Genomic DNA, 55,574 nt, shown 5'->3' with positions numbered 1-55,574 from the left:
ATGTCATCAGTCCGCGTATTGACCGAGCAATTAGTCAGTTTGTATCACCGCGTGTCCTTGTACCAGCGGCGGCTGGCCCGCAAACGTCTAGCCAATCCCAAGCACTTTCGCTCTAACAATTACCGCGCAACGAAAACCAAGTTGCAGCGGACCTATCAGAAAGTGACGCGGATTCAAAGTGACCGCTTGCAGAAGTTTACGACGATGTTGGTGAAAGCCAACGGCACGCTTGCCATTGAAGACTTGGATGTCTTGCATATGAAGATGAACAAGCGACTGGCGAAGAATTTACATCGCTCGTTGTTTGGACGTTTCAAAGTGCTGATGAAGGACAAGGCGCAATGGTATGGCCGCCAGCTGATGATCGTTGATCGGTTCTACCCTAGCACACAGCGCTGCAGTCGTTGTGGGTTAGTGAAAACTGGTGACAATAAACTGACCTTAGCCGGTAATGTCCTTCACGGCACGAAACATCACGAGTTTCATTGTTACGGCTGTGGTGCTCAACTTGAGCGTGACGAGAATGCCGTACAGAACTTGATTCAATATGCTCAAGGGCAGGCTATGTCCTAAAGGTTCAAGAGCCAGTCAATGTTGCAAGGTGACTACCGACGTAAGCATACTGGTGTTAACGGGACCAAATAAAATAATGAATGTACAACTACGAAAGGAAAAATATAATCCTTTACTAGTGTCATTAGACATTCTTCCACATTTTATATAGCAGCATTTAACAATGCACACAAAAGTCACGCGCGTCTTCAAAAATGTGCTGGTTCGCAGTCTCAGCTTATTGCTGGTAGGGTTATGGTTTTTGCTCTTGCCGCAAACGGTGTACACCGTGGTCAAATGGGTCTTAGTCGCAGGCTTGCTGGTCATGGCGGCACCGGCCTTGATCCAAGGCTTGAAAGCACGCCATGCGGCAACCACGCGTAATTGGGCCTTGACGCGAGGGCTGGCCTTGTTGGTGGCAGCCTTGTTGGTAGCGGCGTTATTGCGGCCGGTCATGAGCTTGCTGCCGGTGACCATCGGGATCTTCGTGATCTTGTTTGGCTTGAATAAGATCGCCACGGCCAAGGCTGACAAGCAATATGTCAATGTCAGCGCCGTGCCGCAGATCCTTTATGGCGTGATCGTGATCATCGCCGGCGGTATTTTGTTGTTCAACCCGTTTCATGCCATCATGGTCTTGGTCCAAGTCACCGGCGGCATGATGCTGGTGATGGCCGTCATGGAAGTGGTGACAGCGGTGCGCGCGCCTAAAGCCTAAACCAAACACAGCAAAAAACCACCCAGAAGCAGGCACTGGCCTGCTTCTGGGTGGTTTTTTTGCGGTTAAATTGCCGGTGGGGTCAGCGGGTTGGCCCAGTGATTGATCGGACCGAATTTATGGCCCACGGCAATGGCGTTTTTGATCGCGGTATCGACGAATTGCTTGGCGATGCGCACGGCGGTTTCAACCTCTTGCCCTTTGGCTAATTCGGCAGTGATCACCGCACTTAAGGTATCGCCGGTCCCATTTTTGCGTTCAGTGGCAAAATAGGGTCCCGTCAACCAAAAGGCCTCCCCAGAGGCTAACAAGACATAATCGCGCACGGTATCTTGGTCGGAATCATCATGGCGGCCTTTAAGGACCACGTTTTTGGCCCCCATGGCTTGGATCTGATGGGCAGCGGCAATGATGCGCGCATCAGAATCAAGGGTCATGCCGGTGAGGTGCTCGGCTTCGTAAAAATTCGGCGTGATGACGGTTGCCAAAGGGATCAAGGCCGTTTTCAAGGTTTCAAAGGCAGCCGTTTCCAGTAACATGTTGCCATGTTTGGTGGAGATCACCGGGTCTAACACCAGCGGGCCAAAATCGTATTGCGTGATATTTTTGACCACGCAGTTGATTACGGCAGAATCGGCAAGCATGCCGGTTTTGCAAGCTCGGATGTGCAAGTCGTTGGCCAGATCGGCAAATTGGTGATCGATAAAAGCCAGCGGCACGACCATGCTGTCGTGGATGCCATAGGAATTGCCTGCGACGGCTGCCGTCAAGACCAAGGTGCCATACGTGCCGCGCATAAAGAAACTGTGCAAGTCGGCTTGCGCGCCGGCGGAACCATCGGAATCAACACCGGCGATCGTTAAGACTTGGGGAAATTCATTCGCCATATAGACAAGACCTCTTTTGCATAGAATATGTTAGATATTACTAGCAAAATGATGAGAAATCAATTAAATGCGCGTTTTTGCGGCAAGACGACTTTCAGCCATTCACCGATGAATGGGTATTGGTGATTAAGTTCCATGATCTGCACATCGGTTTCTGGATAGTGCAAGGTGATCGTATCGGCGGCTTCATTCGTGACGACACTGAGGGCTTGATGGTTTGGCAGCGCCAAGTCATAGCTGCCTGGCTGTTTGCCTTGGCGCATCAAGATGGCGTGGTTAGATGCGATCACAAATAATTCATCTAACGCCGGGGCATTTTCACCGGCATGAACGACGACTTGTAAGGTCAGCTGATGGCCGACTAATTCTTCCGGAATGGTCGTAGATGCCCATGAAAAGGCATCAGCGTCTTGGGCTTCTGTGCCCAGATCCATCCAGTCGTGACCGGCATCATCTAACACATGAAACGCGATTGGCGCTGCCCCATCCAAGTCGACGCCTAAGGTCAAATCGCCGGCTTTGGCGACGAGTTTGGCGGCTTCAATGGTGCGGGTGTTATCGTATTTGGTCTTGAAAGTCAGCCCATCAACTGGCTGCAGGACCGTTTCATCGACGGTCTTGAAGGCAAAGTCAGCGTCATAAAGCGCCTTGATCAACAGGCTTAAGGCTGAAAGTTCATTGTCGTCAAAAGGCAAGTCCGCCTCTTCTTTGGCGGTGACTTGCAACAAGGTCGGCAAGTTGCGGGCCACTAAAGTTGCCGAGTCCAATAACGGCGAGTCGATCACCAACAATTCCAAATTGGCGTCTGCAGAGGCCAAGTACAAGGTGATTTGGCTGTGACCGGAAGTCCGGATCTGCGGTGACAGCCATAAGCGTTCCGCAAATTTGTGGTTTAAGCCAGGCAAGGCGACTAAGGCTTGATAGAGTTTATCGGCCAATAAGGTGGTGTAGCTGGTGGTGAGGTTGGCTAAAGCGGCTTCGTTTTGGGCCCATAAGGCAGAATTTTCCTGCTTGTGGAAGGCGTGGGCATAGTGTTCGGTGATCTTGATGCGCGCGTCTTTGGCCGATAAAGCACTAGTGGCAATTTTTTGGAGGTCTTTGTTTTGGTAATTAAGCATTGGCTTGGTCTCCCTTCACTTCGAGTGCCCGCATGAAATCGTCTTTGAGGCTGGCTAAGACGTTTTCAAATTGGGTGACCGAGCTGTAAGTGCCGATCACGGCTTGATATTCATAGCGAGTGATCGCCGCGGAGACTTGCAGCGTGCGCTTTTTGGCATCAAATTCACTGTCTGCTTGGGCTTTAGCCGCATCAAAGCGCGCCTTGAGATCGGCTGGCGCACTGCGGCGGCGCGGCTGCGGTGTTGGCTCAGACGCGCTGGTGTCATCATCATCAGGATCGATGAAATTCTTCAACAATCCCCGGAAACTGTTGCCGGGCGCTGTCGTGCTGCGGCTGGGCGCACTTGGGGCTTCAACAGTTGCCGCTTCTAATTGGTTGTGCAAGTCATTGACGCTGCGATAAACGTCTTTGCGCAAGGCTTCGATTTGGTTATCGAGGTAGTGATCAGGATCTTGCGCGAAGGCTTCTAATTGCGGCAAAATGTTGCGCTGTTCGGGCGTCAATTGATCGATGCTGCGATCAAAGACGCTTAAACTGCCAAATTCACGCCGGTGATACCAATCGCCAAAGAAGACGCGCCCGTCATCGGCCACTTCGAAAAACGGGATATGTTGGCGTAAAAAGGTGATGAATGAACGTTGCAAGAACGCTTGCAGCTCATCTTGGGCCCCTTTGTCATAAGCTAAGATGTAGCCAGGGGTTTCGGAGACTTCCAAGCGTAATGTTTCTGCGGTTTGATCGATGCCTTTATATAAATGATAGGTCGATTGCTTGGCCCAGGCATCGCTGAATTCATTAAAAAAAGTTTGCTGATAGTTCAAGCTGGATTCTACTGTCATCGGTTTTACCTCTCGAATTCTATGCTGATATGTCCAGTTTACCGCACCGGCGCATGATTCGGTAGGATTCCCGAACGATTACGAGAAAAATTATTCTCTTATTATTGACTGCGCATGAGCGCGCTTCTCATCTGGTGCAGGCCGGAATGAGAAATTGCCCATTAAGGTGTCGCGCGCTTGGCCGCTTCAGTAAAATGAGCTGGGAGACTAAGTGGTGTGCAGGAGGAGCGTTATGCGGCGACAACAATTAAAGTTACCATGGCTATTTTTAGGGAGTTTGATCACCAATACCGGGATCAGCTTTATCTGGCCTTTGACTACGATTTATATGCATGAGTATCTGCATGAATCGTTGACGGTATCTGGAATCGTTTTATTTATCAATTCAATGGCGACGATGACCGGCAATTATTGCGGCGGCCGCTTGTTTGATCGCTGGCAGCCATATTGGACCTTGCTGCTGGGGATCTCGATCAATGTGCTGGCCACGCTGGGGTTGATCTTTTGGCATGGCTGGCCGGCGTATCCGTTGTGGTTGGTGCTATTAGGCTTGGGTAATGGGATCGTGGCGACGAATGTCAATTCTTACGCCACATTAGTCACCAGCCGCAAGCCGTCTTATGTGTTTAACGTCTTGTATTTCATGAGCAATTTGGGGTTAGTCATCGGGACGTTGGTCGTCGGCTATGTGCTGCCTTTGGGGATCACGTATATCTTTATCTTGGCGTGTGTCATGTTTTCACTGTTTTGGGTCGTGGCTTGGCGGCATTTTAACATCACCAGACCTGCCCGCCATCACGCCGAAAAACAGCACGCAAAGCAGCCAACGCGGCGGCCAAATGTGATTTGGCTATTGGTATTATTGTTTGTGACGTGGGTGGCTTATGAGCAATGGCAAAGCAACATCTCGGCGTTTATGCTGCAGTTGGGGATGACGGTGCGGGATTACAGCTTATTGTGGACGCTCAATGCGGTGTTGATCGTGGTGTTTCAGCCGGTGTTAACGGCATTTGATGATTGGCTAAGCGTACATATCCGCGCTCGGCTGACGACGGGGTTCAGCTTGTTTGTGGCTGCGTTTGGCTTGTTGCTATTGGCCAAGCCGTATTGGAGTTTCATGTTGGCCATGGCGGTGTTGACGCTGGGTGAGGTCTTGGCGCTGCCGGCGGTGTCAACTTATGTCGATCTCTTTTCTCCAAGGGATGCCCGCGGTCGCTATCAAGGGGTCGTGCAAATGTTGGCATCGGCTGGGCGTGCGGTCGGCCCGTTGATCGGGGCATTATTGATCGATGCGACCAGTTATCATGTCTTGTTTGCGAGCTTGATTGTCACGCTTTTTGCGGTGATCTTGAGCTTTAATTTTCAAGCCGCACGCAGTTAAGCAGTCATCTTCACACTTTCTTCACAACTAATTGTTACGATAAGTTTATCAAAACGAGCGACCCACTCGTTTTGACCCCAACCCTTTTATTTTCACTCCTCCAAAGTGAAATCGCTGTGCGGCTACCCTCCGCACGGCCAACCTACCCAAAAAGGGGCCGCATTCGCGGCCCCTTTTGGTTGTGGGGAGAATCGCTTAAAAAGCCTTTACAGCCGGTATAAATATGCTACAATAAAGCTTGTGTTTTGGGTCCGTAGCTCAGTTGGGAGAGCGCTGCCTTCGCATGGCAGAGGTCGTGAGTTCGAATCTCATCGGATCCATTTGGCACCATGATTAAAATTCCACCAGGGGTCTGTAGTTCAGTTGGGAGAACGCCTGCATGGCATGCAGGAGGTCGCGCGTTCAAGTCGCGTCAGATCCAGACGGCGAAGTTTTCGCGGTTCATGATGGCCCATCAAGGCCGGTCATGCCGCGTTTTTTTAATCAATGCTTGCGGTTCATGATGATGACGAGCACTGCAAAAAAACCTGGCACGCGGCTAAGGGGCACTTCATTAGCGAGGTGCTTTTTTTGTGGGCTACATATGCGGTTTGGTTGGCTTGATTGGCTGGTATTTGGCGTCTGCAAAGCGTGCAGCTTTGATGATGCAGGCGGATCGCTTGTTTTGGACACTGCGGCAAACGGAATTGGGCAGTCTTGGCGCGGTGGTCTGCAAAGACTTTACTAAGCTCGGGCTTGGATGCTTGACAGCCGCCTTGCTTTTCCTTAATGTGATAACAGTCTAAGCCGTGCAATCGAGCATGGCGCTGCATTTGGCTGGAGGAGGAACAGACACAATGTGTGGAATTATTGCGTTCAATGACCCAACGGTGCTTGATAAAGAATCGACCATCGAAGCAATGATGGAAATGATTCGGCATCGTGGTCCGAACATTGAAGGCGGCGGCCATTATATCAATGATGAAACGGCACTGGGCTTTTGCCGGTTGAGCATCATTGATCTTAATGGCGGCGGTCAACCGATTTATAATGAAGATGGCACCATTGTGATCACTTTCAATGGTGAGATCTATAACTTCCAGCCTTTACGCGAAGAACTGATCGCCGCTGGCCATGTGTTCAAAACTAAAGCGGATACTGAAGTGCTCCTGCATGGTTATGAAGAGTGGGGCATGGAAGGGACGCTTAACCGGGTGCGCGGCATGTTTGCGTATCTGATTTGGGATGATAATAAGAAGACCTTGTTTGGCGCACGTGATTTCTTTGGGATCAAGCCGCTATATTATTATCAACAAGGTGAGACTTTCATCGTCGGCTCTGAGATCAAGGCCTTTTTGAAACACCCGCACTTCAAAAAAGCGCTCAACAAGCAAGCCTTAAAGCCTTATTTGATGAATCAATATAATGACTTGGATGAGACCTTCTTCAAAAACGTCTATCGCTTCCCAGCTGGGCATTGGTTTGAATATCAAGACCAAACGCTGCAAATGCACGAATATTGGGATGCCAGCTACAAGCTCAATGAAGGGCGCAGCGAACAAGCGACCATCGATGCCATCGATAAAGAAGTCGTTGACTCGATCAAGCTGCACAATGTGGCGGATGTGCCGGTGGGCAGCTTCTTGTCTGAAGGCGTCGATTCCAGCTATGTGACCACGGTGTTAAAGCCGCATGAAGTGTTCTCCGTCAATTTTGACAATGGTCCGTTTGACGAAGCTAGCGTGGCGCGCGGGTTGGCTGAAGAAAACGGCTTGAACTTCAATGTTGAGACGGTGGATGGCGATGAAGCGTTCCATGATTTTGCCGAGATGCAATACCACTTGGACGAACCTGATGCCAATCCTTCCGTGATCCCATTGTGGTACTTGTGCCGCTTGTCCCGCAAAAAGGTGACGGTGGCACTATCTGGTGAAGGTGCTGATGAGCTGTTTGCCGGGTATGTCAATTATGGGATGCACACCAAAAAGCAAGTGATCCGGGTATTTGCCAACACCTTACACAAGCTGCCGCGGGGCTTGCGCTATTCATTAGGGCGCGGGATCAAGAAACTGCCGGCTTTTCCTGGGAAAGTGCACTTGTACACCTGGACGGCAAAGCCATCCGAATATTATGTAGGGGAAGCGTTCATCTACGATCCTGCCCAACCGACGATCTTCACTAGTGAGCAAGCCAATGGGTTATTGCAAGCCGACTATCAAAACGACTTGACCGTCAACGGCATCTACCAAAAAGACTTCGCCAAAGTCAAAGACGCCGATGAACTTAAGCAGATGCAATATATTGACTTGCACCATTTCATGCTCAACGACATCTTGCAAAAAGCGGATAAGATTTCCATGGCGCACTCTTTGGAACTGCGGGTGCCGTTTCTTGATCGCAAGGTCGCCGAATTGGCCAATTCGATCCCAAGCCGTTATCTGTTGAACCCGAATGGCTCCAAGTGGGTCTTTCGCAAGGCAGCAGAAAAGCATTTGCCTGCAGATTTTGCTAACCGGCCAAAGCTGGGCTTCCCGGTGCCGGTGAAGACTTGGCTGCGCGAAGAGAAGTATTGCGCGGTGGTGCGGGAATTATTTGCCGAAGACTGGGTGGCTGAATTATTTGACCAAAAGCAGATCTTGCAGCTCTTGCAAGACAACTTTGACGGCAAGACCAATGGCCGCCGCCAGATCTGGGTCTTGTACACCTTTTTGTTGTGGTACAAGATGTACTTCATTCAATGGGATGACACCGTGGCAAAATACGCGCATGTTCAACCTGACGTGGCCAAACTCATGGCTAGCGGCAAGTTGATCTAAACCCCAAATAAATGCCGGTACCGCTTCGCCCTGCAAGGGTAAAAGCGGTACCGGCATTTTTAGGTGATCAGCGTTTGGCCATGAAGGTTTGATAAGCCCAGTACAAGATCCCAATGATCACCACCAATAAGGCAAGCTTGACGATCAAGGCGATCAAGCCAGTCACGATCGGCAAGAGGATGATCGCAACGATCGCGATGATGATCCAAGTCAGTAGTTGTTTAGTATTGGTATGCATAATGATTCTCCTTAATCTTGGGGGGATGTGATTACCTTAAGTGTAGCGTAATCGGCGCTGCATGGGGGAAAGATGGCGCAAAATCGGCCTTAAGGCGGAGATGATAGCTGGCAACATGTTATACCATATCTAGAATGGAAAATCAGGAATTTTATATTTTCACACCACATATAGTCCCTCATCATGGTATGATAGATACATCATCTTGTTGCCAAAGCGCCACCTTGGCGGACAACAATACGTTAAAGGAGATCCAGGATATGATCGACATTAAAGTCAAAATCAAATTAAGAAAGCGCGACGGCCGCATCGTCGACTTCGATCAAAGTAAGATCACCCGGGCCATCACCAAAGCGGCGGTATCCGTCGACCCGGTTTTGTCCCCAACGGACTATCGGGTGATCGAAGGTATTTCTGATGATGCAGTGGCTACGATCACTGACCGCTTCGACAAAGACGTCCGCATCGCGGAGGTGCAAAGTGTCGTTGAAGAGGCGCTTTTGAATGCGCATAAATATGACTGGGGCAAGGCGTACACCGACTATCGGATGCAGCGCGATATCGAGCGCGCCAAGAAAGCCGACGTGAACTACAACGTGCAAAAGCTGATCGATCGCGATTCTTCGGTGGTGCATGAAAACGCCAATAAGGACTCGCGCGTTTTCTCCACCCAACGTGATTTGACTGCCGGTGCCGTAGCCAAAGCCATGGGGCTGCAAATGCTGCCGCCGGCTGTGGCCAATGCCCATTTGCGCGGGGACATTCATTGGCATGACCTGGATTACACCCCGTTTATGGCAGAGACGAACTGTTGCTTGATCGACTTTAAGGAAATGCTCAATCACGGGTTTGTGATCGGTAATGCTGAAGTTGAACCGGCTAACTCGATCCAAGTCGCCGTCACCCAAATGACCCAGATCATCGCCAACGTCGCCAGCTCCCAATATGGCGGCTGCTCCAGTGATCGCACGGATGAAGTCTTAGCGCCATTTGCCGAGAAAAATTATCAAAAGCATTTAGTCGAAGCCGCTGAATTAACGGATGACGCGGATAAACAAGCCGCTTATGCGAAGCGCCGGACGCAAAAAGATATTCTTGATGCTTTACAAACCTTGGAATATCAAGTGAATACCTTGTACTCCACCCAAGGCCAAACGCCTTTTGTGACGGTTGGGTTTGGGCTAGGCACCAGCTGGATCGAACGCGAGATCCAAAAAGACATTTTGAAGATCCGCATCGGCGGGTTAGGCAAGGAAAAGCGCACGGCGATTTTCCCGAAGCTCGTGTTTACCTTAAAGCGCGGCTTGAACTTAAATCCGCAAGATCCTAATTACGATATCAAAGAATTAGCAGTGGAATGTGCGACTAAGCGCATGTATCCAGACGTGCTGTCTTATGACAAGATCGTTGAATTGACCGGCAGTTTCAAGGCACCGATGGGCTGTCGCAGCTTCTTGCAAGGCTGGAAGGATCCGGCAACCGGCAAAGAGGTCAATGCCGGCCGGATGAACCTCGGTGTGATCACGCTGAACCTGCCGCGGATCGCGATGGAATCTAAAGGCGACAAGAAGCAGTTTTGGGCGATCCTTGAACAACGCCTGGCGATTTGTGAGCAAGGGTTAGTGTACAAAGTCGAACGCGCCAAAGAAGCGACGCCAGAATCGGCGCCGATCTTATATAAATATGGGGCCTTTGGCAAGCGCTTGGCCGATGACCAAAAAGTGGATGAAGTCTTCAAAAACTCGCGTGCCACAGTTTCTTTGGGGTATATCGGGTTGTATGAAGTTGGGACCGTCTTTTATGGCAGCGAATGGGAAAAAGATCCTGACGCCAAGCAGTTTACCATCGACGTGGTCAAAGACTTATATGATCATTGTGTCGAGTGGGAAAAAGCATATGGCTATCACTTCTCGGTTTACTCCACTCCTTCTGAATCATTGACGGATACCTTCGCTCGTGCTGATAAGAAGCGTTTCGGCGTGGTCAAAGATATTACCGATAAAGATTACTATACGAATTCCTTCCACTACGATGTGCGCAAGCAGCCGACGCCTTTTGAGAAGCTTGATTTTGAAAAAGACTACCCGAAGTATTGTTCTGGCGGCTTCATTCATTATTGCGAATATCCGAACCTGAAGCAAAACCCTAAGGCGCTTGAAACCGTCTGGGACTATGCTTATGATCGAGTCGGGTACTTAGGCACCAACACCCCGATCGATCAATGCTTTGAATGTGGGTTCAAAGGCGAATTCAAAGCCACTGAAAAAGGCTATGAATGCCCACAATGCGGCAATCACAACCCAGACACGTGTGATGTGGTCAAGCGGTTGTGCGGCTACTTAGGCAACCCGAACAAGCGGCCAATGGTCCATGGGCGTCAAGAAGAGATCATCCACCGCAAGAAGCACATGAGTTTAGGCAACGACCACTTGGCCGGCCAAGCTTAACCGATTAAATCAAAGTTTTTCCTCAAGCACCTTTGAGGCACAACGCGCAGTTGTGTGTCAAAGGTGCTTGTGTTTTGCGCGGCGCCAAGCGCGTTGGCGAAATCTGTACAGTGATCACGATCACAGGTAGAATAGTAGGATAGAAACGAGGGAGTACACATGGCCAACGCGCAAGCATTAGCAATCTTGAAAGATAAATTTGGGTATCCGGCCTTTCGTCCTGGTCAAGATCGCGCCATCGACCAAGTGATCGCTGGGGAGAATACTTTAGTCGTCATGCCGACTGGCGGCGGCAAGTCATTATGCTATCAGATCCCCGCGTTAGTGCTGCCGGGGTTGACGTTAGTGGTATCACCGCTGATCGCTTTGATGAAAGACCAAGTGGACGCGTTGAATGAAAATGGGATCTCGGCGACCTTCATCAATAGTTCATTGACCTATCAAGAAGCCGAACACCGCTTGGCAATGGCGGCACGCGATGAGGTCAAGTTATTGTATGTAGCCCCGGAACGGTTAGACATGCCTCAGTTTCAAGCGGAATTGGCGGCGTTGAACATCAGCTTGATGGCAGTGGATGAAGCCCATTGTATTTCGCAATGGGGCCATGATTTTCGGCCGAGCTATCTTAATTTGCAAGCGGTGGCGGCCAATTTGCCCTCGCATCCAACCGTGGTCGCTTTAACCGCCACTGCGACAACGCGGGTGGCGGCAGATATTTGTGCGCGGCTGGGGATCGATCCTAAGCAAATGGTCAATACCGGTTTTGCCCGCGAAAATTTGCGCTTTAACGTGGTGCGCGATCAAGATAAGGACCTGTATTTGCGCGAATACTTGAAACTTAATGCGGATCAAAGCGGGATCATCTACGCATCCACGCGCAAGGAAGTGGAGCGCTTGTACAACTTGTTGACCCATCAACATTTACCAGTGACCAAATATCACGCCGGGTTAAGTGAAACTGAGCGCGCCCAAAATCAAGAAGATTTCTTATTTGATCGCAAGCCGATCATGATCGCGACCAATGCTTTTGGCATGGGGATCGATAAGTCTAACGTCCGCTTTGTGATCCACGCGCAAGTGCCTGGAGACTTGGAGTCGTATTACCAAGAAGCCGGCCGGGCCGGTCGCGACGGTTTGCCTTCTGAGGCGATCTTATTGTTTGCGCCGCAGGATTTGCAGATCCGGCATTATTTTATTGATCAATCCGACGGCGATGACGATTATAAGCAGCGCGAATACTTGAAGCTGCAAACCATGCAGCAATATGCCAACACCGGGGATTGCTTGCAGCAGTATATTTTGCGGTATTTTGGTGAAAAAAGTGCCCCTTGCGGCCGCTGTTCGAATTGTTTGGACCACCGCGAGCTTGTGGATGTCACCCAAGACGCGCAAAAAGTCTTGTCGTGTGTCGTGCGGATGCATTCGCGCTTTGGCAAAGCCTTGGTGGCACAAGTGCTTGCTGGGGCGAATAATCAACGGATCCGCGAGCTGCATTTGCAAAGCCTGTCGACTTATGGGTTGATGGCCAGCCAGCGGCAAAAAGACATTACCGGCTTCATCGACTTTTTGACAGCCAGCGGCTTTTTGATGGCCAACGGCGGTCAATATCCGACGCTTGCGGTGACGGCCAGCGGTGCTGCCGTATTGCGCGGACAGCAGCAAGTGCAGCGCAAAATGGCGGCTAAAGCCAAAGCCACCTTGGCCATCGATGATGACTTGTTCCAACAGCTGCGCAGTTTGCGGCGCGACTTGGCCGAAGACGCTGGGGTGCCGCCTTATGTGATCTTTTCTGATCAAACGTTGAAACAATTAGCTGCCGACAAACCGCAAGATCGTTTAGGGATGTTGGCCGTCAAAGGCATCGGCCAAAATAAATTAGATAAGTACGGCGAGGCCTTTTTGGCGTTATTACGCGAGAACTAGCTTTATTGCGACGGGATTATTCGGTATGATAGGCACGAGACTCTTTTTGCAGAAAGGAGCATCTGCTGATGCTGCAACTATATAACACGCTCACACGGCGCAAGGAAGTGTTTAAGCCGCTGGTTCCTGGTAAGGTGCGCATGTATGTTTGTGGACCCACTGTATATAACTACATTCATATCGGCAATGCGCGCAGTGCGATCGCTTTTGATACAATCCGCCGGTATTTTGAATACCGCGGCTACCAAGTCGATTACGTCATGAATTTTACGGATGTCGATGATAAGATCATCAAGGCGGCCCAAGCAGAACATGTGGCCCCGCTTGATCTGGCGCAACGCTATATTGATGCGTTTATGGCTGATACGAAAGCCATTGGCATCCAACCGGCAACGGCCAACCCGCGCGCCAGTACCATGATCCCAGAGATCATTGCGTTTATTCAAGCTTTGATCACCAAAGGCTTCGCTTATGCCGTAGATGGGGACGTTTATTATCGCGTGCGCAAATTCCCGCATTATGGTGAATTGGCCCACAAAAATATTGATGAACTCGAACAAGGTGCCAGCCAGCATACCGCTGATGCGGAAACGGCGCGCAAAGAAGATCCGGTCGATTTTGCCTTATGGAAAGGCGCCAAACCCGGTGAGATCTCTTGGGAATCACCTTGGGGGGCAGGGCGGCCTGGGTGGCACATCGAATGCTCAGTGATGGCCACCACGATTTTAGGCGATACCATTGATATCCATGCTGGCGGGCAAGACTTGGAATTTCCGCATCATACGAATGAAATCGCCCAATCTGAAGCGAAGACTGGCAAGAAGTTTGCCAATTATTGGCTGCACAACGGGTTTGTGACCATTGGCGAAGACGACCAGAAGATGAGCAAGTCTTTGGGCAACTTCATCACGGTGCATGATATCTTGAAAACCGTCGAGCCCATGGTCTTGCGCTTTTTGATGGCAGGGACCCAATATCGCCGGCCGATCCGGTATTCAGAAACCGGCTTGCAAGAAGCCGCTCGTAATTTAGAAAAGCTGCACAATGCCGATACCAATGCGGCTTATCGGCTCAAAGACGCTCAAGCGGGCGTCGATGCAGCCATCACCCAGCAAGTCGAGGATAAAAAAGCCCAATTTATTGCGGCGATGGATGATGATTTTAACGTGCAAAATGGCTTGGCAGTCGTTTATGACTTGGCCAAGTTGATGAACGAGTATGCCGCTGAAAAAACGGTGGCGGCTGACAGTTTGACCTTATTGCGCACGACGTTAAGCGATTGGCTGGCAATTTTCGGGGTGCATTTTGCAGCCAGCGGCTTACTGGATGCGCAAGTTGATGACTTGATCAAACAGCGCGATGCGGCGCGCGCCGCCAAGGATTTTGCCAAAAGTGACCAGATCAGAGATGACTTGGCACAACAAGGCATTCTTTTGGAAGATACGCCGCAAGGAACGAGGTGGCGCCGCAAATGACCGACGCAAAACAACTTAACGGGATCGCATTAGCCTATTTAGGGGATGCAGTGTATGAAGTCTATGTCCGCCAGCACTTGCTGGCGCGCGGCCTAGTCCGCCCGGCACAATTACAAAAAGTCGCGAAGTCTTTCGTTTCAGCTAAAGCCCAAGCGGCTTTGATCGCCGGCATGGAAGCACAAGCCTTGCTGAGTGATGACGAATGGGATTATTTCAGACGCGGACGCAATGCCAAAAGCTATACCCACGCCAAGCACACTGACGTGGTCACTTATCGTATCTCGACGGGATTTGAGGCCTTGTTCGGCTATTTGCAATTAACCGGCCAAAAGGCGCGAATCGATGAATTAGCAGCGTGGTGTATCGACTACGTTGAAGCAGGAGGAACCGGCCATGGTCAAATCACAACCAAATAAGCGCAAGCCGCGCTCAGGTAAGTTCCATCGCGATCCCACGCAAAAAGCGGCGCGTGATGAACGCTACGAGCGTGCACAGCAAGCCGATCGCCGTCAGCACCAGCCTGAAGAATCAGAGGCGGCGGATGCTGAGTTTGTCTTTGGCCGCCACGCGGTCGAAGAAGCACTCAAAGTGGGTTCGGCGGCGAATATCAACAAGTTATTCGTGCAAAGCGAACTCAAAAGCGATCAAGTGCACGCGATCGTCAAAGCGGCCCAAAGCAAGAAGATCTTGGTCAGCCAAGTGCCTAAGGCGAAGCTGGATCTTTTGACCGATGGCGGCAATCACCAAGGGGTCATGTTGGCGATGAGCCCCTATGCTTATGCCACGATCGCCGACTTATTCGATCATGCCCAAGGCCACGACCCGTTTTTTGTCGTGTTGGACAACTTAGAAGATCCGCATAACTTAGGTTCGATCTTGCGGACCGCCGATGCTATTGGCGTTGACGGGCTGATCATCCCCAAACACCGGGCAGTCGGCTTGACGTCGACGGTAGCCAAAGTGTCGACTGGCGCCATTGAGCATGTGCCGGTGGCGCGCGTCACCAATTTGGCCAACGCGATCCGCGACTTGAAAGACCGCGGCGTGTGGGTGTTTGGGACCGCTATGGATGGCCAAGATTTCCGGCAATGGGATGCGCATGGGCCGATCGCTTTGGTGATCGGCAATGAAGGCAAAGGCATCAGCCCAGGCGTTGCCAAGCTGATGGATGCCACGGTGACCATTCCCATGGTTGGTCATGTGCAAAGCCTGAATGCCAGCGTTGCTGCCGGGATCTTAATGTATCAGGCCTTTTCTAGTCGAGGCCAATAAGATGCGCCGGCATATTTTGATCGTCGACGCCTATAATGTTATCGGCAATTGGCCGGATCTGGCCAAACTCAAGGCGGATGACAAGCTGGATGCCGCTCGCGACCGGCTGCTGCAAGTCTTAGCAGAATACCGGGCCCATGAAAAAGCCGAGATGATCGTGGTGTTTGATGCCATGTATGTACCAGGCATCGGGCAAAAATATGACCAATGGGATATGCAGATCGTTTGGACGAATGAAGATCAAACTGCGGATTCGTATATCGAAGCGTTAGCGGAACAAAACAATTCGCCTTTGGTGCAATTAACAGTCGTCACCAGCGATCAAGCAGAACAATGGACCGTCTTTTCTCGCGGGGCGCTGCGGATCTCATCGCGTGATTTTTTACGCGAAGTCCAACGCTCGCATCGCGAATTCACCAGCTCGACTGATCCGTTCATCATGCGCCAAGCGCGGCGCAATGTCCCTTGGCGCCCAGAACAAAAAGCGCAGCTGGACGCGTTGCGGCGGCAATTGGAAAAAAAGCATCGCCATCATCACTAAACCACTAGCGGCAGCCAACCATCAGGCGGCCGTTTTTTTTGCCTATTTCGTTGACAAATGTAGATGGTAAGCTTATGCTGTATTTGTGAGTTACAAACGTAAACGAAAGGACGTGACGCTATGGCGATCGCGACGGAAATGTCGCCAGCCGAATGGGAAGTGATGCGGGTGATCTGGACCAAAAAGCAAGCCGCCAGCACGGAGATCATCACCGTGTTGCAAGGCAAGCGTGATTGGTCGGAATCAACGATCAAGACCTTGTTGCGCCGGCTGGTGCAAAAGCAGATCTTGACGACCACTGCGGCAGGGCGCAAGTTTGTCTATCATCCGCAAGTGAGTGAAAAAGCCGCCATGGCGCAAACCGCGAGCGAATTGTTTGATCATCTGTGCGCGATGAAAAAAGGCGGGGTGTTGCTGGACTTGCTGGCCCAAACGACGCTGAGTCAAGCCGATATCAAGCAGATGCAGGCGGTGTTGGCGCAAAAATTACCGACGGCGCCAGAACATGTGGCTTGCAATTGCTTAGGAGACGCCGATAGTTGTGAAGGAGCGTGTGCAGAAAAATGAGTCAAATTATCGTTGTGATCGCTGGGTTGTTGGTCATTGGGTTTATCGCGTGGTGGTTTTTCGGCAAGCACGCCGTGGCCACAGTTGAAGCCCAAGTCGAAGATCAAACCCAAACAGTTGATGTCAAAGTACTAGGGGGCTATTCCCCAGAACGAGTCGTTTTAAAACAAGGCGTGCCGGCGGTGCTGAATTTTACCCGTGAAGATCCGTCAAGCTGTTTGGATCGCGTGGTCTTTCCAGATTTTGGGATCAATCAGCCGCTGCCTAAAGGGGAAACCGAAGCCATCAAAATCGATACCTCTAAGCCTGGTGAATATACTTGGGCTTGCGGCATGGACATGTTCCACGGGCAATTAGTGATCGAATGAGCGCCCATCACGTTTGATCAATCAGGAGGAAATCATTATGAGTGAAGCTGTACAAAAAGTGAATGTTACCGTTGCTGGCGGCTATCAGCCTGCCGTCGTCAATTTGCGCCAAGGGATTCCCGCTGAAATCACCTTTACCCGGACCAGCGATGCCGGATGTTTAGACGTGGTGCATTCAAAAGACTTTGATTTTGAAACCGAATTGCCCTTGGATCAACCGCAAACGGTGACCATCGATACCGCCAAGGCTGGGGAATTTGGCTTTAGTTGCGGGATGGACATGTTCCATGGCAAGGTGGTGATCAGTTAATGTCAATCACGAAGCGGTTTTGGGTGTCTTTGCTCTTGTCGCTGCCAATGTTATTAGAAATGGTCCTCAAGCCGTTTGGGTGGATGCTGCCTGGCGGGCATTGGACGATGTTGATTTTGACGTCGATCATCATGGCCACTTCTGCGCGGCCATTTTGGCAAAGTGCTTGGGCGAGTTTTAAAAAGCATCATGCCAATATGGATACCTTAGTGGCGATCGGTACGGCGACAGCTTATTTGTATAGTATTTACGCGATGGCAACGCAGCAGCCGGTGTTTTTTGAAAGTGCCGCGATCGTGACTTGCTTTGTGCTGCTGGGGCAAGTGTTTGAAGAACGCATGCGCAACAACGCGTCTAACGCGGTATCCAAGTTGGTCGATCTGCAAGCCAAAGACGCCGTGGTCTTGCGCGACGGCCAACCCCAAAGGTTGCCGATCGACCAAATCGTGGTCGGCGATTTGATCCAAGTCAAGCCTGGTGAAAAAATCGCGGTTGATGGCGTGATCACTGCAGGGCATTCAACGATCGATGAGTCGATGGTCACTGGCGAAAGCATGCCAGTGGAGAAACAAAGCGGCGATCACGTGATCGGGGCCACGATCAATACTACCGGCGCTTTGACCTTCAAGGCTGAAAAAGTAGGCGCCGACACGATGTTAGCGCAAATCGTCGAATTGGTGAAAAAGGCGCAAACCAGTCATGCACCGATCCAAAAGCTCACCGACAAAGTCTCAGATATTTTTGTGCCTGTCGTGTTGATGTTAGCCATTGTCACATTTATGGTGTGGTATTCGTTTTTAGGCGCGAGTCTGGCCAGTGCCTTGATCTTCGCGGTTTCAGTAGTCGTGATCGCTTGCCCATGTGCGTTAGGTTTGGCAACGCCAACCGCTTTGATGGTCGGCACTGGCCGCAGCGCGAAAATGGGGATCTTGATCAAAAATGGTGAAGTCCTTGAAGCTGTCAATGATGTCCAAACCGTGGTGTTTGATAAAACCGGTACCATTACCAATGGCCAGCCGGTGGTCACCGACATCATCGGGGATGACACGCAGGTATTGACCATCAGCGCCGCACTAGAGGCGGCCAGCGAGCATCCATTGGCGGCAGCGATCATGCAAAAAGCGCAAACAGCTGGGATCAAAGTGCCTGCTGCTCAAGAATTTCAAGCCATCCAAGGCAAAGGTGTCAGCGCCGCGATCAATGGCAGCACGGCTTTTGTCGGCAATGACAAGCTCTTAGCCGGCGTCACGATTACTCAGGCTTTGCAGCAGCAAGCAGCAGCCTTGCAAGCCCAAGCCAAAACCGTTGTTTATGTTGGCGAAAACCAGCAGGTGATCGGCTTGATCGCGATCCAAGATACCCCTAAAGCCACCTCGCAAGCGGCAATCGCGGCATTAAAGGCGCGCGGCTTGCATACGGTGATGCTGACAGGGGACAATCGCCGCGTGGCAGAAGCAATCGCCGCTGCAGTCGGGATCGATGCAGTGATCGCTGATGTCTTGCCAGAAGATAAAGCCGCACAGGTACAAAAATTGCAGGAAAATGGCAAGGTGGCATTTGTGGGCGATGGGATCAATGACGCGCCGGCGTTGACGGTTGCCGATGTGGGGATCGCGATGGGGTCTGGTACCGATATCGCGATCGAATCCGGCGGGATCGTGTTGGTCAAAAATGATCTGCGCGATGTTGATCGGGCCTTGGCCTTGAGCAAGAAAACCTTCAATCGGATCAAGCTGAATCTGTTTTGGGCGTTTATTTATAACGTGTTAGGGATCCCTGTGGCCGCTGGCGTCTTTTTTGCCGCTGGGGTGACGTTGAGCCCAGAACTGGCTGGTTTGGCGATGGCCTTTAGTTCTTTGTCTGTGGTCACCAGCTCAGTGTTATTGAACCGCGCAAAACTGGAAACGAATGTGGCGATGGCATAAGTCGCCAGGGGGTAAGGCCGCATTGGGACTTGCCCTTTTTTGCTTGCTCGGCGAGATGACCCAGCCTACTGGCGCAGCAAGCTTCAGCGCTGCAAGGAGCACGCCGTATGTCGGTCGGCGAATTTGTGTTTTTTCGTAATCAGTGTAGAATTTCCATATATGTCTTAAACTCAAGGAGAATATCATGTTTCAACTACTGACCGATTCCGCTTGTGATCTACCGTACCAAACTTTGCGCGATGCAGGGGTCGACTTCGTTTCGATGCACGTTGACGTGAATGGGGTCGAACACATCGATGATCTCGGGGAAACCTTTGCGGTCGCTGATTTGTATACCCAAATTGCCAATGGCGTCATGCCCACCACTGCCCAAGTCAATGTCGGCCAGTTCGTCGACTTTTTTACCCCTTATGTGAAAGCCAAGACGCCCATTTTGTACTTGGGTTTTTCTTCTGGGTTGAGTGGGACGTTTGATTCGGCGACGCAGGCTAAGGCGATCTTGTTGGAAGATTATCCGGATGCTGATATTCGCTTGGTCGATTCGTTAGCTGCCAGTGCCGGTTTGGGCTTGATGGTGTTAGATGCGATCGCCCAGCAAAAAGCCGGTACCAGCCGCGATGACTTAGCGGATTGGCTAGAGGCCAATCGCTTGCGGTACCGGCAATGGTTTACCGTTGATGATTTGAACTATTTGTATCATGGCGGCCGCTTATCCAAGACCAGTGCGGCGTTAGGGACGATGCTGCATATTAAGCCGGTCATGGATGTCGATGTCGCCGGGCATCTGCGCGTGGTCAAAAAAGCCCGTTCGCGCCAAAAGTCCTTGTTTGCCTTGGCTGATGAAACCATTGCCGCGTTAGCCGCAGAGCCAACGCATCAAGTGATCATCGCCACCACCCAAGCCCCAGAAGCCGCCGCCACCGTGCAGGAGCGCATCCATGCGACTTATCCGCAAACGCCGATCCGCATCGAAGCCATCGGCGCCGCGATCGCTGCGCATACCGGCTTAGGCTGTGTCGCCGTTTTTTCATTAGATGCATCACCGCGCACGTAATTAGCGTAAACGATGCGCGCACCAAAAAAGATCATGACCCGCGTCATGATCTTTTTTGGTGCGCCAGCAACAGCCTGAAGAGGGGTTATTGGAGCGTGGCGGATTCAACGTTGACCTTTTTGCTGATCAGCCCTTGGGCATAAAAGACATCGGCAATGGTTTGTTGTTCTTTTAAGATGCTGGTGGTGACTTTGCCCATCGAGTAATCACGCCGCTGGACCATGCGCAACACGATGCTCTTTTTAAGCTTGAGCATCTTCACCAACATATCGGTCAGTGCCGTTTTATGCGTGTTGGCCCAATCCATATCGTCAGCCAAGTATTGGACTAATAGCTTGGAAACCTGCTGGTGTTTGGCGGCATATTGTTTAGACGAGATCAGGAAGTCGCGATTTTTAGCCAAGCCGGTATCATCCACTAACAGCTTTGCATTGGCATTGACTTCGGCTGTTGACGTGTACGGATCCCAAGTGGCCCAAGCGTCGACAGTGCCTTTAGCAAAAGCGACCGCTGCGGCGCTTTGGTCCATTGAGACTAATTTGACATCGCTGGTGGTCAAGCCGGCTTTTTTTAAGGCTTGAATGATCATGAACTGCGCTGATGTGCCTTTGGTGTAGGCAATCGTCTTGCCTTTGAGGTCAGCGACGGAAGCAATTTGACTGTTTTTTTTCACTTCGATACCAGAGCCTTTGACCTTGTCAGCGCCTGCGGCAATATAGACAAAGTCCATGCCGTTAGCTTGGGCGGTCACCGGCGGCACATCGCCTAAGCGGGCATAGTCGATGTCGCCAGCTTTCAAGGCAGTGGTTAAGGCGGTGCCATCTTGGAATTCTTTGAAGACGACTTGGTAGCCTTGTTTTTTCATTTTCTTAGCTAATTCGCCGCGCGCCCGTGAGATATCCACGGGATCGGCTTTTTGATAACCAATAGTGACGGTGGTGAGCTTTTGGGCGGCGGTTTCATGGGTTTGCGAATAGCCAAACCAGCCGGCAGCTGCGATGATAGCGATCAGTAATGTGATCAGCAGGCGTTTTTTCTTCATGCGTTTGCTCCTATTGCGAGTAGTTGATCGCGCAGTTGCGCGCGTAAGATCTTGCCAGTGGGGTTGCGCGGAAATTCGCGAATGAATTCGACTTGCGTTGGGGTTTCAAATTTGGCGAGCTGGGCTTGACCGTAAGCCAGCAGTTGTTGGGCTTGAGCGGCTTGGTTCAACCCAGGGGTGGTGGAAACCACCACGGCAGTGACCGCTTCGCCGTAAAGTGGGTCAGGCATGCCGATGACGGCCAGTTGTTCAATGAACGGCAAGGCGCTCAACACCGATTCGACATGGGCCGGGGCGACTTTTTCACCGCCGCGCGAAATGATCTCTTTTTTGCGGCCTTTAACAAACAAGTAGCCATCTTCATCGAAGTAGCCAAGATCGCCAGTTAAAAACCAGCCGGCTTTAAATGACTCAGGGTTGGCATCATCCAGGTAATGGGTGATCACATGGTCGCCGCGGATCGCGATCTCGCCTAAAACCCCTGGAGCAGCGGTAAATTGGTCGGCCACGACGAGCTTGACTTCAGTGCCATAAGGCAAGCCGGCTGATCCGATCTTAGGCGCGTCATGGGGGTTGGTGGTGCATTGGCTGGCAGATTCGGTCATGCCATACCCTTCGATCACCAAGGTATGAAAACGCGCCTGAAACGCCTGCAGGCGCTCTTTTGGCAAGGCAAACGAACTGGAGCGCACAAAGCGCAGGGCGATTTTAGCCTGCAGCCGCCCATAAGCGGCGTTGGCTTGTTCGTTGAGCAATAAGAAGCTGATGATCGTTGGGACTACGCTGACCCAAGTGACGTGATTGGCCTGGACTTGAGGCCAAAACTGTGAGGCCGAAAACTGCGGCGTAATCACGATGCGCGCGTTGGCCACCCGCGAAGACAGCGTCGACATGACTTGCGCGTTGATATGAAACATCGGCATGGTGATCATGGCGGTGTCTTTTGGGGTCATATGATTGGAGGCGGCGTCATGTCTGGCAGCGTTTAATAAGATCCGCTGCGATAAGCCCACTTGCTTGGGCTGGCCGGTGGTGCCAGAAGTATTGAGGATCAAGCCCAGATCGTCTTCTTGCACCGGCGATCGATCGGCGCTGGTGCGCTGATCAAGTTGGGTGCAGTCTTTTACCACGGATAGGGCTGCCGTGTTCAAGTGGAGCGTTTCATGACCAAAATCTGGCGCCGCAAAACCGGCGGCTAATTCAGGCGTCAACAACAGCATGGGGTAGTGCTGCTCGTGATCAGCGGCGATCAATTCGGGGATAGGCGTCGTGGGGCTGATCGGATGAACGATGATCCCCAGCTCCCACGCGGCTTGATTGATCACCAAAAAGGCAGCCGAGTTAGGCAAGCAGACTAAAAGCTGATCACCATGGCCGAGTTTTTGGGTGACAAACAAGGTATGCAAGGCCAAGACATCTTGTTGCAAGTGTTTGCCGGTGAACCAGTCAGGGTAATTGGTGTCTTTGACTAAAGACCGGGTCAGATTATTTTTGAGTTGATTGGACAGTAGTGTGGTAAGTTGCGTCATGAATGACCATTCCTTTCTGACGGTTGAAGAGATGAATTTGCGGACGCCCGATCAAAATACCAAACGGCGCCACCCGATAACAAAACCATGCGATCGCAAAACTGATCGTCAAGACCAAGGCATAACCGATCGGAATCAACAGGAGATAGCCCCAATCCGGCAACTTGGTAAATTGCAGCAGCCAGCTTAACAGCGTCAAGCCAATGGTTTGATCCAGATAGATCCCAAATGACACCTTGGCCCCATTGGCGACTAAGTCCTTGACCCAAGTCGGCAGCGCCAGGCGTTTGCACGCATAAAGCTTGCCGATGCCAAAGACGAAGATGATCATCATGGTGTCATAAACTAACATGTAAGGCTGATGCGGGGAAACTGCAGCGGTATGCGTGAGGCCTAAAACACCGCGATTCCAGAAGTAATAGCCCACTGTGCCTAGGCCCAACGCTAAGGTCCAGCTGCCGATGGCTTTGGCGTGGTGTTTGATGAAAGCCACAAGCGCTTGATAATGCAATGACGTGTACGCGCCAAAAATGAAATAAAACTGGTAGGTGAACACGTTGACGCCATAAGCGGAAAACCACCACAGCCAATGGCTGCGATCCACATGCGGCAAGCCGTATTTGATGGCAAACATTAACGCCAGCTGCAGCCCGAAACTGGTCACTAAAATGGTCAAATGGCGGTTGGGTAATTTTTTAAACAACGCGACCAGCAGCGGAAACAGCACATACAATTGCAAGGTCACCAAGATGTAGTACATGTAGAATTGATCGCCATGTACCAGTGCGCTGAGGTAGGTACCAGAGAAGTTTGCCAGGCTGAACCCAGGGGCGCCAACGATCAAGGCCATGACCATCAAGATGAAGTTCCACAAGACATACGGCCAGCCGGAACCGGCAAAGCGCTTTTTAAAAAACGTTGGCCAGTCGTGGCGCGAATAGTAATTTAATGTCAAAACCAGCCCGGTCATGAACATGAAGCCCATCCGGGTAAAATGGATCGTTAAATGCGTCGCCAACAGCAGCAGATGGGCCCAACCAGTGGCGTCAGTCATGCTTTGGGCAAACGCGGTAGTCGTATGATTCAACAAGACCCCAAAGATGAAGATGATGCGCATCATATCTACTTCGTACAAGTAAGGGCGCTTTTTTTGGATCGCAGTCGTCAAGCTGCTCACCCCCTTGCCGGTGTCGCTGGGTTTAAGATCACCTCTAAGACCCGTTCAGCCACGGTGCCGATCGTGGCCGCATCTTGGCCTTTGGCACCATCGGCTTCGTAGATATTGGTACCGTCTTTGATGACGATCACGCGATCGGCCATGCGGGCCGCTTCTTCGACATCATGGGTGATCAATAACGTGGTCAGCTGTTGGTCGTGGCAGATCTTGGCGATGCTGGCTTGCATTTTGCGGCGCGTTAGGGCATCCAATGCTCCCAGCGGCTCGTCTAACAACAAAAGCTGCGGATCGGCCATCAAGGCTCGGCCTAAGGCGAGCCGCTGTTTTTGCCCGCCGGATAAGGCGCTGGGGTAGCCGTTAGCAAAATCAGCCAAGCCGATTGTGTCAAGCATCGCCAAAGCCCGCGCTTGTTGGGTGGGATCGGAGGATTTGAACGAGAGGTTTTGCACATTGGTCAGCCAAGGCAGCAAGCGGTCGTTTTGAAACATGACGCGCGTCACCATGTCTGATTGGGCGAAGGTGATCTCGCCGCTAGTCGGTGCTTCTAGCTGTGCGATCAAGCGCAAGATCGTGCTTTTGCCGCCGCCAGACATGCCGACTAAGGCGATAAATTCGCCGGGATAAAGGCTGAAATTTACATCATGTAAGGCCATTTTGGCCCCGTATACCTTGCCGATGCGCTCAAGGGTCAATAAAGGTTCACTCATATCAACGACTCCTTTTAACTTGCCAGTCCAGGCAGATTGCTTCTAGCAACTTGGCGATCAGATCTGAGGCTTTCCCTAATAGCGCGTAGATCACGATGCACAAGAGGACAGTTTTCATGTTCATAAACTCTTGGGCGTTGGTGGCCATATAGCCGATCCCAGAGTTGCTGGAAATCGTTTCTGCGACGATCAATGTTGTCCACATCACCCCTAAGGCATAGCGCACGCCGACTAAGATCGTCGGTAACGCGCCGGGGAAGACGATCTTAGTCAACAGCGCTTTTGGCGACAACCCATAGGCTTGGCCCATTTCGATCAATTCCGGGTCGACACTGGTGATGCCGTGGAACGTATTGATGTAGATCGGAAACATCACGCCGACGGTGACTAAGGAGATCTTGGCGGTTTCGCCGATCCCAAATAAGATGATCACCACAGGGATCAAAGACAAATGGGGGATGTTGCGCAACATTTGGATCGTAGAATCAAACAAGCCGCGGGCGGTTTTGGACAGGCCATTGAGCATGCCGAAGAAAAACCCGATGCTTGCGCCTAAGGCAAAACCCATCAAGGCGCGGTAGAGACTGATGCCAAGATTTTTAGGCAATTCTCCGGCACGCCATAAGCTGACCCCATCTTGAAAAACTGACCAAGGCGTCGGGAGTAAGGTAGTCGAGAGCCAATTGAGGCTGCCGGCGACTTGCCATAGCAGTATCAAGGCGATCGGGATCAGCCAAGGCAGCAGTTGTTTGAATTGATAAATGCGGGGTTGTTGGCGCGGTGGCGTTAAGTTCGTCGCGTTATCCATATTGTCATCTCCATTGTTTTTTGCGGCAGCGAGCGGCTGCGTTTCAGTGATGCCTATGTTAGGCAGGCAAACTTAAACCCAACTTAAAATCATGATTTTTTTTGTTCAGCGGTTGTGAAAAGGCTGCTTGCCAAGAAAACAGCGGTTCGCTTGTCAGCGCTTGCTTAAGTGCTAAAATAAGGGCTCTCATGTATTGGCATTTGGGGGAGTGCCATGGAAAAAGAAGCGACGATCCAGCTGGTACAACGCGCCCAAGCAGATTCCGATGCGTTTGCACAGCTGTTTGCCCAGTATCTGCCGTTAGTCAAAAAATTGTTGTACACCTATCATTTACCAAATTATGACCGCGATGATTGGTACCAAGAAGCACGCATTGCGCTGTTGAATGCTGCCAGGCGGTATAACGGCAGCAGCGGGTCGCGCTTTGGGGCCTATTTCCGCTTAGTGTTGAATGCCCATTTGGCGTCGGTCATGCGCTATGCGCTGGCGAAAAAAAGGCGTGGAGATATTGAAACGCTAGTGATCGCAGAGCCAGTCGATCGGCCCAAAGAGCTGCAATTAGGGCAAGAAGTGGAAAACGGCTTGCTGATCGCGATCCAAGTCGAGGAATTATTTCAGTCGTTGTCGTCGCTGGAAGCACAAGCGGTGTTGAATGCCATCGCGCCGCTAGCCCGCTCGGCAGGACAATTAGCCCGCGCGCAAGAACGCGCCAAACGCAAGGTGGTGCAATTTGCATTGGATTTTCACCGCTAAAAAAAACAGGCACTCGCGATTAGTCGCGAGTGCCTGTTTTGTAGGGGTGTCGTTAACTTTTGCGATCAAGCAAGGCCGTGGTCAATTGGATCAAGGTAGCTTTAGCCGGCACGTCTGGTAAGGCGGCTAAGCCGGCTAAGGCGCGCGCCGTATAGGTGCTGGCCATTTGCCGAGCTTGGGCGATGCCTGCGTAGTCTTGCATCAACGCTTGAATGGCGTTGAGGTCAGCATCGGTCATGGCAGCTTGTTTGCTGAGGTAGGGAATGAACGCTTGGCGGTTTTGGCTCATCGCCAGGATCAAGGGGGCAGAATAGACGCCTTGTTTGATGTCTTCATGTACCGGCTTGCCGATCGTATCCGGATCGCTGGTGTAATCCAAGATGTCGTCGAGCAGTTGAAAGGCGATGCCGATATTCATCCCGATTTTTTCGATCTTTTTGGCAAATGCCAGCGGCTGACCGCTTTCAAACGCACCGATGAAGCTGGAAAGGGCAAATAACTGCCCGGTTTTACCAGAAACTTGGTGCAGGTATTGATCGATGTCGATTTGATAGTCATAGCGCGTGCCCATTTGTTCGAGTTCGCCATTGAGCAGCCGTTCCATGCTGGAGCTGTCTTGTTGGACGCTGCGCAAGTCGCTGGCATATTTGGCGATCAACTTGAAACAGACGACAAATAAGTAATCACCAGCGTAAACGGCCACATCTTGGCCGAACTGGGCGCTGATCGTCGGCAAGCCCCGCCGTGTCGGGGAGCGGTCGATAATATCATCATGCACTAAGGTAGCATTGTGTAAGGCTTCCACCGCAGCGGCTAAGGCGATGATCTTTTGACGATCGCGGGTCGGTTGAAATTCTGAAAACAGCAGGCAATAAGCCGGCCGCAACAGCTTCCCACCGGCGCTGATCATGGCCACTAGCGCTTTTGCCACGGCTGTATTTTGAGGGCGGATCTGCGACTCGATCAGATCCAGCGTCGCCGTTAGGTCTTTGGCGAGTTCGGGATAATCCGCCCACATTGGATGGATCTTCATGGCGTACTCCTTTTTTGCCGGTCAAAACGCAGCCGGCGTAACGTATCGATGTGTGCGAATAAAAAGTTGGCGGCGATCCCCACGGCGATTCCAGCCAAGATCCCCATGAAGCTGAGGATCGGCAAGTACAACATCACCGTCCAAGATTGCGCGATCAAACTCGCGATCAACAGCTGGCCGACGTTGTGTAAGATCCCGCCGGCGGCCGAGATACCGATCATACTGACGCGGCGTTCGCCCAGTTGCTTGATCGCCAGCATCCCCGCCCAAGACAACAACGCGCCGGCGCCACTGTACATAAACGTCGAAAGCGTCCCGCCAAGCAGCGTCGTCAAGGTGAGGCGCAGCAGCATCAACAAGAAACTGTCTGGAATGGACATCGTGAACAAAGAAATGATCGTGATCAGGTTGGCCAAGCCCAACTTGGCGCCAGGCGCAAAGGCAAACGGAAACGGGATCATGCGCTCTAACAGCCCAATGATCACCCCTTGTGCGCAAAGTAAGGCAATAAAGATCAATTGACGGGTACGTTCTGGATGATAAGTCATTCTGTCACCATCCCGCCTGTATTGTTGCCTGCTGAGCGGCCGCTGGATTTGATCTCGATCAACAGCTTATGCGGCAAGCAGACGATGGTTTGCCCAGGTTTGGCGATTTGGCCTTTACGCACGCAGACTTGATCGGGACAATCAGCCGAAGCGATCTGGATGTGATCATCAGTGGTCACGATCTCGTTCCAATCGTGACCATCGTGATAACGGAATTTGGTGGTGCCGCGATGCCCGGTCAACCGGATATGATACACGGTTTGACCATCATGGGTGACCACCGCGGTGTAGACGGTGCGCGGGCTGGTTGCGTTGGTACGCGCTTGGGCATGGGCAAAAAACGCATAAGGGATGAAAGATGCCGCCAGCAATGCGATGACGATGATGTAATCGAAGGGGCGAATCATTTTGAAGTAGCGGTGCATGAGACGGTCTCCCTTCGCAAACTGAATAAAAAAGGTTCCGAGGTCATCCTACCCCAGAACCGAACGGCGGACAATGAAAGCCAATGCGGCTGGCTTACTTGACGGTATCTTGACCGTATAGGGACTGCGGTTGTCCGTACCACCACTTACCGAACACTTTTTGCAAGTACGGTACGACCCACTTATCCAGCCCGAAGGCCCGGCCGGAACCGTTCATGACCGCAATGGCCATTGGGATCATCCAAATGTTGACCCAATAAAACATCCCACTAAGGCAAAAGATCAGCGTGAACATCACGGAAACACCACCGCTGACCCAAGTGAACAAGCCGGCAACGAGTGCTAAGCCGATCAAGATCTCGATGATCGTCATCGACTTTTGCATGAAGAAGGCCACTTGCTGGTTGGGGATCAAGACCTTGGTGATCGAATACATCCAGTGCGGCATTTGATCAAAGACCATCATCGGATCTTTACCGTATTGATAAGACAAGGAAAAGACGCTTTTGGCTGCGGTAGTTGCTGTGTCAGCCGCACCGCTGGCAGCTGCACCAGTCGCGGCGCTGGTGGTATCCGCACCGGCAGCAGAAGCGCCGCTGGTAGCCGCCGGCTGCAACCAAGAAAACGGTAAGCGGAGTTTATCGACGAACCAAGATTCCTTGCCGGAAACTTTATAGGCACAATCGACCAGCCACATCGCACCTAAGAAGATCCGCGACGGTACCGCCCATAAGACGTTGCCTTGGCGAGACAGGTGGCCGCGCATCAGATTGCGGTCGTTTTGGGTGCGGAAGAATTCGTGCATTACATATTGGAACAAGTAATAACCTGAGAAGATCTGCACGAAATACAACATGTTGACTAAGTGCTTCATCAACATGGCGAAAAATCCGGAGAGATGGAAGATCCCCATCAAATTAGCGACCCCATAGCGCGAGCCTAAGCTGACCATGAAGCCGGAGTAGCTGGCTTTATAAGCGACATCTGCGGCTTGGCCGTTGATTTGCTTGATGATATTGGATAAGGCCGTTTGGGCACTGGCTTCGGCGCCTTGCACGATTTGCGGTTCACCGCGATCAGAGTTGCCGGCAAAATACGACACATCACCGACGACATAGATCTGGTCATCGTCTTGAGATTGCATCTGGGCGTTGACCGCGATGCGGCCGCCGCGCCCTTGGGTCAATCCAAACTGAGCGGCTTGGTCAGAGGCTTTGACCCCAGCGGTCCAAATCAAGGTCGCAGTCGGGAAGGTGCTGCCGTCTTTAAGGTCAACGTGATCTTCATGGACGCCGACGACACCGGTATTTTTCATCACGGCAATGCCGCGCTTTTGCATATATTTTTCAGCTTTGGCGGCATCGCTGCGATCAAGCATATTCATGATCGTTGGTGCCATTTCCATCAAGCTGAATTTGATCTCTTCAGGATCAAGTTTGTTTTCCTTGGCTAATTGGTCGCGCCAATCACGCAATTCGCCGATCGTTTCTGTCCCGGTAAAGCCAGAGCCGACCACCACGATTGACAAAAGCGCCTGGCGTTTTTTAGGGTCATGTTCAACGGCCCCGCGCCGCACCACATCGGTAATGTGCTGCTTGAGCTGGATGGCTGATTCCCAAGACCCTAAGGTGAAGCCGTGCTCTTTAACGCCAGGGGTGCCAAAATCATTAGGCTCAGAGCCGATCCCTAAGATCACGTAATCATAAGGATAAGCGCCGTGCTTGGTTTTAACCAAGTGCTGATCGCGATCGATCGTGGTGACGGTATCGGTGACCAAGTTGACGTTTTTCCGCCGGCCAAACAGCCGGTGCAAGTCGTATTGGATCGCATCTTCGGCGACCCGATTGGCGGCGATTTCGTGCAGCTCCGTCATATACGTGAAATATGAATGCTTATCGATCAATGTGATCGTGACATCGTTATTGTGCTTTAATTTTCTGGCGAGCTTTTTGGTTGCATACACGCCTGCAAACCCTGCGCCAATGACGACGATATTTTTTTGCGCCATGACAATAACACTCCTCTGTGAATTCTGATCAAATAATGGCTGCGTACAAGGTTCATTATACCTTTTGGACAATCAGTTTGTCCATCATTTCACACGACTCGTTGAATGGTTAGCAAATGCAAGGCGTGACAGGCGTTGAACCCCTGCTTTTTCCCGGAATTGGTCTAGGCATTATCAGCGCCGAAACGCGGGATTTTCCCGGCTTTGTGTTGATTTTTGCACAAATCCTGAGTACACTTGGTTTGTGTGAAATATAACACAAATTTAGGCACTGATTCAAAAAGGGGTACTGACATATGAAAATTGCGAAGACACTGACAGGCGTTTCGATCATTGCATTATCGGCATTGACATTAGCGGCTTGCGGGAGCAATTCAAGCAGTAAAGATTCATCCAGCAGCAAAGCGACCAGCTCCAAAGTCGCTAAAAAATCATCCAGCAGCGCACCAGCAAAGCAAACCGCTGGCGCAGCGTTAAAAGATGGCACCTACAAGCTGGAAGAGCTGGGCTATTCACACGGCTACAAAGTCCAAATGGGCATGACCGTTAAAAATGGCAAGGTCGCAGATACCACTTATGATTACGTCAATAAAGATGGCAAATCGAAGACCACAGATGCCGCTTACGAAAAGCAAATGAAGAAAGTTGCCAAGACCGGTCCTAAGGAATACATCCCTGAATTGAATCAGTCCTTCAAGAAAAACGGCGCTAACACCAATGCGATCGATGTCGTTTCTGGTGCCACTGAGTCGTCTTTGACCTTCAAGAACTATGCACAACAACTGGTACAAGCTGCCCAAGCCGGCAACACGGCCACCATCCAGATCCACAATACCGACAAACTTAAAGACGGCACCTACTCGCTGGCAGAAAAGAATTACTCCCACGGCTATCGCGTGGTCTTTTCGATCGTGGTCAAAAACGGGAAGATCACCGAGTCTAAATACGACAATGTCGATAAAAACGGCAAGTCCAAGACCCAAGATACGGCTTATGAAAAGCAAATGAAGAAAGTCAACAAAGTGGGCCCAGTGGAATATACCAAGGCGCTGAATGATGCCTTAGTCAAGAAACAAAGCCCAGCAGAAGTCGACGTGGTTTCTGGCGCCACCGAGAGTTCCCATGCATTTGTCAGCTATGCTGAACAGCTGATCAATGCTGCGCAAGCCGGCAACACCGCCCAGATCAACGTGGATAACATCGTTTACGCTGAATAAGGCAAAATGCCTTCGACCGGTACCAATGGCTCACAATTGGGTCATGGTGCCGGCCGTTTTTTATGGCTGGCGGCTTGTGAGTTGGCTTGCAAGCCAGAAGCCGGTATACTTCAAGATATCAACTGGTGGAAGGAAATCTTAGGATGAAAAAGTTAATGCTCGGGGTGATCGCGTTACTATTGGCGATCACACCCCTCAGTGCATGCGGTCAAACAAGTACCGCCACCAAAACAACGAAAACACCTGTGACCGTCAAAGAGCCGTATGAAGATACGCAGTTTTTAATGGGGACCGTCGTGACGATCCGCGTCTATGACAAAGGCAAAAAAGCGGCCTTAGACCGCTCGTTTGACCGGGTGAAGCAGCTGGCCAATGAAGTGACCGTCAATGAAAAAGGGTCAGAAGTTGACGCCGTCAATGCGCAAGCCGGCAAAAAAGCCGTCAAAGTCACGCCTGCTGTGTATCGCCTGATCAAATATGCCAAAGCCTATAGTGACCGCTCACAAGGGGCGTTTGACTTGGCGATCGGGCCGATCACCAGCTTGTGGCATATTGGGTTTCCTGATGCGCGCAAACCTAGTCAAGCGGAGATCAGCGCGCGGCTGCCATTGGTCAATTATCGAGATGTCACCTTGAATGACGCCAAGCAAACCGTGTATTTGAAACGGCCCGGCATGGCGTTGGATCTAGGCGGGATCGCCAAGGGGTTCATTACCGATGAAGTGGTCAAAGTGTTAAAGCGCAATGGCGTCACCACGGCGATCGTTGATCTAGGCGGCAATATTTATGTCTTAGGACACAGCCCAAAGCAAAAAAATGCCGATTGGACCGTGGGCATCCAAGACCCCAAAAAAGCACGCGGAACGGCGATCGGCACCGTGCCGGCTAGCAACAAGACGGTGGTGACCAGTGGGATCTATGAACGTAAGCTGGTCGTTAATGGCCATACTTATTCACATTTGATGGATCCAAAAAGCGGTTATCCTTACGAAAATAACCTGATGGGAGTGTCGATCGTGACCAAAAAGAGTGTCGATGGGGATGCGTTGTCGACAGCCACCTTTGACAAAGGCTTGGCAGGCGGCATGACTTTCATTGAAAAGACGCATTATGCGGATGCGATCTTTATCACTAAAGATAAGAAGGTTTATGTTTCCAGCGGTTTGAAGAAAGACTTCAAATTGTTCAAGGATTCCGGCTATACGCTGGCGACGTTGAAATGACATTGGCGGCGTTTTTAGAGCTGGTCGAAGCGCGGACCAAATTGGCCAGCATTTTACCATGTGCCGTCGGGGTATTATTTGCCGCGGCCTACTTTGACCAACTTAATGCGCTTAACACCGGGCTCTTTTTCGTCGCGATGTTGTTGTTTGATATGACCACCACGGCGATCAACAACTTGATGGATTACCAAAAAGCCCAAAGCCCGACTTATCGTGATCAAACCAATGTGATCGGGCGAATGCAGCTGGCACCCGCGACAGTGAGGCGGCTGATCGTGAGCATGTTGACGGTGGCAAGCTTATTAGGCTTAGTGCTGGTTTGGCGGACACAATGGCTGTTGCTGGTGCTGGGCGGGGCGTGTTTTGTGGTGGGGATCTTTTACACTTTTGGGCCCTTACCTTTATCTCGCTTTCCATTAGGCGAAGTGTTTTCCGGGGTGGTCATGGGCTTGGGAATCCCAGTGATCGCAGCGTTTGTGAATGTGTCAAACGGAGCGCTCATCCAGGCGCGTTGGGCTTGGCCGGAGTTGGTGATCGCGGGCAATTGGAACGCTTTACTTACCTTAGGGTTGGTGTGCGTGACCCCAATGGCGACCATTGCGAATGTGATGTTGGCCAATAACTTGTCCGACTTGGCAGAAGATCTCGCCAATCACCGCCACACCTTACCGATGTATCTCGGCCGCCGGTGGTCGCTGTGGCTGTATCAAGGGCTGGCTTATGTCGGGTATGCCGCGTTGCTGTTGGCGGTGGGCTTTGGCTTGTTAGGCTGGCCAGTGTTAGCGGCTTTTGGCAGCTTGCCTTGGGTGATCGCCAATACCCGCCGGTTTGTCCGCCGTCAAGACAAGCGCTTGACCTTTCATACTGCGATCAAAACGCTAGTGGCCGCAAATGGCGGCTTGATCTTGGGCTTGGCATTGGATTGGGGGTGGCAGGTTTGGTGACGTATCGCCCGTTGACTTGGCCGTTATTTTTAGAGCTGATCCGCTTGCCTGCCAAAGCAGCGAGCTTGTTGCCTTTTTTGTTTGGCGTGAGTTATGCGTGGATGCAGTGGGGGCAGCTGGATTGGCTGAATACCGGCGTATATTTTGTAGGCCAAATGAGCATTGCGTTGTTTGTGACCGGGTTCAATAATGTGCAGGATTTTTATAAGGCGACAGATGAAACCTATCGCCAAACGCAAAACATCATCGGCCGGGAGCAATTAGATCCAGTGCGCATCTTGCTGTTGATGCTGGGATTTTTGAGCTTAGCTTGTGTGATGGGCTTGTTTTTGGTGTGGCGCACGAACTTAAGTTTATTGCTGATCGGCGGCGCAGCCGTGTTTGTGGCGATTTTTTATACGTTTGGGCCGGTGCCCTTGTCGCGCTTGCCGAGCGGTGAATTGTTGGCCGGATTGTGTGAAGGCTTTGGCACGATCTTCATCGCAGTGTTTGTCAATCACACCCCGCAACCGGTGTTGTTAGCGCTGGATTGGCAATATTTTCGCTTCAGCATCGATATGGCGACGTGCTTGCAGCTGTTTTTAGTCGCTTTGCCGATCGTGATCTTAGACGGTACCGTGATGTTTGCCGATAATATCTGTGACTTGGCTCAAGATCAGCGCAATCAACGCTACACGCTGCCTTATTATTTAGGCAAGCCGCGCGCGTTGCGGCTTTATCCATGGCTTGCGCGCAGCGCGTTTGCCTTGATCGTATTGGCGGTCGGCTTGCAGGCTTTGCCTTGGCCGTTGTTGGCGACGTTGGGCTTGTGGCCGCTAGTCGCCAAGAATACCCGCGGGTTTTTGGCTAAGCAAAGTAAAACCGAGACCTTCAACTTGGCGATCAAAAGCTTGTTGGCAGTTTCGTTAGCAGAGGTGGTTTTGATCTTGCTTGCGGGGGTCATGAATTTCTGATACATTAAGAAGCGACTGGAGGATGATCATGTCTGTTAAAAAAGTCGCAATGGCCTGCACTGTTTGCGGGCGGCGGAATTACTTCGTCCCAGAAAATCCCCGGCGTACCGAACGCCTGGTCTTGAATAAGTACTGCAAGTATTGTGGGAAGAAAACCGAACATCGTGAAACGAAATAATGTCTTGAAAAACTAGTTGAAGGGAGGAACCCTGATGAAGTTCATTAAAAGTGTGATTAAAGAAATGAAGCTTGTGACCTGGCCGACCGCTGCTGAAACACGGCGCGACACCTCGACGGTCATCTTGACCTCCCTGTTATTTGCGATTTACTTCGCGCTGTTAGACTGGGTGATCTTGGCGATCTTGAATGCATTTGTATTCTAAAGTTATCTTTGGTATACTTGCACTAGCGAAAAAACCGTGCCGGTAATGGACGGTTTTTTTATTTTGACATTATAAAGGAGATCATCATGGTAGAATTAGCAGAAAAGCAGTGGTATGTCTTACATACCTATTCAGGCTACGAAAACAAGGTCAAAACCAACCTTGAATCTCGTGCCAGCTCAATGGGGATGGATGACTTCATTTTTCGGGTGATCGTCCCTGAAGAAGAAGAGACCCAAACCAAAAATGGTAAGGCCAAACAAGTGATGGAAAAGACCTTCCCAGGTTATGTGCTGGTGGAAATGGTCATGACCGATGAATCATGGTTCGTGGTCCGTAATACCCCTGGCGTTACTGGGTTTGTCGGTTCTCACGGGGCCGGATCAAAGCCGGCACCGCTGTTGCCGGAAGAAGTGTCTTCGATCTTACATTCATTGGGGATGAGCGCCCGCAAGACTGCTAATGTTGACTTTGATCTTGGCGAAACGGTCACGATCATTGACGGTGCTTTTGCCGGCATGGAAGGCAAAGTAACAGCCAATGATAAAGAAAAGCAAAAACTGCGTGTGACGATCACCATGTTCGACCGTGAAACCGCCGCTGAACTCGACTACGAACAAGTCGATAAGGCGTAATTGCCTGTTGCAAGCGTCAAGCAATCAGGCGGATCGCTTGACCTTGCGGCGGTTTGTGCCCCCGGTTGTGCTTGCAATGCAATAGGATTCATGCTAACTTAGACAAGTATGTTTTGACATACGCGTGGGAGGCCAAAATAAGCTTGGCCATCATCACCACATCACGGACTTAAGGAGGTTATGTTTCGTGGCTAAAAAAGTAGCAAACATCGTTAAACTCCAGATCCCTGCGGGGAAGGCAACTCCAGCTCCTCCGGTAGGTCCTGCTTTAGGGCAGGCCGGGATCAACATCATGGGCTTCACCAAGGATTTCAATGCACGCACGGCTGATCAAGCCGGCATGATCATCCCTGTTGTGATCACCGTGTACGAAGATCGTTCCTTCGACTTCGTTACCAAGACCCCACCGGCAGCTGTCTTGCTTAAGAAAGCCGCTGGCGTTGAACACGGTTCTGGCGAACCAAACACCAAGAAGGTTGCTAAAGTGACCAAGGATCAAGTTCGTCAAATCGCCGAAACGAAGATGCAAGACCTTAACGCTGCAGACGTAGAAGCTGCTATGCGCATGGTTGAAGGGACAGCTCGTTCCATGGGCTTCGAAGTCGAAGGCTAAGAGTCGTCCGGATCCCCGGCGAAAGCCGAGTGAATCAAGTGGAAGGGCATTGGCCCGCTGACCACATTTGCAAGGAGGAAAATTCCCAATATGGCTAAAAAAGCAAAGAAGTATCTTGAAGCGACGAAGAAAGTTGACGCGATCAAGGCATACACCCCTGAAGAAGCGGTAGCATTGGTTAAAGAAATCGACTTCGCCAAGTTCGATGCAACTGTTGAAGTTGCCTACAACTTAAACATTGACGTTAAGCAAGCTGACCAACAGATCCGTGGGGCCGTTGTGCTTCCTAATGGGACTGGCCGCAGCCAAACCGTGATCGTCTTCGCTGAAGGCCCTCAGGCTAAGCAGGCTGAAGAAGCCGGCGCTGACTTTGTCGGCGGCGACGACTTGGTTCAAAAGATCCAAGACGGCTGGTTGGACTTTGACGTGGCGGTTGCAACGCCACCGATGATGGCCAAAGTTGGTCGTTTAGGCCGGGTCCTTGGGCCTAAAGGCTTAATGCCTAACCCAAAGACCGGCACCGTGACCATGGATGTCACCAAAGCGGTCAACGATATCAAGGCAGGCCAAGTGGCTTACCGTGCTGACAAGGCTGGTATCGTGCACGCACCGATCGGCAAGGTTTCGTTTGACGAAGGCAAGCTGGTTGAAAACTTCAAGGCGATGAACGACGTGATCACCAAAGCACGCCCAGCATCTGCCAAGGGTCAATATATCAAGAGCCTGACACTCACCTCGACCTTCGGGCCTGGTGTGCATGTCGACACCCAAGCCTTCTAATCTTTGATTAAGGCGAAAACACCAGCGAGATATTCTCGCTGGTGTTTTTTTATTGCTTGAGCAAAAAATTAGGTCAAAACGCCTGCCTTGGCGATAATCAAACTGAGGAGGCGAAGACATGAAACGAGCCTTGTATTGGTTGGTGTTTCGCATCGAGATCCCAGACCAAAACGCTGAATTTGCGGCTGATGAAGGGTTGGGGCTTACGGCCATCATCGTGATGAGCGGCTTATGGGTACTGGTCGGGGCACGGTTGGTCGCGGCGCCTAAAATGCGCCTGGCGGATTGGTGCTGGCTGGGGTTTGTCGTGTTGGTATGGAGCAGTTATACCTTAAGGATCAAGCGCTTGGCGCTTGATCAAGCAGTTGCGCCGCGATTATCACCGTTTGCGCAAGGGGTGCGCGCGGTGGCTAGCGGTGTTTGGGTAGTCGTGGTTTCAGGCCCATTGACCCATGCGCTGTTGCAAGATTGGCACACGACAAGTATCATGGTTGGCACCCTGGCGGTGATGACGATGCTTACGGCGCTGCCGGTTGAAAAAAACAGTTGACGGCGCTTAGCCTGGATGATACGATACTCCTTGTGTTAATTCACTCTGCCTAAGACTCAGGGGGCGCAAGCCTTAATCATCCTGCCGAGGTGGTATCGGGAACGTTAGATACCTCTATGTCTTGGTAGACATGGAGTTTTTTTATACTTAAAAACTTCAACCAAACTGTAGGAGGTGAAACAAATGAGTGAAGCAATTATCGCAAAAAAAGCTGAGGCTGTTGACAAGATCGTCAAGCAGTTCGAAGCTGCAACCAGCGCTGTTGTTGTGAACTACCGTGGCTTGACCGTTGACGAGGTGACCGCTCTTCGTAAGGAATTGCGTGATGCCGGGGTCAAGATGGAAGTTCTCAAGAACACCTACCTGCGTCGTGCTGCAGACATCTCGGGCTATGAAGGCCTCGATGATATCTTCAAGGGCCCTACCGCGATCGCCTTCTCCAACGAAGACGCCGTAGCAGCTGCTCGCATCATGGCTAAGTTCGCCGACCAGTTCGACGCACTTGAAATCAAGGGTGGCTTCATCGAAGGCAAGGTCGCAACTTTGGAACAGATCTTAGAACTGTCCAAGCTGCCAGACCGCGATGGCATGTTGTCCATGCTGTTGTCTGTCCTTCAAGCCCCTGTTCGCAACGTGGCATACGCCGTCAAGGCTGTTGCCGAAAGCAAGGACGACGAACCAGCCGCATAATTCACGCAGCTTAGCTGCATAAACCCAAAAATTGGAGGAAACAATCATGGCTTTAGACACACAAGCGATCATCGATCAGATCAAAGAAGCTTCCATCCTTGAACTGAACGACTTAGTTAAGGCAATTGAAGAAGAATTTGGCGTTACCGCAGCTGCTCCTGTAGCCGCTGCAGGTGCTGCCGGCGACGGCGCTGCTGCCGCTAAGGATTCCTACACCGTTGAATTGACCGAAGTTGGCCAAGAAAAGGTTAAGGTTATCAAGGAAGTCCGCAGCATCACAGGCTTAGGCTTGAAGGATGCTAAGGGTCTTGTCGACAACGCACCTTCTTCCATCAAGGAAGACGTTGCTGAAGACGAAGCTAACAAGCTCAAGGAACAACTTGAAGCCGTTGGCGCAACCGTAACCTTGAAGTAATCAATTTACTTTTAGGCATTCAAAACGCCGTCGCACGATTCCTGTTTGGGAGCCGCGCGGCGGCGTTTTTGTATATCGTGGAATTTAGCGTTATTCGTGATTTCTCACGAGCATACAGTACAAAACAGTTCTTTACAGTATGCCGAATTCTGGAAATTATCGGTACCTTCGATTAGGGTAAAGAGGTTGCTCTGCATACTAAGTCGGATTTGTTTAGTATTGAGTCATCTTCGTGTGTTTGTGGCCGATTCAGTGCCATTACCAGTGTATCTGGCTGCTTCGCCAAAGGATTTGAATTGAAGGAAGCACAGCGCCTTACTTCTTTCGACCAGAGCAAGCAATTGAATAAACGTTAGCGTGGGAGAGATTAGTGTCCATTTACGTCTATGTACAATTCTTGATATTTTTAGCCAGCGTGTGTTCGTTACTTCTGTTAAATACATATCATAGATGGGGTCGGCAATCTCAAAGTTCAAGAAGTTGCTTTTTCTTCTTATCGAATTCATCCTGAGTAATAGCTCCGGAGTCGAGAAGACGCTTGTACTTAGCAATCTCATCTGGGAGTGATTCTTTTTGAGTTGTGCCGCTTGTTTCGCTCAATAATATGTTTAGACCGGACATTGTTTTGTCCGCCCCTTCACGGAGTGCTTTATATATAATGCTGTCGGTCTTAGTATCTGACATTGCAAAATTTACTCTGACATTTCCTTGTTTTGTGTCAACGGAAATATACATTGCACTGATGGTGGAAAAATGAGTTGTCTTGCCTGTTAGACTACCGACCACAGCCCCGGCAGGCCCTGCAATTACACCGCCAGCAACCGCACGAGTGATTCTGTGCGGACCTTTTGAGCGGCCGTTACCTGGGACTTCAACAAGTTGAGCGCTTAGCAGTTCATCGAAGCGGAATACGGTGTGACTCTTTGTGCTACTTTCGAGCATGAATCGCTTATTGGAATCGTCTATCTTGAGGAACCCAAATGATCTGTTTGGACTGAACTGAACCATTTTTCCTTGTTTGATCAGTTCACGGGTATGCTGATCCTTTTTCTTTTGCCTGTAACGCCCCTGTAAGAATGCTGGAATGCCACAAAAGACCAATGTAAGGCCTAGTGGCATCCAGTTTTCAATAAATAGCAAAATCACTGCCAAGCCTAGTGCAACAATTGAAGCTGTTACCGAGAGAGCAAACACTGTTTCACGTTTGTGCCTTAAGGCAAAGTCGATTGTGCTTAGGATGATACTTACGATACTGACCAAAAGCCAAATAGGCCCGATTAATTCGTTCATGTGTTCCTCCAATTTACTAAAGAATTATAAATCGCTGATACTTTTGTGGAACCTCGAAGTAATCAGTAATCCCCATTTAGGGATGTTACAAACTCGTGAAGATGAGGACGGTTGCGTCGTCTTAAAAATTGTAGCACACTATACTATCACAACGTCTTTTCGTTTTGCTTAACTAACTATTTCGTGACTCGTTTTCATGCCGACTTGTCGGTATAATGGCAAGCGGAGGTGCATTTGTTGAAAAAGTTAGTACAACAGATCTGGACATGGTTTCAGGCACGGTTAAGATTGATCAAGATTTTATTCATCTTGTCTGTCCTTGTGTTTGTGGTCATTGAAGTAGGCCGGATCGCCAAAGAATTAAACGGCACGGCATTAAAGGCGAGTTTGGCCACGCAAAGTCCCACTTCCATACTGGCGATGGCAATATTAGGGTTATTAGCCGTTGTGCCGATGCTGAATTATGATTTTACGATCACCGCGATGTTGCCGGGACATTTTACCCGCAAAGAAGTGCTCAAGTCCGGGTGGATCGTCAACACGTTTACTAATCTGGCCGGCTTTGGCGGCTTTTTAGGGGCAACGTTGCGGGCGAATTTTTACCACCGCGGCGCCAGCCGCAAGCAGATCCTCGCGGCGATTTCTAAAATTGCCTTATTCTTACTAGCCGGGCTGTCGCTGTGGTCAGTGGTCGCCTTAGGATTGATCTTTGGCTTTGGGATCGGGCGGATGTACCAAGATTACTGGTTGTGGCTGATCGGGGCTGCAGCATATTTTCCCGCTTTGATGCTGGTGACGCACCTCAGCCGCCGGGAGTTTTTTGCGGATCTGCCAATACGGCGGCAATTACGCTTGGCGTTGGGGTCGTTTCTTGAATGGGGCGGCTGTGCCGGGTTTTTCTTGGTGATTGGGTATTTCTTGGCGGTGCCGGGGAATTTATTCGAGTTATTGCCATTATTTTTGATTGCCAACGTCTTAGGCGTTTTGTCCATGATGCCAGGCGGGTTAGGGTCTTTTGATGTGTTCATGATCTTTGGCCTGGGCCAAATGGGGCTGGACAATAATCTGGCCGTGGTGTGGCTGCTGTTTTACCGCTTGTTTTATTATGTCATTCCTTTTTTGATCGGGGCCTTGTTCTTCGCTCAAGATGCTGGCAAAAAGCTCAATCAGACCCTCGAAGGCCTGCCGATGTTGCTATTGCGGCGCGTGGGGCACGGGGTGTTAGTGGTATTTCTGTATTTCACCGCGATCATGTTGTTATTGCGCGGCGTGGTGCCGGATATTGCGCTGCGCAATGCCTTGTATCTGCGCTTATATCCGTTTACCTTCTTGTTTCTTAGCCGGGTGACCAATATCGTGATGGCCTTTGTGGTTTTTGGGTTTGCCCGCGGGATCGCCAACAAGGTCCAAAAGGCATATTGGCCAACGGTTTTGATCTTGATCATCGCTTGTATCGCGTCTTTGCGGCAAGCGGCGGGTTGGCACTTTGTGGTTTTTGTCTTGGCGATCTTGCTGGTTGCGTTTTTGGCGCGCAAGGAGTTGACGCGGCAGCGCATGGATTTTCCTTGGGGCAATCGCTTGATCGATGGGATTATTTTCGGTTTTACGGCGCTGTTTTATGCCATAGCGCTGTTTTATAATGCACCGGCCTTGCACCATCGGCGGATCCCACCAGCGTTCTTTTTCCCTTCTGAGCGGATGTGGCTGACGACGGCCGTGGGGGTCGTGATGGCCGCGCTTACGTTAGGGATCATTTACCGCTATCTCAGTTCCCCGCAAACGCCTTTAGGCTTGACCGGTCGCGCCGCGGCGTCGCGAGTCAAGGCATTGATCGCGCGCTGTGGCGGGAACGAAGTCAGTCAACTGGCTTTTACTGGGGATAAACAGGTGCGTTTTTATCAAGTCGCCGGCGTGGATCGCGTCTGCTTCTTATTTCGGAAGAAAACCGATAAGCTGGTGATTTTAGGGGAGCCGATCGGCGATCCTGCCGATTGGCCAGCAGCGATTTCGGACTTCATCCAAGCAGCCAATGTCCAAGACTTGTCATTAGTCTTTTATGAAGTCTCTGAAGCGCTCACGATGCAGCTGCATGAATATGGGTTTGATTTCATGAAGTTCGGTGAATCCGGCGTTGTTGATCTGACCCAATTTACCTTGGCGGGATCAAAGCGCAAAGGTGAGCGCGCATTGATGCATAAGTTTGAACGCATGGGGTATCGCTTTGCATGGCTGCAGCCGCCATTTGATGCGGCAACTTTAGCTGAGTTACAAGCGGTGTCTGATAGCTGGTTGAATGGCCGTTCGGAAAAAGGGTTCAGTTTAGGCTTTTTTGATGCTGATTATCTCAACCAGGCGCCGATCGGGGTCATTTATGCTCCTGACGGCGCGATCGTGGCTTTTGCCAATTCGATGGCGATGCAACCTGGGATCGCCAGTGTTGACTTGATGCGCTCGCGTGCCGATGCGCCGAGCGGGATTATGGATGCGGTGTTTATCAACTTATTCCAGCAGGCGTTGGCTGATGGGAAGACTCAATTTGATCTGGGCATGGCACCATTAAGCAATGTCGGCTTGTCAGATTATGCCTTTATTGAAGAACGCTTGGCACATTTGGTTTATGAATATGGGTATCGCTTTTATGGCTTTCAAGGGTTACGCTCTTATAAAGAGAAATACGTCACGACTTGGTCGCCGCGTTATGTGGCCTACCGCAAGCGCAGCTCGCTGCTCTTTACGCTGTTACAGTTATTGTTGCTGGTGAACCAAACCGCAACGCCACAACATGAAAATTGGCCGCGGCGCTTCGGCTTTGCCACGAAGCTGGATGAATGGCTGCAACGCAATGCTGACTAATCATTGCGAGCATGGTCCTGCAGTGACTCAGGGGAAGACAGGACCGGCAAAATACACACGTGAATTATGATGAAAGGAATATATAAGCCTTTGCTAGTGTAAATGCATTCTTCCGGGCTTATATTACAGGTAACGATGAATCAATATTTTACAAATGATCCTGATCTGGCACACGACGAGCACAGCTTCGACTTTGATTTAGCCGGCAACGCGTTGCATTTTACGGCGGATAACGGAGTGTTTTCAAAACATACCATTGATTATGGCAGCCGGGTGTTGATTGCGGTAGTGGCGCAAGCGCAGCCCAGCGGCACATTATTGGATGTCGGCTGTGGGTATGGGCCGATCGGCTTGGCTTTGGCCAAAGCCGATCCCAGCTTACAAGTGACGATGAGCGATGTGAATCAGCGCGCCTTAGCCTTGGCCCAGCGTAACGCAAAAGCCAACGGCATTCAAAACGTCACCATCATAGAATCGGCAGCATATGCGGCAATCACCGGGCATTTTGATACCATTGTGACCAACCCGCCGGTGCGTGCCGGCAAAGCAGTTGTCAGCGAGATCTTAGCCGGTGCGTGGGCGCATCTCAATGATGGCGGGCAATTGTATGCTGTCTTGCAGAAAAAGCAAGGCGCGCCTTCTGCCAAGAAGTTGCTGCAAGAAACCTTTGGTAACGCCGCAGTGGTAAAAAAAGACAAGGGCTATTATATTCTGCAAGCCACTAAAACCGCGTCTGTATAGGGCTTTCACAATTTAATTGTAAAAGATATGTAAATTCCGGAATTTCTGTTGCAATCCCGGTAAAAGGTGGTATTATGACGTCACGATCATGGGAACGGATATGGTGCTGGTACACATCATACGTTTTTCCGTTCTTTAACAGCGGGGACTCCTGCCGGGTAACCGGACCTCGCAAACGCTAAAGGGTAGACCCTTAAGATGGCCCAGAACTTTTTTGGGCACTGGCCTGACGTGTGGAGATAACGTCGCCAACCAGGTGAGCTAAACCCTCACCAGGAAGGCGACTTGCAAAAGCCCCGCTAATCGCAACGGGCAACGTAATTAAACCTTGGCATAAAGCCATTCGCGGCTCGGCAAACCGCGCACCTGCCAAACAGGTGAACCGCCAGGACACGTCAGCGGGAAACCCGACGTGTCTTTGTCGTGCAGAGCGTGAACCCAAGCGCACTTAGGGGTGTGGGTAAGGCAGCCTGGGGGCGTCGCGGTACGCGACGTGACCGGGATGACTTACCCGCGACCCCGTTGCTTGGGTGATCGCGTTTAATCAGAGCGCGACTAATTGCGGGCTTAGGTGAGTGCCTCAAGCGGCGTGGCGGGTTTCGGCGCAGCCGGAGCACGACGCGCTGTTTGAGGAGCCTCACCGTTGGGTCAGAGAACGCATTTACCCGCTCACAGCGCTTCACCGCAAAAGTCCCACGATCGTTGGGTCGCGATCGTGGGACTTTTGCGGTGACTATGGACGTTTCCTAAAACCGCTCATCTGCCTTGGATCAAAAGGTAACACAAGACCAGATCATCCATGTTGCGCAATGAAAAACCAGTGGCGGCTTGAAATTTTTCCAGTCGATATTGAAGCGTGTTGCGGTGGAGGTATAAGGCTTTGGCCGCTGCGGTCACATTGCCTTGGTGATGATAAAGACTGGCAATGACCGGGCGCATGTCGCCATCGGTTTCAACGGCAGTTCGTAAGGCTGCCAACAAAGGCGAGCGTTCGCGCACAGCTTGGGTGTAGTAGCTCAAGGCGATGTTTGGCAAAGCTGTGACGCGATCACCAGAGTAGCTGGCCAGGCGCTGTTCTTCGGCAAACAAGGCCGGCAGTTTATCGTCGACTGGCCAAAATTGGCCAAGGTAGCCGCGCGTTTGGGTGTCAAAGTCAGAATCCAAGGTATCCAAGTCGCTGAGTAATTCTGCAAGACTTAAAGGGGTTTGACTCTGCGGCTCAACGATCAACGCTTGCGTTGGCGTCAACCACACCCCGCTGACATGAGTGGTGAACAAGCTGCTTAAGGCTTCCAGCCATAATTTGGGGTCACTAGAAGCGGTGACGACGTTGAGTTGGATCAAGCGAACAATGCCTTTAGTGGGTGCCGGCCCGTTTTGGGTCAAAAAGCGAGCCCAGGGATCGGGGTTGGCAGGCGTCGGGGTCAGTGCTTCAAGCAGCGCGGCTTCACGTGGCGTCAAGTCGGCAGTGGCCACTGCCAGTTGGGTACCGGCGACGTTGATGACTCGCGCTTGTGCTGGAAACGGCGGGGTGTGATACACTGTAAAATATTGTTCGAGTACACTGCGCAAAGCTGGCATAGGCAGAACTCCTTTGAGAAAAATCGCTTACCGCCAGTTTAACATACAGGAGGGATTGCATGGCAGACTTCATGACAGCCGCATTACAAGAAGCACATGATGCCAAACGCATCGGCGAAGTGCCGATCGGCGCAGTGGTCGTGTATCATGACCAGATCATTGGCCGCGGCCATAATTTGCGTGAACACAGTCAAGACAGCACCTTGCATGCAGAGATCTTAGCGATCCAAGAAGCATGTATGACGCTAGGTTCTTGGCGCTTAGAAGATTGTGATTTGTATGTCACGCTTGAACCTTGTCCAATGTGTGCCGGGGCGATGATCAACAGCCGCATCCGGACTTGTTATTATGGGGCGATGGATCCAAAAGCCGGCGTCGCCGGAAGCTTAGGCAACTTGTTGACCGATACGCGGTTCAATCATCAAGTGCAAGTCGTCTCCGGGGTGCATGAACAAGAGGCCGCAGCGTTGTTGCGAGATTTCTTCCAGGCGATCCGCGCCAAGCGCAAGGCTAAAAAAGCATCATCAGCGCCAAAGCAATGACTGGCTTTGACTAGCCAAGGCTGACTGGGTGCGGTATAATATTGATTGCCGAAAGGCCTTGAGGCAATGGCGGCTTTTCGAATCGTGTCAGGTCCGGAAGGAAGCAGCACTAAGGATCGTTCTCCATGTGCCTTAAGTTTTTGAGATAATCAACAGGTCACCTATGCGGGTGGCCTTTTCTAATGGTAAAATTGAACTTACGGAAAGGATGAGTCGGGTGAGTTATCAAGCACTGTATCGCGTCTGGCGGCCGCAGACCTTCAGCGATGTGATCGGGCAAAACGCGATCACACAAACGCTCAAAAACGCATTAGTGACTGGCCAAACCAGCCATGCCTATTTGTTTTGCGGCCCGCGCGGCACGGGGAAAACATCAGTAGCCAAGATCTTGGCCAAGGCGTTGAACTGTGAACACCTGCAAGATGGCGAACCGGATAATACTTGTGAGTTGTGTCAGGCGATCACTGCCGGGGCATTGACCGATGTGATCGAAATCGATGCGGCATCGAATAACGGCGTCGATGAGATCCGGGATATTCGCGATAAAGCCAAGTACGCGCCGACGCAAGCGCGCGTCAAAGTCTATATCATCGACGAAGTGCATATGTTGTCGACCGGCGCGTTCAATGCCTTATTGAAAACCTTGGAAGAGCCCCCGGCGCATGTGGTGTTCATCTTAGCGACAACAGAGCCGCAAAAGATCCCGGCCACGATCATTTCCCGCACGCAGCGCTTTGATTTTCGCCGGATCACCGCCGAAGATATCGTCAAGCGGATGCAAACGATCTTGGATGATAAGCAGATCACCTATGACAAGCAGGCGTTATTGGTGATCGCGCGCGCGGCTGAAGGCGGCATGCGCGATGCGTTGTCGATCTTGGATCAGGTGTTGTCTTTTGGTCAAAACCATGTGACCGTTGAAAATGCGCTGGATGTCACTGGCGGCGTCGCCACGGCACAACTCGGCGAGTACCTGGAAGCGCTGCAAGCGCATGACATTGCCAAGGCGTTGACAACGGTGGAGCAGTTATTGGCAGCCGGCAAAGATGCTGGGCGGCTGATCGAAGACTTGATTGCGTATTTGCGCGATTTGATGGTGTATCAACAAGCGCCCAAGCTTTTAGCTGAAGCGGAAACGGAGCTGGTCGACGCGCATTTCAAACCGTTGGCCCAGGCGTTTGAGGCGCAACAATTGGCTCGCATGATCGCGGTTTTGAATGAGACGCAAGGCCAGCTGCGGCTGACCAACCACCCCACGATCTATCTGGAAGTAGCGACGGTGCGCCTTGGCACAGCGGCCCCTGCACAGCAGCCGCAAGCAGCAAAAGAAACGCAAGCCAGCCCGACAGTTGCGGCGTTAGAAACGCAGCTGGCACAATTGCAACAAACGGTTGCGCAATTGCAAACTGCCGGCATAACGCCGGCAGTGGCGCGGCCTAAAAAGAAGAAGCATTCGCTGAAAGTCAATAAGACGAAGATCTACCCGATCTTAGGCAGTGCCACGCGCAAAGATCTTGATGCCCTCAAAGAAATCTGGCCAGATCTGTTGAGCATGCTGACCGTGACGAAGCGGGCGATGATGAAGATCTCAGAGCCGGTTGCGGCCAGTCCAGACGGCGTGATCGTCAGCTTTGATTATGATATCTTAGTGGAGCGTGCAGAAAATGATGCGGCATTGATGGCAGAACTTAAAGCGGGTTTGCAGAAGTTATCCGGCAAGCAGCCAGAGATCGTGTTAGTGCAATCACAAGCATGGCCGCAGATCCGTAAAGACTATTTGCAAGCAAACGGAGCCCCTAAAGGACCACAAAAAAAGGCGCCGCAAACGCCGCCGGTGGTCAAGACGATCACTGATCTCTTCGGCGATGAAGACAACATTACAGTAACTGATGACTGAGAATTCGAAAGGATGATTAATGATGATGCGTGGCGGAATGGGTAACATGCAAGGTATGATGAAGCAGATGCAAAAAATGCAAAAGCAAATGGTCAAAGATCAAGACGAATTGAATGCGACTGAATTTACGGCCACCTCTGCCAGTGATATGGTCACGGTGACTTTTACCGGCGATAAAAAGCTTAAAGATATTCAGATCAAACCAGAAGCCATTGATCCAGATGATCCGGATATGCTGCAAGACCTGGTGATCGAAGCCGTCAATGCCGCCATGGCGGATATCGACCAGACGACGCAACAGAAGATGGGCAAATATTCCCGCGGCTTAGGAATGTAGAACGTTAAAAGAGGGAAAACATGCAGTATCCAGAACCGATCGCAAAGTTGATCGATAGTTACATGCGGCTGCCCGGGATCGGGAGCAAAACTGCGACGCGTTTGGCGTTTTATACCATTGATATGGATAAAGCGGATGTCGAGGCGTTTTCTAAGAGTTTGATGGCGGCAAAAACCGAGCTGCACTACTGTACGATCTGCGGCAACATTACCGACGAAGACCCTTGTGAGATCTGCCGCGACAAAGGGCGTGATCAAAAAACGATCCTCGTGGTCGAACAGCCTAAAGACGTGATGAGCATCGATCGCACCAATGAGTATCACGGCTTATATCATGTGTTGCATGGGGTGTTGAGTCCCATCGAAGGCCGCGGTCCAGAAGACTTGAACATTCAAAGTTTGATCAAGCGGCTGCAAGCCAATGATGCCGTGCAAGAAGTGATCGTAGCCACCAACGCGACGCCTGAAGGCGAAGCGACGGCGCAATATTTAGCGCGCTTGATCCATCCCGCTCAGATCAAAGTCACGCGCTTGGCGCATGGCTTGGCGGTCGGCAGCGACATCGAGTATGCTGATGAAATGACCTTGCTCAAAGCGGTTGAAGGGCGTACAGAGATGTGATGAAAAAAGGGGGCAGGCCATGTTTATTAAGAAGAAACCACAGTTAAAAACGCAAGCCGATCGTGAATTGATGACCACCGTTTATCATGTGCGCGATGCCATGGCACGCGAGCGCGCGCTGTTGGCCACTTTTCGCGAAGTGGATGAGTTGTCGCAAGCGCGCTTAGCGCTGCAAGAAGGCTTGTTTGACTTCTTGTATCGTGAAGCCCGCACCCGGCAAGTTTCTGGCGACTTGGTCAAAGAAATGGCCGCCGAACAATTACATCAAGCTAATTTGTAGAAGCATGCGTGTAGGCAACTGCACGTTTTTTCGATTATTGTTTCAATTTTCGCGGGGTTTCCAGTACACTGAATATATTAGGGGAAAAGAGGCAGATCGTGGTAGGCAAGTTTATCAGTTTTGAAGGACCAGATGGGGCGGGGAAAACCAGTGTCTTACAAGCATTGTTACCGCAACTGCAAGCACATGCACAACAAGCGGTCGTCTTGACGCGCGAGCCAGGCGGGGCCCGGATCTCTGAAAAGATCCGGGAGTTGATCTTAGATCCCCAAAACACCGAAATGGATGCGCGCACCGAGGCCTTGTTGTATGCAGCCAGCCGGCGTCAACATTTAGTCGAAAAGATCCTGCCTGCCTTAGCCAAAGGGGCGATCGTGGTATGTGATCGCTTCGTGGATTCTTCGGTCGCGTATCAAGGCGCCGGCCGGCAGATCGGCGAAGACGCGGTGTTGGCGATGAATCAGTTTGCGACGGCGGGGGTGCAGCCGGCGTTGACGATTTATCTGGATGTGCCGGCAGCGGTCGGCTTAGCACGGATCCAAGCGCATCGGCAAGCGACCCAATATGATCGCTTAGACCGGGAACGATTAGATTTCCACGAACGGGTGCGCGCCGCATACTTGCGCCTGGCACAACAACAGCCGCAGCGGATCGTGACCATTGATGCGACCCAAGCGCTGTCGGCAGTCGTGGCAGAGTGTTTAGGCGTGATCCAGCAAACCTTAGGGGCACAGTGGCAAGCATAAAAGGCATTCGGCGTGAATAAGGAGGGCTTTCATGAAGTTAATTATGGCAATCGTCCAAGATAAGGACAGCAACCTACTTTCCAGCGAATTCATCGACAACAATATTCGGGCGACGAAACTGTCGACGACTGGGGGCTTTTTGAAGTCAGGCAATACGACGTTCATCATTGGGATCGAAGACGAGCGGGTCCAAGAAGTGTTGCAGATCATCAAAGAAACCTCACAAACGCGCGAACAATTCATGACCCCGCCGGTCAACTTAGATGCTACCTCGGATAGTGCCATGGCCTATCCCATCGAGGTGCAAGTTGGCGGCGCGACCGTTTTCGTCCTGCCAGTTGAGCAGTTCCACCGTTTCTGATGCTCGCGATCGAAGCACTACAACCAGGGTTAGTGAAACAGTTTGCCGCGATCATCGCCGCCGATCGGCTGGGGCAAGCCTATGTCTTTAATGGCTTAAGCGGCACTGGCAAAGGCGCATTGGCCCAATGGATCGCCTTGCGCTTATTTTGCCAAAATGTGCAAGCGGGACACCCTTGCGGCGAATGTGCGGAATGCCAGCGGATCTTGTCGCATAACCATCCGGATGTGGTGGTATTGGCGACAGACGCGCGCAGTCTCAAAGTCGATGATGTGCGCGAGTTGAAAAGCGAATTGTCCAAATCCGGGGTCGAAGGCCAAACGCGGGTCTTTGTGATCGAACAAGCCGAGAAAATGACCCCTGGTGCGGCCAATTCACTGTTGAAGTTTTATGAAGAGCCGGTGTCAGGCGCGGTGATCATTTTAACCACGACGGCCAAAAATCAGCTCTTGCCAACGATCTTGTCGCGCGCGCAGATCATCAACTTTCCCACTCCGCCGCGCGCGCAGATCAAAGCCCAGCTGGAAGCAGATGGCGTTTCGGCACGGCTGGCTGCGGTGGTGGCGCAATTGACAGCAGACGTTGCCGATGCGCAGTCATTGACAGCAGATGAGTCGTTTCAAGAGCGGATCACGCGGGTCTTGAAGCTGGCCGAGCAATTGGCCAATCGTGATGCGACGGCGTTTGTTGCGGTGCAAGCCAACTTGCTGCCAGTTGCCAAAGCCTTGCCGGAGCAAACGCAATTGTTGGCTTTATTGGCCTTAGTCTATGAAGACGCCTTAAATCGGCATTTTCAAGTGGCTGCGCCGGCTGCATTTGCCGCAGAGCCAGTGGTGGCGCAATTGGCGGCACAAAGCGCAGCAGCGTTGAGTGCCAGCTTGAGTGCGATCTTACAAGCGCAAGTGCAGCTGCGGCAAAATGTCACGTTTCAATCTGATACGGAGCAATTAGTCTTGAAGTTGTTGGCGATCGCGTAAGTCCCCCCTGCATGGCGGGGGCTTTTTCGTGCGTCAAAAAGCCAGCGGGCCAGCGGCAGTGCTTGTCACACCACGAGATTATCGGTACACTGAAGGGGTGCAGAATTGCAGGCAGAGGGTGAAAATATGGCGAAAAAAGAGCTCTATGACGGGTTTGTGCAGCTCGAACAAGAGACGCAGGCGATGTTGAAAAAGATCGCGGCTTTAAAAAATGATATGACTGAGATCGTTGAAAAAAATGCCGAGTTGGAGATCGAAAACCGTCATTTGCGCGAACACCTCCAAGAATTACAAACCAGCGCCGATCACAAGTCCAATGGCGCCGTGGAGCTGTCTAAATCCAAGTTGAACCTGGAGAACTTGTATGAAGAAGGGTTTCATGTGTGCTCATATATGTATGGGCAGCGGCGGATCGATAACGAACCGTGTGCCTTTTGCTTAGACATTATTTATGGGGAGCATTGATGCAAAATCAACACAGTTTTGATCAGCACGAAACCGGTACACTGTATTTAGTGCCTACGCCGATCGGTAATCTCGATGACATGACGATGCGCGCAGTCAAGACCCTGCAAAGCGTGGATCTGATTGCCGCTGAAGATACCCGCAACACCCAAAAGCTCTTGAACCACTTTGAGATCACGACCAAACAGATCTCGTTTCACGAGCATAATACGCAACAACGGATCCCGGAGCTGTTGGCGAAGCTGCGGGATGGTTTGAGTATCGCCCAAGTTTCAGATGCCGGGATGCCGTCGATTTCCGATCCAGGCAAAGAGCTGGTCCAAGCGGCGATCGCCGCCGACTTACCGGTGGTACCTTTGCCTGGGGCTAACGCAGCCACAACGGCATTGATCGCTTCGGGATTAGCGCCGCAGCCGTTTATGTTTTACGGTTTTTTGCCGCGCAAAGCCAGCGAGCAGACTAAGGTGTTGACGGCGCTGGCCCAACAAGAACAAACCGTCATCTTCTATGAATCCCCTTATCGCTTGGCCAAGACCTTAACGGCAATCCAAGCAGTGTTTGGCGATCGTCAAGCGACTTTGGCGCGGGAGTTAACGAAGCTGCATGAAGAGTTTATCCGCGGGTCATTAAGTGAGCTTATCACTTGGGCGGCTGCGTCTGCACGCGGCGAATTTGTCGTCATGGTCGCCGGCGCCCAGCCGCAGCCGCCAGTCGTCAGCGATGAACCTTTAAAAGCGCAAGTGGCTGCGCGCATTGCCCAAGGCGATCAACCCAACGCCGCGATCAAGGCGGTTGCCAAAGCCAATGGGTTGCGCCGCCAAGCCGTTTACAAGGCGTATCATGGACTGGAGGAAACCGAGTGATTTATGAAGAGCCATACACCATCCCCTTTTTCTTAGGCACGCAAAAAGGCAATGTTAACTTGGCCATGTTGGTCAATGCCATGCTGATGGGGTCAGAACACCAATTAGATCAAGCCGAAGCTGGCATGGAGGCGTTGTTGGCGCATGGACTGGGGTGGGTGATCACCCAATATGAATTGACCATCGAAAAGATGCCGCCAGTCGAGTCGCGGGTCTTATTAGGCACGCAAGCGCGCTCATACAACAAGTTGATGACGTATCGGGATTATTGGCTGGCGACGCCTGCCGGTCAGCGGCTGGCCACCATGCGCGGCGCTTGGGTGATGATGGATCTGACGACCCGCAAGCTGGCCCCGATCTTGCCAGAGTTCCCGGAAAAAGTCGGCGCGCAATTTGATACGCATGTGCAGCGGTTCAAGCGCTTGCCGAAGCTGACAAAAATCGATGTGGATGTCCCTTATCGCGTGCGGTATTTTGACATCGATGGCAACGGCCATGTGAACAATGTGCACTATTTTGAATGGATGGAAGACAGTTTAGGGGCGGCCTTTTTGCAAAGCCATGAGTTGGCCACCGTGCGCATCAAGTATGCCCGCGAAGTCACCTATGGCAGCACGCCGCACGCCCAAGCGCAAATCGACGGGTTGACCACGCGGCATCAGATCGTCACTGCCGGGCAGATCAATGCAGAAGCGGAGTTCACCTGGCGAGTGCGGTAAATGTGTCAGCAAGGCAACACCAAAAGGCGGGCCAACTTATCCCCATGTGGATAGTTGGCCCGCCTTTTGAATTGATTTGTGCACCGTTTATCCACAACTTGTGGATAAACTATTGGGGATAACTATAGCCGCAAGCAAGCCCCAGCTAACCAGCTTGCGGCGAAGTCTGCCTGGGTTTTAACGGTTTTGCCAAAGTTATCGATCAAGCCGTGGAATTCTTGCGCTTGGGCCAGCGGCCAGTTATCAACAGCGTGGGTCACAGATTTGAGTTGGGCATACGTGGCAAAATTTTGGCCTAACCAGCCAAACAGCCGCCGACTATAATGATCGGCAATAAAATTGGGCTGACCAAACACATATAACCGCATCGCGTCTGCCGTTTCCGGGCCGATGCCGGGCAAGGCCAATAAGCGGCGGCGCAACTGGCTGTTGGGCCACTGGCTGAAGTCTGCATCCGGTCCTTGGGTTTGCAGCCAAGCAAACAAAGCGTGCAAGGCTTGGCTTTTGTGGCGATAAAACCCGCTGGGGCGGATCAATGCTTGCAGTTGTGCTAGCGGCAGGCGGGCCAATTGTTGCGGATCAAAGTGCGTGACTGGGCGTAAATTGGCCAACGACTGCGCCGCGTTTTGCCAGGTGGTGTTTTGCACTAAGATCGCGCCGACCAAGATCTCTGCTGGGGAATCGGCCGGCCACCAGCCAGACGGGCCTAAGTTGGCTGCCAGCTGGTGGTAAAGCTGGGTCAAGGTGTATTCAGCTGATGGCGTTATCGACATAATCTGCCAGCTCCTTGCCCGTTTTGCCGGCGCTGAGGCCGACGATCAGCTTGATGCGCGCCTTTTGCCCATTGAGTCCTTGGCAAAAGATCACCCCCATTTGTTGCAGTTGGGCGCCGCCGCCAGGATAATCATAAAACCCTTCAGCGATCCCGTTGAAGCAGCGAGACACTAAGACGATCGGCACCTGGCGCGCCAGCAGGCGTTGGATGCTGGGCACCGTTTCCGGCGGCAAATTGCCTGCGCCTAGCGCTTCGATCACCAAGCCGGCACAGTTGTTGGGTAACGCATCAAATAAAGCGCCATCCATGCCGGCGTAGGCTTTGAGTAAAAACACAGGGGTGGTGATATGGGTGATCGGGCATGCGACTTGATTGATCAGTTCTTGAAAGAAGCGGATGCCATCTTTAGTGACCAAGCCGATCGGGCCAAAAGTCGGGGTCCGAAAGGTGGCGACGTTGGTGGTATGGGTCTTCGTGACAAAACGGGCCGTATGGACTTCGTCATTCATCACCACTAAGCAGCCTTTATTGCGCGCGGCGGGACTGGCTGCTGTGCGGATCGCGCTGACATAGTTATAGCTGCCATCGGCGCCGACTTCATTACTGGAGCGCATCGCGCCGGTCACGACGACAGGGATGGTGCTATCAAGCGTCAAGTCGAGAAAATAAGCGGTTTCTTCTAAGGTGTCGGTACCATGAGTGACGACGACGCCATCGATCCCATCAGCTTCAGCTTGGCGGATACGAGTGGCCAATTGGAGCATGTGGGCTAAGGTGATATGCGGCGAAGGCAGGTTGAACGCTTCTTCAACGGTCACATGAATGTCGGCGCCGAGTTGGGCTTGGATCGCCAACAAGGGATTTTTATGATTCAATGCTACCGCGCCATTGGCATCTTGGCTCATGGCAATGGTCCCGCCGGTGTGTAACGCGAGGATATTGGGCATGGTTGACCCTGCTATATAAAATGTGGAAGAATGTCTAATGACACTAGTAAAGGATTATATTTTTCCTTTCTTAGTTGTACATTCAGTATTTTATTCGGTCCCGTTAACACCAGTATGCTTACGTCGGTAGTAACCTCGCAACATTGACTGGCTCTTGAACCTTTAGGACATAGCCTGCCCCTGAGCGTATTGAATCAAATTCTGTACGGCATTCTCGTCGCGTTCAAGTTGAGCGCCACAACCGTAACAATTAAACTCGTGATGTTTGGTGCCATGAAGCACATTACCTGCCAAGGTCAGTTTATCGTCGCCGGTTTTCACTAACCCACACTGACTGCACCGCTGTGTGCTAGGGTAGAACCGATCAACTATCATCAGCTGGCGGCCAAACCATTGCGCCTTGTCCTTCATCAGCACTTTGAAACGTCCAAACAACGAGCGATGTAAATTCTTCGCCAATCGCTGGTTCATCTTCATATGCTTAACGTCCAAGTCTTCGATGGCAAGCGTACCGTTGGTTTTCACCAGCATCGTCGTAAACTTTTGCAAGAGGTCGTCTTGAATCCGTGTCACTTTCTGATAGGTCCGCTGCAACTTGGTTTTCGTTGCGCGGTAATTGTTAGAACGAAAGTGTTTGGGATTCGCCTGACGTTTGCGAGCCAGCCGCCGCTGGTACAAGGACACGCGGTGATACAAACTGACTAATTGCTCGGTCAATACGCGGACTGATGACAT

At 51.4% G+C, this 55,574-nt stretch carries 59 protein-coding genes, 2 tRNA genes, 1 other RNA gene and 1 other annotated feature; of the genes, 44 read left to right on the top strand and 18 right to left on the bottom strand.

Translation table 11 applies throughout. The features are described from left to right. The coding region (locus EKM91_RS08100) for an RNA-guided endonuclease InsQ/TnpB family protein (protein WP_125752477.1) at positions 1-573 on the top strand (573 nt) is incomplete at its 5' end. A gap of 163 nt (positions 574-736) precedes the next feature. Beyond that, positions 737-1,270, top strand: coding sequence for a DUF308 domain-containing protein (locus tag EKM91_RS08095; protein ID WP_125752474.1), 534 nt, complete (start codon positions 737-739; stop codon positions 1,268-1,270). Between the two features lie 65 nt (positions 1,271-1,335). Here EKM91_RS08095 and thiD read toward each other — a convergent pair whose 3' ends face one another. Genes thiD through EKM91_RS08080 form a run of 3 tightly spaced genes read right to left on the bottom strand, consistent with a single transcriptional unit; the run spans position 1,336 to position 4,116 of the window. Next, on the bottom strand, positions 1,336-2,157 hold the full coding sequence (gene thiD, locus EKM91_RS08090; RefSeq protein ID WP_125752471.1) for a bifunctional hydroxymethylpyrimidine kinase/phosphomethylpyrimidine kinase: 822 nt from the start codon (positions 2,155-2,157) through the stop codon (positions 1,336-1,338). A 59-nt stretch (positions 2,158-2,216) separates the two neighbouring features. Then, on the bottom strand, positions 2,217-3,275 hold the full coding sequence (locus EKM91_RS08085) for a hypothetical protein (RefSeq protein WP_125752468.1): 1,059 nt from the start codon (positions 3,273-3,275) through the stop codon (positions 2,217-2,219). After that, entirely contained in the window at positions 3,268-4,116 is an 849-nt protein-coding gene (locus EKM91_RS08080) for an SbcC family exonuclease (protein WP_125752465.1), read from the bottom strand. The genes EKM91_RS08085 and EKM91_RS08080 overlap by 8 nt, the downstream gene beginning before the upstream one ends. Before the next feature lie 232 nt (positions 4,117-4,348). On the opposite strand from EKM91_RS08080, the gene EKM91_RS08075 reads away from it, so the two are divergent. The 4 genes from EKM91_RS08075 (at position 4,349) to asnB (ending at position 8,292) form a co-directional block, all read left to right on the top strand. Further along, the gene (locus EKM91_RS08075) at positions 4,349-5,497 is read left to right on the top strand and encodes an MDR family MFS transporter (protein ID WP_125752462.1); all 1,149 of its coding nucleotides are present in this window, start codon (positions 4,349-4,351) and stop codon (positions 5,495-5,497) included. 247 nt (positions 5,498-5,744) lie between these two features. Next, positions 5,745-5,817: transfer RNA gene (locus tag EKM91_RS08070), tRNA-Ala, on the top strand. 28 nt (positions 5,818-5,845) lie between these two features. Continuing rightward, positions 5,846-5,918 (top strand) — tRNA-Ala (locus EKM91_RS08065). A gap of 415 nt (positions 5,919-6,333) precedes the next feature. Beyond that, positions 6,334-8,292 carry an asparagine synthase (glutamine-hydrolyzing) gene (gene asnB / locus EKM91_RS08060; RefSeq protein ID WP_125752459.1) on the top strand — a complete coding sequence of 653 codons (1,959 nt, stop codon included), beginning with the start codon at positions 6,334-6,336 and terminating at the stop codon, positions 8,290-8,292. 67 nt (positions 8,293-8,359) lie between these two features. Here the strand turns inward: asnB and EKM91_RS13865 are convergent, their stop codons facing one another. Then, entirely contained in the window at positions 8,360-8,530 is a 171-nt protein-coding gene (locus EKM91_RS13865; protein WP_164508506.1) for a hypothetical protein, read from the bottom strand. A 260-nt stretch (positions 8,531-8,790) separates the two neighbouring features. Between EKM91_RS13865 and nrdD the strand changes: the two genes are divergently transcribed. The 11 genes from nrdD to EKM91_RS08005 all read left to right on the top strand — a co-directional run bounded on the left by nrdD (position 8,791) and on the right by EKM91_RS08005 (position 20,412). Further along, on the top strand, positions 8,791-10,977 hold the full coding sequence (nrdD, locus tag EKM91_RS08055; protein WP_125752456.1) for an anaerobic ribonucleoside-triphosphate reductase: 2,187 nt from the start codon (positions 8,791-8,793) through the stop codon (positions 10,975-10,977). A 159-nt stretch (positions 10,978-11,136) separates the two neighbouring features. Further along, positions 11,137-12,900 (top strand): DNA helicase RecQ, encoded by a 1,764-nt coding sequence (gene recQ, locus EKM91_RS08050; protein WP_125752453.1) that lies wholly within the window; start codon positions 11,137-11,139, stop codon positions 12,898-12,900. A gap of 68 nt (positions 12,901-12,968) precedes the next feature. After that, positions 12,969-14,375, top strand: a complete 1,407-nt coding sequence (cysS, locus tag EKM91_RS08045) for a cysteine--tRNA ligase (protein WP_125752450.1) — start codon at positions 12,969-12,971, stop codon at positions 14,373-14,375. Further along, complete coding sequence (locus EKM91_RS08040; RefSeq protein WP_125752447.1) at positions 14,372-14,791, top strand: Mini-ribonuclease 3; 420 nt, start codon at positions 14,372-14,374, stop codon at positions 14,789-14,791. Before cysS ends, EKM91_RS08040 begins: the two co-directional genes overlap by 4 nt. Continuing rightward, positions 14,769-15,647, top strand: a complete 879-nt coding sequence (gene rlmB, locus EKM91_RS08035; protein WP_125752443.1) for a 23S rRNA (guanosine(2251)-2'-O)-methyltransferase RlmB — start codon at positions 14,769-14,771, stop codon at positions 15,645-15,647. The genes EKM91_RS08040 and rlmB overlap by 23 nt, the downstream gene beginning before the upstream one ends. Before the next feature lies 1 nt (position 15,648). After that, positions 15,649-16,188 carry an NYN domain-containing protein gene (locus EKM91_RS08030; protein WP_125752440.1) on the top strand — a complete coding sequence of 180 codons (540 nt, stop codon included), beginning with the start codon at positions 15,649-15,651 and terminating at the stop codon, positions 16,186-16,188. A 120-nt stretch (positions 16,189-16,308) separates the two neighbouring features. Continuing rightward, positions 16,309-16,755, top strand: a complete 447-nt coding sequence (locus tag EKM91_RS08025) for a CopY/TcrY family copper transport repressor (protein WP_125752437.1) — start codon at positions 16,309-16,311, stop codon at positions 16,753-16,755. Further along, entirely contained in the window at positions 16,752-17,123 is a 372-nt protein-coding gene (locus EKM91_RS08020) for a cupredoxin domain-containing protein (protein WP_125752434.1), read from the top strand. Before EKM91_RS08025 ends, EKM91_RS08020 begins: the two co-directional genes overlap by 4 nt. Before the next feature lie 37 nt (positions 17,124-17,160). Then, complete coding sequence (locus EKM91_RS08015) at positions 17,161-17,433, top strand: cupredoxin domain-containing protein (RefSeq protein WP_125752431.1); 273 nt, start codon at positions 17,161-17,163, stop codon at positions 17,431-17,433. Next, a complete protein-coding gene (locus tag EKM91_RS08010; RefSeq protein WP_125752428.1) occupies positions 17,433-19,358 on the top strand; it encodes a copper-translocating P-type ATPase in 1,926 nt (641 codons plus the stop codon). Before EKM91_RS08015 ends, EKM91_RS08010 begins: the two co-directional genes overlap by 1 nt. Before the next feature lie 184 nt (positions 19,359-19,542). Further along, complete coding sequence (locus EKM91_RS08005; protein ID WP_125752425.1) at positions 19,543-20,412, top strand: DegV family protein; 870 nt, start codon at positions 19,543-19,545, stop codon at positions 20,410-20,412. A gap of 85 nt (positions 20,413-20,497) precedes the next feature. On the opposite strand, the gene EKM91_RS08000 is transcribed toward EKM91_RS08005, so the two are convergent. From EKM91_RS08000 to EKM91_RS07980, 5 genes are read right to left on the bottom strand one after another with little or no spacing between them, the layout of a single operon-like run. Next, positions 20,498-21,454 carry an aliphatic sulfonate ABC transporter substrate-binding protein gene (locus EKM91_RS08000; protein WP_125752422.1) on the bottom strand — a complete coding sequence of 319 codons (957 nt, stop codon included), beginning with the start codon at positions 21,452-21,454 and terminating at the stop codon, positions 20,498-20,500. Next, positions 21,451-22,983: an AMP-binding protein gene (locus EKM91_RS07995; protein ID WP_125752419.1), complete on the bottom strand. Its 1,533-nt coding sequence runs from the start codon at positions 22,981-22,983 to the stop codon at positions 21,451-21,453. Before EKM91_RS07995 ends, EKM91_RS08000 begins: the two co-directional genes overlap by 4 nt. Then, on the bottom strand, positions 22,940-24,103 hold the full coding sequence (locus EKM91_RS07990) for an acyltransferase (protein WP_274379979.1): 1,164 nt from the start codon (positions 24,101-24,103) through the stop codon (positions 22,940-22,942). Before EKM91_RS07990 ends, EKM91_RS07995 begins: the two co-directional genes overlap by 44 nt. A gap of 53 nt (positions 24,104-24,156) precedes the next feature. Beyond that, a complete protein-coding gene (locus tag EKM91_RS07985) occupies positions 24,157-24,867 on the bottom strand; it encodes an ABC transporter ATP-binding protein (protein ID WP_125752416.1) in 711 nt (236 codons plus the stop codon). Position 24,868: 1 nt separating this feature from the next. After that, a complete protein-coding gene (locus tag EKM91_RS07980) occupies positions 24,869-25,675 on the bottom strand; it encodes an ABC transporter permease subunit (protein ID WP_125752413.1) in 807 nt (268 codons plus the stop codon). A gap of 213 nt (positions 25,676-25,888) precedes the next feature. Between EKM91_RS07980 and EKM91_RS07975 the strand changes: the two genes are divergently transcribed. Next, a complete protein-coding gene (locus EKM91_RS07975) occupies positions 25,889-26,428 on the top strand; it encodes a sigma-70 family RNA polymerase sigma factor (RefSeq protein ID WP_125752410.1) in 540 nt (179 codons plus the stop codon). Between the two features lie 52 nt (positions 26,429-26,480). On the opposite strand, the gene EKM91_RS07970 is transcribed toward EKM91_RS07975, so the two are convergent. The 4 genes from EKM91_RS07970 to EKM91_RS07955 all read right to left on the bottom strand — a co-directional run bounded on the left by EKM91_RS07970 (position 26,481) and on the right by EKM91_RS07955 (position 30,442). Next, entirely contained in the window at positions 26,481-27,461 is a 981-nt protein-coding gene (locus EKM91_RS07970) for a polyprenyl synthetase family protein (RefSeq protein WP_125752406.1), read from the bottom strand. Beyond that, a complete protein-coding gene (locus tag EKM91_RS07965; RefSeq protein ID WP_125752403.1) occupies positions 27,458-28,009 on the bottom strand; it encodes a Gx transporter family protein in 552 nt (183 codons plus the stop codon). Before EKM91_RS07965 ends, EKM91_RS07970 begins: the two co-directional genes overlap by 4 nt. Further along, positions 28,006-28,434: a NusG domain II-containing protein gene (locus tag EKM91_RS07960; RefSeq protein WP_125752401.1), complete on the bottom strand. Its 429-nt coding sequence runs from the start codon at positions 28,432-28,434 to the stop codon at positions 28,006-28,008. Before EKM91_RS07960 ends, EKM91_RS07965 begins: the two co-directional genes overlap by 4 nt. Positions 28,435-28,528: 94 nt before the next feature. Next, the gene (locus EKM91_RS07955; RefSeq protein ID WP_125752398.1) at positions 28,529-30,442 is read right to left on the bottom strand and encodes an NAD(P)/FAD-dependent oxidoreductase; all 1,914 of its coding nucleotides are present in this window, start codon (positions 30,440-30,442) and stop codon (positions 28,529-28,531) included. Positions 30,443-30,738: 296 nt separating this feature from the next. Here EKM91_RS07955 and pplA point away from each other — a divergent pair, with 296 nt between their 5' ends. The 12 genes from pplA to rplL all read left to right on the top strand — a co-directional run bounded on the left by pplA (position 30,739) and on the right by rplL (position 38,845). Beyond that, the gene (gene pplA / locus EKM91_RS07950) at positions 30,739-31,659 is read left to right on the top strand and encodes an extracellular electron transfer flavoprotein PplA (RefSeq protein WP_125752395.1); all 921 of its coding nucleotides are present in this window, start codon (positions 30,739-30,741) and stop codon (positions 31,657-31,659) included. 143 nt (positions 31,660-31,802) lie between these two features. Next, on the top strand, positions 31,803-32,882 hold the full coding sequence (locus tag EKM91_RS07945; RefSeq protein WP_125752392.1) for an FAD:protein FMN transferase: 1,080 nt from the start codon (positions 31,803-31,805) through the stop codon (positions 32,880-32,882). Next, a complete protein-coding gene (locus EKM91_RS07940; RefSeq protein ID WP_125752389.1) occupies positions 32,879-33,826 on the top strand; it encodes a 1,4-dihydroxy-2-naphthoate polyprenyltransferase in 948 nt (315 codons plus the stop codon). Before EKM91_RS07945 ends, EKM91_RS07940 begins: the two co-directional genes overlap by 4 nt. After that, positions 33,820-34,779 (top strand): UbiA family prenyltransferase, encoded by a 960-nt coding sequence (locus tag EKM91_RS07935; protein ID WP_225419475.1) that lies wholly within the window; start codon positions 33,820-33,822, stop codon positions 34,777-34,779. The genes EKM91_RS07940 and EKM91_RS07935 overlap by 7 nt, the downstream gene beginning before the upstream one ends. A gap of 28 nt (positions 34,780-34,807) precedes the next feature. Then, on the top strand, positions 34,808-34,957 hold the full coding sequence (gene rpmG / locus EKM91_RS07930) for a 50S ribosomal protein L33 (RefSeq protein ID WP_125752386.1): 150 nt from the start codon (positions 34,808-34,810) through the stop codon (positions 34,955-34,957). Positions 34,958-34,991: 34 nt separating this feature from the next. After that, positions 34,992-35,162: a preprotein translocase subunit SecE gene (gene secE / locus EKM91_RS07925; protein WP_125752383.1), complete on the top strand. Its 171-nt coding sequence runs from the start codon at positions 34,992-34,994 to the stop codon at positions 35,160-35,162. Between the two features lie 86 nt (positions 35,163-35,248). Next, a complete protein-coding gene (nusG, locus tag EKM91_RS07920; RefSeq protein ID WP_125752380.1) occupies positions 35,249-35,797 on the top strand; it encodes a transcription termination/antitermination protein NusG in 549 nt (182 codons plus the stop codon). A 187-nt stretch (positions 35,798-35,984) separates the two neighbouring features. Beyond that, a complete protein-coding gene (gene rplK / locus EKM91_RS07915) occupies positions 35,985-36,410 on the top strand; it encodes a 50S ribosomal protein L11 (protein ID WP_125752376.1) in 426 nt (141 codons plus the stop codon). Positions 36,411-36,500: 90 nt separating this feature from the next. Next, the gene (rplA, locus tag EKM91_RS07910) at positions 36,501-37,190 is read left to right on the top strand and encodes a 50S ribosomal protein L1 (RefSeq protein ID WP_125752373.1); all 690 of its coding nucleotides are present in this window, start codon (positions 36,501-36,503) and stop codon (positions 37,188-37,190) included. A gap of 118 nt (positions 37,191-37,308) precedes the next feature. Further along, positions 37,309-37,740 (top strand): hypothetical protein, encoded by a 432-nt coding sequence (locus EKM91_RS07905; RefSeq protein WP_125752370.1) that lies wholly within the window; start codon positions 37,309-37,311, stop codon positions 37,738-37,740. 30 nt (positions 37,741-37,770) lie between these two features. Continuing rightward, positions 37,771-37,891 (top strand) — a sequence feature (ribosomal protein L10 leader region). Between the two features lie 32 nt (positions 37,892-37,923). Further along, positions 37,924-38,430: a 50S ribosomal protein L10 gene (gene rplJ / locus EKM91_RS07900; protein WP_125752367.1), complete on the top strand. Its 507-nt coding sequence runs from the start codon at positions 37,924-37,926 to the stop codon at positions 38,428-38,430. Positions 38,431-38,476: 46 nt separating this feature from the next. Continuing rightward, entirely contained in the window at positions 38,477-38,845 is a 369-nt protein-coding gene (rplL, locus tag EKM91_RS07895; RefSeq protein WP_125752364.1) for a 50S ribosomal protein L7/L12, read from the top strand. A 465-nt stretch (positions 38,846-39,310) separates the two neighbouring features. Here rplL and EKM91_RS07890 read toward each other — a convergent pair whose 3' ends face one another. Then, positions 39,311-40,135 carry an SHOCT domain-containing protein gene (locus EKM91_RS07890; protein WP_125752361.1) on the bottom strand — a complete coding sequence of 275 codons (825 nt, stop codon included), beginning with the start codon at positions 40,133-40,135 and terminating at the stop codon, positions 39,311-39,313. 237 nt (positions 40,136-40,372) lie between these two features. Here EKM91_RS07890 and mprF point away from each other — a divergent pair, with 237 nt between their 5' ends. Then, positions 40,373-42,988 carry a bifunctional lysylphosphatidylglycerol flippase/synthetase MprF gene (gene mprF / locus EKM91_RS07885; protein WP_125752358.1) on the top strand — a complete coding sequence of 872 codons (2,616 nt, stop codon included), beginning with the start codon at positions 40,373-40,375 and terminating at the stop codon, positions 42,986-42,988. A 135-nt stretch (positions 42,989-43,123) separates the two neighbouring features. Beyond that, positions 43,124-43,729, top strand: a complete 606-nt coding sequence (locus EKM91_RS07880) for a class I SAM-dependent methyltransferase (RefSeq protein ID WP_125752355.1) — start codon at positions 43,124-43,126, stop codon at positions 43,727-43,729. A gap of 756 nt (positions 43,730-44,485) precedes the next feature. On the opposite strand, the gene EKM91_RS07875 is transcribed toward EKM91_RS07880, so the two are convergent. After that, complete coding sequence (locus EKM91_RS07875; protein ID WP_125752352.1) at positions 44,486-45,310, bottom strand: helix-turn-helix domain-containing protein; 825 nt, start codon at positions 45,308-45,310, stop codon at positions 44,486-44,488. Between the two features lie 59 nt (positions 45,311-45,369). Here EKM91_RS07875 and tadA point away from each other — a divergent pair, with 59 nt between their 5' ends. The 12 genes from tadA to EKM91_RS07815 all read left to right on the top strand — a co-directional run bounded on the left by tadA (position 45,370) and on the right by EKM91_RS07815 (position 53,117). After that, the gene (gene tadA / locus EKM91_RS07870; protein WP_125752349.1) at positions 45,370-45,852 is read left to right on the top strand and encodes a tRNA adenosine(34) deaminase TadA; all 483 of its coding nucleotides are present in this window, start codon (positions 45,370-45,372) and stop codon (positions 45,850-45,852) included. 55 nt (positions 45,853-45,907) lie between these two features. Beyond that, positions 45,908-45,994, top strand: an RNA gene (gene ffs, locus EKM91_RS07865) — signal recognition particle sRNA small type. 75 nt (positions 45,995-46,069) lie between these two features. Further along, the gene (gene dnaX, locus EKM91_RS07860; protein ID WP_164508505.1) at positions 46,070-47,749 is read left to right on the top strand and encodes a DNA polymerase III subunit gamma/tau; all 1,680 of its coding nucleotides are present in this window, start codon (positions 46,070-46,072) and stop codon (positions 47,747-47,749) included. A gap of 37 nt (positions 47,750-47,786) precedes the next feature. Beyond that, on the top strand, positions 47,787-48,086 hold the full coding sequence (locus tag EKM91_RS07855) for a YbaB/EbfC family nucleoid-associated protein (RefSeq protein ID WP_379896847.1): 300 nt from the start codon (positions 47,787-47,789) through the stop codon (positions 48,084-48,086). A gap of 20 nt (positions 48,087-48,106) precedes the next feature. Then, the gene (gene recR / locus EKM91_RS07850; RefSeq protein ID WP_125752347.1) at positions 48,107-48,706 is read left to right on the top strand and encodes a recombination mediator RecR; all 600 of its coding nucleotides are present in this window, start codon (positions 48,107-48,109) and stop codon (positions 48,704-48,706) included. A gap of 19 nt (positions 48,707-48,725) precedes the next feature. Next, the gene (locus EKM91_RS07845; protein WP_125752344.1) at positions 48,726-48,986 is read left to right on the top strand and encodes a YaaL family protein; all 261 of its coding nucleotides are present in this window, start codon (positions 48,726-48,728) and stop codon (positions 48,984-48,986) included. A 98-nt stretch (positions 48,987-49,084) separates the two neighbouring features. Continuing rightward, positions 49,085-49,732, top strand: coding sequence for a dTMP kinase (tmk, locus tag EKM91_RS07840; RefSeq protein WP_125752341.1), 648 nt, complete (start codon positions 49,085-49,087; stop codon positions 49,730-49,732). A gap of 31 nt (positions 49,733-49,763) precedes the next feature. After that, positions 49,764-50,093 (top strand): cyclic-di-AMP receptor, encoded by a 330-nt coding sequence (locus EKM91_RS07835; protein WP_125752338.1) that lies wholly within the window; start codon positions 49,764-49,766, stop codon positions 50,091-50,093. Then, on the top strand, positions 50,093-51,070 hold the full coding sequence (gene holB, locus EKM91_RS07830) for a DNA polymerase III subunit delta' (RefSeq protein WP_125752335.1): 978 nt from the start codon (positions 50,093-50,095) through the stop codon (positions 51,068-51,070). The genes EKM91_RS07835 and holB overlap by 1 nt, the downstream gene beginning before the upstream one ends. Positions 51,071-51,196: 126 nt before the next feature. Beyond that, positions 51,197-51,535: a DNA replication initiation control protein YabA gene (locus tag EKM91_RS07825; protein ID WP_125752332.1), complete on the top strand. Its 339-nt coding sequence runs from the start codon at positions 51,197-51,199 to the stop codon at positions 51,533-51,535. After that, entirely contained in the window at positions 51,535-52,398 is an 864-nt protein-coding gene (gene rsmI / locus EKM91_RS07820) for a 16S rRNA (cytidine(1402)-2'-O)-methyltransferase (protein WP_125752329.1), read from the top strand. Before EKM91_RS07825 ends, rsmI begins: the two co-directional genes overlap by 1 nt. Beyond that, positions 52,395-53,117, top strand: coding sequence for an acyl-[acyl-carrier-protein] thioesterase (locus EKM91_RS07815; protein WP_125752326.1), 723 nt, complete (start codon positions 52,395-52,397; stop codon positions 53,115-53,117). Before rsmI ends, EKM91_RS07815 begins: the two co-directional genes overlap by 4 nt. Before the next feature lie 122 nt (positions 53,118-53,239). Here the strand turns inward: EKM91_RS07815 and EKM91_RS07810 are convergent, their stop codons facing one another. From EKM91_RS07810 to EKM91_RS07800, 3 genes are all read right to left on the bottom strand, one after another. Next, a complete protein-coding gene (locus EKM91_RS07810) occupies positions 53,240-53,890 on the bottom strand; it encodes an endonuclease III domain-containing protein (RefSeq protein ID WP_125752323.1) in 651 nt (216 codons plus the stop codon). Beyond that, positions 53,868-54,839, bottom strand: coding sequence for an asparaginase (locus tag EKM91_RS07805; protein WP_125752320.1), 972 nt, complete (start codon positions 54,837-54,839; stop codon positions 53,868-53,870). Before EKM91_RS07805 ends, EKM91_RS07810 begins: the two co-directional genes overlap by 23 nt. Positions 54,840-55,001: 162 nt before the next feature. Further along, positions 55,002-55,574: RNA-guided endonuclease InsQ/TnpB family protein (locus tag EKM91_RS07800; protein ID WP_125752317.1), on the bottom strand; the 573-nt coding region annotated here is incomplete at its 5' end.

The organism is Lacticaseibacillus baoqingensis (assembly GCF_003946165.1).
Taxonomy (GTDB): domain Bacteria; phylum Bacillota; class Bacilli; order Lactobacillales; family Lactobacillaceae; genus Lacticaseibacillus; species Lacticaseibacillus baoqingensis.
This window is presented reverse-complemented; position numbering and strand designations above follow the sequence as displayed.

Coding starts and splice junctions, on each gene's coding strand:
- EKM91_RS08095 (WP_125752474.1), top strand. CDS start 737: ATGCACACAAAAGTCACGCGCGTCTTCAAAAATGTGCTGGTTCGCAGT.
- thiD (WP_125752471.1), bottom strand. CDS start 2,157: ATGGCGAATGAATTTCCCCAAGTCTTAACGATCGCCGGTGTTGATTCC.
- EKM91_RS08085 (WP_125752468.1), bottom strand. CDS start 3,275: ATGCTTAATTACCAAAACAAAGACCTCCAAAAAATTGCCACTAGTGCT.
- EKM91_RS08080 (WP_125752465.1), bottom strand. CDS start 4,116: ATGACAGTAGAATCCAGCTTGAACTATCAGCAAACTTTTTTTAATGAA.
- EKM91_RS08075 (WP_125752462.1), top strand. CDS start 4,349: ATGCGGCGACAACAATTAAAGTTACCATGGCTATTTTTAGGGAGTTTG.
- asnB (WP_125752459.1), top strand. CDS start 6,334: ATGTGTGGAATTATTGCGTTCAATGACCCAACGGTGCTTGATAAAGAA.
- EKM91_RS13865 (WP_164508506.1), bottom strand. CDS start 8,530: ATGCATACCAATACTAAACAACTACTGACTTGGATCATCATCGCGATC.
- nrdD (WP_125752456.1), top strand. CDS start 8,791: ATGATCGACATTAAAGTCAAAATCAAATTAAGAAAGCGCGACGGCCGC.
- recQ (WP_125752453.1), top strand. CDS start 11,137: ATGGCCAACGCGCAAGCATTAGCAATCTTGAAAGATAAATTTGGGTAT.
- cysS (WP_125752450.1), top strand. CDS start 12,969: ATGCTGCAACTATATAACACGCTCACACGGCGCAAGGAAGTGTTTAAG.
- EKM91_RS08040 (WP_125752447.1), top strand. CDS start 14,372: ATGACCGACGCAAAACAACTTAACGGGATCGCATTAGCCTATTTAGGG.
- rlmB (WP_125752443.1), top strand. CDS start 14,769: ATGGTCAAATCACAACCAAATAAGCGCAAGCCGCGCTCAGGTAAGTTC.
- EKM91_RS08030 (WP_125752440.1), top strand. CDS start 15,649: ATGCGCCGGCATATTTTGATCGTCGACGCCTATAATGTTATCGGCAAT.
- EKM91_RS08025 (WP_125752437.1), top strand. CDS start 16,309: ATGGCGATCGCGACGGAAATGTCGCCAGCCGAATGGGAAGTGATGCGG.
- EKM91_RS08020 (WP_125752434.1), top strand. CDS start 16,752: ATGAGTCAAATTATCGTTGTGATCGCTGGGTTGTTGGTCATTGGGTTT.
- EKM91_RS08015 (WP_125752431.1), top strand. CDS start 17,161: ATGAGTGAAGCTGTACAAAAAGTGAATGTTACCGTTGCTGGCGGCTAT.
- EKM91_RS08010 (WP_125752428.1), top strand. CDS start 17,433: ATGTCAATCACGAAGCGGTTTTGGGTGTCTTTGCTCTTGTCGCTGCCA.
- EKM91_RS08005 (WP_125752425.1), top strand. CDS start 19,543: ATGTTTCAACTACTGACCGATTCCGCTTGTGATCTACCGTACCAAACT.
- EKM91_RS08000 (WP_125752422.1), bottom strand. CDS start 21,454: ATGAAGAAAAAACGCCTGCTGATCACATTACTGATCGCTATCATCGCA.
- EKM91_RS07995 (WP_125752419.1), bottom strand. CDS start 22,983: ATGACGCAACTTACCACACTACTGTCCAATCAACTCAAAAATAATCTG.
- EKM91_RS07990 (WP_274379979.1), bottom strand. CDS start 24,103: ATGATGCGCATCATCTTCATCTTTGGGGTCTTGTTGAATCATACGACT.
- EKM91_RS07985 (WP_125752416.1), bottom strand. CDS start 24,867: ATGAGTGAACCTTTATTGACCCTTGAGCGCATCGGCAAGGTATACGGG.
- EKM91_RS07980 (WP_125752413.1), bottom strand. CDS start 25,675: ATGGATAACGCGACGAACTTAACGCCACCGCGCCAACAACCCCGCATT.
- EKM91_RS07975 (WP_125752410.1), top strand. CDS start 25,889: ATGGAAAAAGAAGCGACGATCCAGCTGGTACAACGCGCCCAAGCAGAT.
- EKM91_RS07970 (WP_125752406.1), bottom strand. CDS start 27,461: ATGAAGATCCATCCAATGTGGGCGGATTATCCCGAACTCGCCAAAGAC.
- EKM91_RS07965 (WP_125752403.1), bottom strand. CDS start 28,009: ATGACTTATCATCCAGAACGTACCCGTCAATTGATCTTTATTGCCTTA.
- EKM91_RS07960 (WP_125752401.1), bottom strand. CDS start 28,434: ATGCACCGCTACTTCAAAATGATTCGCCCCTTCGATTACATCATCGTC.
- EKM91_RS07955 (WP_125752398.1), bottom strand. CDS start 30,442: ATGGCGCAAAAAAATATCGTCGTCATTGGCGCAGGGTTTGCAGGCGTG.
- pplA (WP_125752395.1), top strand. CDS start 30,739: ATGAAAATTGCGAAGACACTGACAGGCGTTTCGATCATTGCATTATCG.
- EKM91_RS07945 (WP_125752392.1), top strand. CDS start 31,803: ATGAAAAAGTTAATGCTCGGGGTGATCGCGTTACTATTGGCGATCACA.
- EKM91_RS07940 (WP_125752389.1), top strand. CDS start 32,879: ATGACATTGGCGGCGTTTTTAGAGCTGGTCGAAGCGCGGACCAAATTG.
- rpmG (WP_125752386.1), top strand. CDS start 34,808: ATGTCTGTTAAAAAAGTCGCAATGGCCTGCACTGTTTGCGGGCGGCGG.
- secE (WP_125752383.1), top strand. CDS start 34,992: ATGAAGTTCATTAAAAGTGTGATTAAAGAAATGAAGCTTGTGACCTGG.
- nusG (WP_125752380.1), top strand. CDS start 35,249: ATGGTAGAATTAGCAGAAAAGCAGTGGTATGTCTTACATACCTATTCA.
- rplA (WP_125752373.1), top strand. CDS start 36,501: ATGGCTAAAAAAGCAAAGAAGTATCTTGAAGCGACGAAGAAAGTTGAC.
- EKM91_RS07905 (WP_125752370.1), top strand. CDS start 37,309: ATGAAACGAGCCTTGTATTGGTTGGTGTTTCGCATCGAGATCCCAGAC.
- rplJ (WP_125752367.1), top strand. CDS start 37,924: ATGAGTGAAGCAATTATCGCAAAAAAAGCTGAGGCTGTTGACAAGATC.
- rplL (WP_125752364.1), top strand. CDS start 38,477: ATGGCTTTAGACACACAAGCGATCATCGATCAGATCAAAGAAGCTTCC.
- EKM91_RS07890 (WP_125752361.1), bottom strand. CDS start 40,135: ATGAACGAATTAATCGGGCCTATTTGGCTTTTGGTCAGTATCGTAAGT.
- EKM91_RS07880 (WP_125752355.1), top strand. CDS start 43,124: ATGAATCAATATTTTACAAATGATCCTGATCTGGCACACGACGAGCAC.
- EKM91_RS07875 (WP_125752352.1), bottom strand. CDS start 45,310: ATGCCAGCTTTGCGCAGTGTACTCGAACAATATTTTACAGTGTATCAC.
- tadA (WP_125752349.1), top strand. CDS start 45,370: ATGGCAGACTTCATGACAGCCGCATTACAAGAAGCACATGATGCCAAA.
- EKM91_RS07855 (WP_379896847.1), top strand. CDS start 47,787: ATGGGTAACATGCAAGGTATGATGAAGCAGATGCAAAAAATGCAAAAG.
- recR (WP_125752347.1), top strand. CDS start 48,107: ATGCAGTATCCAGAACCGATCGCAAAGTTGATCGATAGTTACATGCGG.
- EKM91_RS07845 (WP_125752344.1), top strand. CDS start 48,726: ATGTTTATTAAGAAGAAACCACAGTTAAAAACGCAAGCCGATCGTGAA.
- EKM91_RS07835 (WP_125752338.1), top strand. CDS start 49,764: ATGAAGTTAATTATGGCAATCGTCCAAGATAAGGACAGCAACCTACTT.
- holB (WP_125752335.1), top strand. CDS start 50,093: ATGCTCGCGATCGAAGCACTACAACCAGGGTTAGTGAAACAGTTTGCC.
- EKM91_RS07825 (WP_125752332.1), top strand. CDS start 51,197: ATGGCGAAAAAAGAGCTCTATGACGGGTTTGTGCAGCTCGAACAAGAG.
- rsmI (WP_125752329.1), top strand. CDS start 51,535: ATGCAAAATCAACACAGTTTTGATCAGCACGAAACCGGTACACTGTAT.
- EKM91_RS07810 (WP_125752323.1), bottom strand. CDS start 53,890: ATGTCGATAACGCCATCAGCTGAATACACCTTGACCCAGCTTTACCAC.
- EKM91_RS07805 (WP_125752320.1), bottom strand. CDS start 54,839: ATGCCCAATATCCTCGCGTTACACACCGGCGGGACCATTGCCATGAGC.